Origin of the sequence: Kribbella sp. NPDC056861 (assembly GCF_040687575.1) — a bacterium.
Lineage (GTDB): Bacteria > Actinomycetota > Actinomycetes > Propionibacteriales > Kribbellaceae > Kribbella.
This window is the reverse complement of record NZ_JBFBNQ010000002.1, coordinates 1,209,618-1,265,394: the sequence shown is the minus strand read 5'-3', so window position 1 is coordinate 1,265,394 and position 55,777 is coordinate 1,209,618. Positions and strand designations below refer to the sequence as shown.

The 55,777-nt window shown below is 66.5% G+C and carries 57 protein-coding genes (2 of these 57 only partly in view); 38 read left to right on the top strand and 19 right to left on the bottom strand.

Features of this window, described 5'->3' with window-relative positions; translation table 11 throughout:
• Both AB0P21_RS12980 and AB0P21_RS12975 read left to right on the top strand, forming a co-directional pair.
• Positions 1-475, top strand: the 3' portion of a protein-coding gene (locus tag AB0P21_RS12980; protein ID WP_363696212.1) for a PH domain-containing protein. 152 nt of this gene lie to the left of the window's left edge; 475 of the gene's 627 nt are visible here — the last part of the coding sequence; its start codon lies off the left edge, out of view; it ends in the stop codon at positions 473-475.
• Positions 476-568: 93 nt separating this feature from the next.
• A complete protein-coding gene (locus AB0P21_RS12975) occupies positions 569-1,018 on the top strand; it encodes a hypothetical protein (protein WP_363696210.1) in 450 nt (149 codons plus the stop codon).
• Positions 1,019-1,042: 24 nt separating this feature from the next.
• Here the strand turns inward: AB0P21_RS12975 and AB0P21_RS12970 are convergent, their stop codons facing one another.
• The 3 genes from AB0P21_RS12970 to AB0P21_RS12960 are packed head-to-tail and all read right to left on the bottom strand — an operon-like array spanning position 1,043 to position 3,564.
• Positions 1,043-1,726 (bottom strand): hypothetical protein, encoded by a 684-nt coding sequence (locus AB0P21_RS12970; protein WP_363696208.1) that lies wholly within the window; start codon positions 1,724-1,726, stop codon positions 1,043-1,045.
• Between the two features lie 8 nt (positions 1,727-1,734).
• Positions 1,735-2,937, bottom strand: coding sequence for a GNAT family N-acetyltransferase (locus AB0P21_RS12965; protein WP_363696206.1), 1,203 nt, complete (start codon positions 2,935-2,937; stop codon positions 1,735-1,737).
• 36 nt (positions 2,938-2,973) lie between these two features.
• Positions 2,974-3,564 (bottom strand): GtrA family protein, encoded by a 591-nt coding sequence (locus AB0P21_RS12960; RefSeq protein ID WP_363696204.1) that lies wholly within the window; start codon positions 3,562-3,564, stop codon positions 2,974-2,976.
• Positions 3,565-3,717: 153 nt separating this feature from the next.
• Here AB0P21_RS12960 and AB0P21_RS12955 point away from each other — a divergent pair, with 153 nt between their 5' ends.
• From AB0P21_RS12955 to AB0P21_RS12945, 3 genes are all read left to right on the top strand, one after another.
• On the top strand, positions 3,718-4,890 hold the full coding sequence (locus AB0P21_RS12955) for a 5-(carboxyamino)imidazole ribonucleotide synthase (RefSeq protein WP_363696203.1): 1,173 nt from the start codon (positions 3,718-3,720) through the stop codon (positions 4,888-4,890).
• Positions 4,891-4,903: 13 nt separating this feature from the next.
• On the top strand, positions 4,904-5,407 hold the full coding sequence (gene purE / locus AB0P21_RS12950; RefSeq protein ID WP_363696201.1) for a 5-(carboxyamino)imidazole ribonucleotide mutase: 504 nt from the start codon (positions 4,904-4,906) through the stop codon (positions 5,405-5,407).
• Positions 5,408-5,481: 74 nt separating this feature from the next.
• Positions 5,482-6,702 carry an MFS transporter gene (locus AB0P21_RS12945; protein ID WP_363696199.1) on the top strand — a complete coding sequence of 407 codons (1,221 nt, stop codon included), beginning with the start codon at positions 5,482-5,484 and terminating at the stop codon, positions 6,700-6,702.
• On the opposite strand, the gene AB0P21_RS12940 is transcribed toward AB0P21_RS12945, so the two are convergent.
• On the bottom strand, positions 6,699-8,069 hold the full coding sequence (locus AB0P21_RS12940; RefSeq protein WP_363696197.1) for a UDP-glucose/GDP-mannose dehydrogenase family protein: 1,371 nt from the start codon (positions 8,067-8,069) through the stop codon (positions 6,699-6,701). The genes AB0P21_RS12945 and AB0P21_RS12940 overlap by 4 nt on opposite strands.
• Before the next feature lie 63 nt (positions 8,070-8,132).
• Between AB0P21_RS12940 and AB0P21_RS12935 the strand changes: the two genes are divergently transcribed.
• A complete protein-coding gene (locus tag AB0P21_RS12935; RefSeq protein WP_363696196.1) occupies positions 8,133-9,296 on the top strand; it encodes an acyl-CoA dehydrogenase family protein in 1,164 nt (387 codons plus the stop codon).
• 353 nt (positions 9,297-9,649) lie between these two features.
• Here the strand turns inward: AB0P21_RS12935 and AB0P21_RS12930 are convergent, their stop codons facing one another.
• Positions 9,650-10,225, bottom strand: coding sequence for an HD domain-containing protein (locus AB0P21_RS12930; protein ID WP_363696194.1), 576 nt, complete (start codon positions 10,223-10,225; stop codon positions 9,650-9,652).
• Between the two features lie 13 nt (positions 10,226-10,238).
• A complete protein-coding gene (locus AB0P21_RS12925) occupies positions 10,239-11,336 on the bottom strand; it encodes a helix-turn-helix transcriptional regulator (protein WP_363696192.1) in 1,098 nt (365 codons plus the stop codon).
• A gap of 533 nt (positions 11,337-11,869) precedes the next feature.
• Between AB0P21_RS12925 and AB0P21_RS12920 the strand changes: the two genes are divergently transcribed.
• From AB0P21_RS12920 to AB0P21_RS12860, 13 genes are all read left to right on the top strand, one after another.
• Positions 11,870-12,205 carry a hypothetical protein gene (locus tag AB0P21_RS12920; RefSeq protein ID WP_363696191.1) on the top strand — a complete coding sequence of 112 codons (336 nt, stop codon included), beginning with the start codon at positions 11,870-11,872 and terminating at the stop codon, positions 12,203-12,205.
• Between the two features lie 103 nt (positions 12,206-12,308).
• Positions 12,309-12,653 (top strand): hypothetical protein, encoded by a 345-nt coding sequence (locus AB0P21_RS12915; protein ID WP_363696189.1) that lies wholly within the window; start codon positions 12,309-12,311, stop codon positions 12,651-12,653.
• Between the two features lie 111 nt (positions 12,654-12,764).
• Positions 12,765-13,043, top strand: a complete 279-nt coding sequence (tgmA, locus tag AB0P21_RS12910) for a putative ATP-grasp-modified RiPP (protein WP_363696187.1) — start codon at positions 12,765-12,767, stop codon at positions 13,041-13,043.
• Positions 13,043-13,993, top strand: coding sequence for an ATP-grasp ribosomal peptide maturase (gene tgmB, locus AB0P21_RS12905; RefSeq protein WP_363696186.1), 951 nt, complete (start codon positions 13,043-13,045; stop codon positions 13,991-13,993). The genes tgmA and tgmB overlap by 1 nt, the downstream gene beginning before the upstream one ends.
• A complete protein-coding gene (locus AB0P21_RS12900) occupies positions 13,990-15,117 on the top strand; it encodes an rRNA adenine N-6-methyltransferase family protein (RefSeq protein WP_363696184.1) in 1,128 nt (375 codons plus the stop codon). Before tgmB ends, AB0P21_RS12900 begins: the two co-directional genes overlap by 4 nt.
• 1,725 nt (positions 15,118-16,842) lie before the next feature.
• Positions 16,843-17,109 carry a helix-turn-helix transcriptional regulator gene (locus AB0P21_RS12895; RefSeq protein WP_363696182.1) on the top strand — a complete coding sequence of 89 codons (267 nt, stop codon included), beginning with the start codon at positions 16,843-16,845 and terminating at the stop codon, positions 17,107-17,109.
• Positions 17,106-17,672: a DUF1643 domain-containing protein gene (locus AB0P21_RS12890; RefSeq protein WP_363696180.1), complete on the top strand. Its 567-nt coding sequence runs from the start codon at positions 17,106-17,108 to the stop codon at positions 17,670-17,672. The genes AB0P21_RS12895 and AB0P21_RS12890 overlap by 4 nt, the downstream gene beginning before the upstream one ends.
• Before the next feature lie 196 nt (positions 17,673-17,868).
• The gene (locus AB0P21_RS12885; protein WP_363696178.1) at positions 17,869-19,044 is read left to right on the top strand and encodes a hypothetical protein; all 1,176 of its coding nucleotides are present in this window, start codon (positions 17,869-17,871) and stop codon (positions 19,042-19,044) included.
• Positions 19,037-21,613: a sensor histidine kinase gene (locus AB0P21_RS12880; RefSeq protein ID WP_363696176.1), complete on the top strand. Its 2,577-nt coding sequence runs from the start codon at positions 19,037-19,039 to the stop codon at positions 21,611-21,613. Before AB0P21_RS12885 ends, AB0P21_RS12880 begins: the two co-directional genes overlap by 8 nt.
• A complete protein-coding gene (locus AB0P21_RS12875; protein WP_363696174.1) occupies positions 21,610-23,451 on the top strand; it encodes a hypothetical protein in 1,842 nt (613 codons plus the stop codon). The genes AB0P21_RS12880 and AB0P21_RS12875 overlap by 4 nt, the downstream gene beginning before the upstream one ends.
• 616 nt (positions 23,452-24,067) lie before the next feature.
• Complete coding sequence (locus AB0P21_RS12870) at positions 24,068-25,405, top strand: MFS transporter (RefSeq protein WP_363696172.1); 1,338 nt, start codon at positions 24,068-24,070, stop codon at positions 25,403-25,405.
• Positions 25,402-26,430, top strand: coding sequence for a PHB depolymerase family esterase (locus AB0P21_RS12865; protein ID WP_363696170.1), 1,029 nt, complete (start codon positions 25,402-25,404; stop codon positions 26,428-26,430). Before AB0P21_RS12870 ends, AB0P21_RS12865 begins: the two co-directional genes overlap by 4 nt.
• Positions 26,427-27,047 (top strand): TetR/AcrR family transcriptional regulator, encoded by a 621-nt coding sequence (locus tag AB0P21_RS12860; RefSeq protein ID WP_363696169.1) that lies wholly within the window; start codon positions 26,427-26,429, stop codon positions 27,045-27,047. Before AB0P21_RS12865 ends, AB0P21_RS12860 begins: the two co-directional genes overlap by 4 nt.
• Here the strand turns inward: AB0P21_RS12860 and AB0P21_RS12855 are convergent.
• Positions 27,044-27,856, bottom strand: a complete 813-nt coding sequence (locus AB0P21_RS12855; RefSeq protein ID WP_363696166.1) for an alpha/beta hydrolase — start codon at positions 27,854-27,856, stop codon at positions 27,044-27,046. The genes AB0P21_RS12860 and AB0P21_RS12855 overlap by 4 nt on opposite strands.
• The gene (locus AB0P21_RS12850) at positions 27,843-29,327 is read right to left on the bottom strand and encodes an AMP-binding protein (protein ID WP_363696164.1); all 1,485 of its coding nucleotides are present in this window, start codon (positions 29,325-29,327) and stop codon (positions 27,843-27,845) included. The genes AB0P21_RS12855 and AB0P21_RS12850 overlap by 14 nt, the downstream gene beginning before the upstream one ends.
• A 79-nt stretch (positions 29,328-29,406) precedes the next feature.
• Between AB0P21_RS12850 and AB0P21_RS12845 the strand changes: the two genes are divergently transcribed.
• A complete protein-coding gene (locus tag AB0P21_RS12845) occupies positions 29,407-30,027 on the top strand; it encodes a TetR/AcrR family transcriptional regulator (RefSeq protein WP_363696161.1) in 621 nt (206 codons plus the stop codon).
• Here the strand turns inward: AB0P21_RS12845 and AB0P21_RS12840 are convergent.
• The gene (locus tag AB0P21_RS12840; RefSeq protein WP_363696159.1) at positions 30,020-30,571 is read right to left on the bottom strand and encodes a DUF664 domain-containing protein; all 552 of its coding nucleotides are present in this window, start codon (positions 30,569-30,571) and stop codon (positions 30,020-30,022) included. The two genes, AB0P21_RS12845 and AB0P21_RS12840, sit on opposite strands and share 8 nt — an antisense overlap.
• Before the next feature lie 121 nt (positions 30,572-30,692).
• On the opposite strand from AB0P21_RS12840, the gene AB0P21_RS12835 reads away from it, so the two are divergent.
• Genes AB0P21_RS12835 through AB0P21_RS12820 form a run of 4 tightly spaced genes read left to right on the top strand, consistent with a single transcriptional unit; the run spans position 30,693 to position 33,474 of the window.
• Positions 30,693-31,541, top strand: coding sequence for a DUF4397 domain-containing protein (locus AB0P21_RS12835; RefSeq protein WP_363696157.1), 849 nt, complete (start codon positions 30,693-30,695; stop codon positions 31,539-31,541).
• On the top strand, positions 31,538-32,200 hold the full coding sequence (locus AB0P21_RS12830) for a sortase (RefSeq protein ID WP_363696156.1): 663 nt from the start codon (positions 31,538-31,540) through the stop codon (positions 32,198-32,200). The genes AB0P21_RS12835 and AB0P21_RS12830 overlap by 4 nt, the downstream gene beginning before the upstream one ends.
• A gap of 25 nt (positions 32,201-32,225) precedes the next feature.
• Positions 32,226-32,801 carry a sigma-70 family RNA polymerase sigma factor gene (locus AB0P21_RS12825; RefSeq protein ID WP_363696153.1) on the top strand — a complete coding sequence of 192 codons (576 nt, stop codon included), beginning with the start codon at positions 32,226-32,228 and terminating at the stop codon, positions 32,799-32,801.
• Entirely contained in the window at positions 32,782-33,474 is a 693-nt protein-coding gene (locus tag AB0P21_RS12820) for an anti-sigma factor (protein ID WP_363696151.1), read from the top strand. The genes AB0P21_RS12825 and AB0P21_RS12820 overlap by 20 nt, the downstream gene beginning before the upstream one ends.
• A 5-nt stretch (positions 33,475-33,479) precedes the next feature.
• On the opposite strand, the gene AB0P21_RS12815 is transcribed toward AB0P21_RS12820, so the two are convergent.
• Positions 33,480-35,057: an LCP family protein gene (locus AB0P21_RS12815; protein ID WP_363696149.1), complete on the bottom strand. Its 1,578-nt coding sequence runs from the start codon at positions 35,055-35,057 to the stop codon at positions 33,480-33,482.
• A 135-nt stretch (positions 35,058-35,192) separates the two neighbouring features.
• Positions 35,193-36,023, bottom strand: coding sequence for a helix-turn-helix transcriptional regulator (locus tag AB0P21_RS12810; protein WP_363696493.1), 831 nt, complete (start codon positions 36,021-36,023; stop codon positions 35,193-35,195).
• A gap of 212 nt (positions 36,024-36,235) precedes the next feature.
• On the opposite strand from AB0P21_RS12810, the gene AB0P21_RS12805 reads away from it, so the two are divergent.
• Positions 36,236-37,066, top strand: a complete 831-nt coding sequence (locus AB0P21_RS12805) for an SAM-dependent methyltransferase (RefSeq protein ID WP_363696147.1) — start codon at positions 36,236-36,238, stop codon at positions 37,064-37,066.
• Here the strand turns inward: AB0P21_RS12805 and AB0P21_RS12800 are convergent.
• Positions 37,063-37,617, bottom strand: coding sequence for an XRE family transcriptional regulator (locus AB0P21_RS12800; RefSeq protein WP_363696146.1), 555 nt, complete (start codon positions 37,615-37,617; stop codon positions 37,063-37,065). The genes AB0P21_RS12805 and AB0P21_RS12800 overlap by 4 nt on opposite strands.
• Before the next feature lie 68 nt (positions 37,618-37,685).
• Here AB0P21_RS12800 and AB0P21_RS12795 point away from each other — a divergent pair, with 68 nt between their 5' ends.
• Genes AB0P21_RS12795 through AB0P21_RS12785 form a run of 3 tightly spaced genes read left to right on the top strand, consistent with a single transcriptional unit; the run spans position 37,686 to position 39,376 of the window.
• Entirely contained in the window at positions 37,686-38,378 is a 693-nt protein-coding gene (locus AB0P21_RS12795; protein ID WP_363696144.1) for an AzlC family ABC transporter permease, read from the top strand.
• A complete protein-coding gene (locus AB0P21_RS12790; protein ID WP_363696142.1) occupies positions 38,375-38,698 on the top strand; it encodes an AzlD domain-containing protein in 324 nt (107 codons plus the stop codon). Before AB0P21_RS12795 ends, AB0P21_RS12790 begins: the two co-directional genes overlap by 4 nt.
• Before the next feature lie 21 nt (positions 38,699-38,719).
• Positions 38,720-39,376 carry a hypothetical protein gene (locus tag AB0P21_RS12785; protein WP_363696140.1) on the top strand — a complete coding sequence of 219 codons (657 nt, stop codon included), beginning with the start codon at positions 38,720-38,722 and terminating at the stop codon, positions 39,374-39,376.
• Here AB0P21_RS12785 and AB0P21_RS12780 read toward each other — a convergent pair.
• Together AB0P21_RS12780 and AB0P21_RS12775 are read right to left on the bottom strand one after the other, a co-directional pair.
• Complete coding sequence (locus AB0P21_RS12780) at positions 39,373-40,260, bottom strand: phosphotransferase (RefSeq protein ID WP_363696138.1); 888 nt, start codon at positions 40,258-40,260, stop codon at positions 39,373-39,375. The two genes, AB0P21_RS12785 and AB0P21_RS12780, sit on opposite strands and share 4 nt — an antisense overlap.
• A complete protein-coding gene (locus tag AB0P21_RS12775; protein WP_363696136.1) occupies positions 40,253-42,328 on the bottom strand; it encodes a spermidine synthase in 2,076 nt (691 codons plus the stop codon). The genes AB0P21_RS12780 and AB0P21_RS12775 overlap by 8 nt, the downstream gene beginning before the upstream one ends.
• Before the next feature lie 572 nt (positions 42,329-42,900).
• Here AB0P21_RS12775 and AB0P21_RS12770 point away from each other — a divergent pair.
• Positions 42,901-43,362, top strand: coding sequence for a hypothetical protein (locus tag AB0P21_RS12770; RefSeq protein WP_363696134.1), 462 nt, complete (start codon positions 42,901-42,903; stop codon positions 43,360-43,362).
• Positions 43,363-43,401: 39 nt separating this feature from the next.
• Positions 43,402-43,629 (top strand): hypothetical protein, encoded by a 228-nt coding sequence (locus AB0P21_RS12765; protein ID WP_363696132.1) that lies wholly within the window; start codon positions 43,402-43,404, stop codon positions 43,627-43,629.
• Positions 43,630-44,065: 436 nt separating this feature from the next.
• Here AB0P21_RS12765 and AB0P21_RS12760 read toward each other — a convergent pair whose 3' ends face one another.
• Entirely contained in the window at positions 44,066-44,932 is an 867-nt protein-coding gene (locus tag AB0P21_RS12760) for a serine protease (RefSeq protein ID WP_363696130.1), read from the bottom strand.
• A 430-nt stretch (positions 44,933-45,362) separates the two neighbouring features.
• Here AB0P21_RS12760 and AB0P21_RS12755 point away from each other — a divergent pair, with 430 nt between their 5' ends.
• The 3 genes from AB0P21_RS12755 to AB0P21_RS12745 are packed head-to-tail and all read left to right on the top strand — an operon-like array spanning position 45,363 to position 48,525.
• Positions 45,363-46,772, top strand: a complete 1,410-nt coding sequence (locus tag AB0P21_RS12755; protein WP_363696128.1) for an LCP family protein — start codon at positions 45,363-45,365, stop codon at positions 46,770-46,772.
• 7 nt (positions 46,773-46,779) lie between these two features.
• Positions 46,780-47,814: a glycosyltransferase family 2 protein gene (locus AB0P21_RS12750; protein WP_363696127.1), complete on the top strand. Its 1,035-nt coding sequence runs from the start codon at positions 46,780-46,782 to the stop codon at positions 47,812-47,814.
• Positions 47,815-47,862: 48 nt separating this feature from the next.
• Positions 47,863-48,525: a hypothetical protein gene (locus AB0P21_RS12745; protein ID WP_363696125.1), complete on the top strand. Its 663-nt coding sequence runs from the start codon at positions 47,863-47,865 to the stop codon at positions 48,523-48,525.
• On the opposite strand, the gene AB0P21_RS12740 is transcribed toward AB0P21_RS12745, so the two are convergent.
• Genes AB0P21_RS12740 through AB0P21_RS12730 form a run of 3 tightly spaced genes read right to left on the bottom strand, consistent with a single transcriptional unit; the run spans position 48,515 to position 50,740 of the window.
• The gene (locus AB0P21_RS12740; protein ID WP_363696123.1) at positions 48,515-49,045 is read right to left on the bottom strand and encodes a DUF3291 domain-containing protein; all 531 of its coding nucleotides are present in this window, start codon (positions 49,043-49,045) and stop codon (positions 48,515-48,517) included. The two genes, AB0P21_RS12745 and AB0P21_RS12740, sit on opposite strands and share 11 nt — an antisense overlap.
• A 44-nt stretch (positions 49,046-49,089) precedes the next feature.
• Positions 49,090-49,857 carry an ABC transporter ATP-binding protein gene (locus AB0P21_RS12735; protein ID WP_363696122.1) on the bottom strand — a complete coding sequence of 256 codons (768 nt, stop codon included), beginning with the start codon at positions 49,855-49,857 and terminating at the stop codon, positions 49,090-49,092.
• Complete coding sequence (locus AB0P21_RS12730) at positions 49,850-50,740, bottom strand: ABC transporter permease (RefSeq protein WP_363696121.1); 891 nt, start codon at positions 50,738-50,740, stop codon at positions 49,850-49,852. The genes AB0P21_RS12735 and AB0P21_RS12730 overlap by 8 nt, the downstream gene beginning before the upstream one ends.
• 91 nt (positions 50,741-50,831) lie before the next feature.
• Between AB0P21_RS12730 and AB0P21_RS12725 the strand changes: the two genes are divergently transcribed.
• The 3 genes from AB0P21_RS12725 to AB0P21_RS12715 all read left to right on the top strand — a co-directional run bounded on the left by AB0P21_RS12725 (position 50,832) and on the right by AB0P21_RS12715 (position 53,784).
• Positions 50,832-52,547 (top strand): metallophosphoesterase, encoded by a 1,716-nt coding sequence (locus AB0P21_RS12725; RefSeq protein ID WP_363696120.1) that lies wholly within the window; start codon positions 50,832-50,834, stop codon positions 52,545-52,547.
• Between the two features lie 113 nt (positions 52,548-52,660).
• Complete coding sequence (locus AB0P21_RS12720) at positions 52,661-53,155, top strand: carbonic anhydrase (RefSeq protein ID WP_363696118.1); 495 nt, start codon at positions 52,661-52,663, stop codon at positions 53,153-53,155.
• 143 nt (positions 53,156-53,298) lie between these two features.
• Positions 53,299-53,784, top strand: coding sequence for a hypothetical protein (locus tag AB0P21_RS12715; RefSeq protein ID WP_363696117.1), 486 nt, complete (start codon positions 53,299-53,301; stop codon positions 53,782-53,784).
• On the opposite strand, the gene AB0P21_RS12710 is transcribed toward AB0P21_RS12715, so the two are convergent.
• Positions 53,767-54,342 (bottom strand): TetR/AcrR family transcriptional regulator, encoded by a 576-nt coding sequence (locus tag AB0P21_RS12710; RefSeq protein ID WP_363696116.1) that lies wholly within the window; start codon positions 54,340-54,342, stop codon positions 53,767-53,769. The genes AB0P21_RS12715 and AB0P21_RS12710 overlap by 18 nt on opposite strands.
• Positions 54,343-54,419: 77 nt before the next feature.
• Here AB0P21_RS12710 and AB0P21_RS12705 point away from each other — a divergent pair, with 77 nt between their 5' ends.
• Together AB0P21_RS12705 and AB0P21_RS12700 are read left to right on the top strand one after the other, a co-directional pair.
• Positions 54,420-55,037, top strand: a complete 618-nt coding sequence (locus AB0P21_RS12705) for an NAD(P)H-binding protein (protein WP_363696114.1) — start codon at positions 54,420-54,422, stop codon at positions 55,035-55,037.
• A protein-coding gene (locus AB0P21_RS12700) for an SDR family NAD(P)-dependent oxidoreductase (RefSeq protein ID WP_363696113.1) crosses the window boundary here: on the top strand, positions 55,034-55,777 show its 5' portion. It continues 177 nt past the right edge of the window; the window shows 744 of its 921 coding nt (coding positions 1-744); it begins with the start codon at positions 55,034-55,036; its stop codon lies beyond the right edge, outside the window. Before AB0P21_RS12705 ends, AB0P21_RS12700 begins: the two co-directional genes overlap by 4 nt.

Sequence of the window (55,777 nt, the reverse complement as noted above, 5' to 3'; positions counted from 1 at the left end):
GCAGACCCCGGCCCGGATCGCGATCGGCGTGGTCGGGCTGCTGGTGCTGTTCGTGTTCGGCGCCAAGCCGTTCCTGAACTGGTTCTTCTCGACCTACACACTGACCAACCGGCGGCTGATCACCCGGCACGGCATCCTGACCCGGACCGGCCGGGACATCCCGCTGATGCGGATCAACGACGTCTCCTACGAACACGGCCTGATCGACCGGATGCTCGGCTGCGGCACGCTCGCGATCGAGTCGGCCGGCGAGCGCGGCCAGGTGATCCTGCCCGACGTCCCGCACGTCGAGCACATGCACCTGCAGATGTCCGACCTGCTCTTCGGCGGCCCCGAGGGCAAGCCCGGCGACGGCATCCTCGACGACGAGGCCCCGCCGGAGCACCTGGTCCGCCGCCGCGAGCCGCGCACCGCCGCGGAGGTCGAGCCGGACTCCGAGACCCTCTTCAGCTCGGAGGACAACGACCGCCGCTGACCGCCGTCAGCATGTGGTTTCACTTGTGGTTTCAGGCGTGCGGGGCGGCAACGGGCTGGCGTCCGGCTCGGCGCCGTCCCTAGGGTCGCGGCCATGAACAAGACGAAACTACTGATCGCAGCGGTGGCGACCATCGCGCTGGCGATCACCGGGGTGACGCTCGCGGCCTCCAAGGCCCCGAACGCGTCCGCCGCGAGCGGCCCGTCGTACCACGGCTGCCCGTACGGCGCGGTCTGCATCTACCCGCAGAACAAGGGCTTCAACAACGGCAACTGGACCTACGCGTTCTACTCGTTCGCCGGTCACAACATCTACAACCAGGTCGGCACCCACCGGATCGTCGACAACCAGTACGGCAGCCACTACGTCGGCCTGTGTGCCAAGGCGAACGGCAAGGGCGGCTTCGTCCCGTACGACGGCCACACCATCCGCGGCGAAGGCGCCACCAGCTACAGCCCGAAGTACTGGGACGCCGACCTGAAGCCGGTCAACTCCCTCGACCTGCGCCCGCAAAGCCAGAACGAGAACACCTGCTACCGCTGACCCGTTCAGCCGGCGTAGGGCCTGCTACTGCAGCAGGCCTACGCCGAAGGACACCACCAGGACCGAGATCATCAGGGCCGAGACCGACTCGGCGGCCATCAGCAGCTTGGCGCGGGGGGTCAGCGGCATCGTGTCGGTGGGGCTGAACGCCGACGAGTTGGTGATCGAGACGTAGAGGTAGTCGACGAAGCCGGGGACCCAGCCGGCCTTGGCGGACGAGCGCCGGGCCACCTCGGTGATGGCGTCGTGGTCCTCGTCCTGCGGGAAGCGGAAGTCGGCGTCCGGGAGTTTCGGCCGTTTCACCCGGAAGCGGGTCACCGGCCCGCCGCGATCGAGCTCCCAGAACGCCAGTGCGAAGACGAGCACGTTGGTCAACCAGACCTGGCCGCCGGCGGCCAGCAACTGCCCGCCGGCGGTCGCCTCGCCGGTCACCAGCGAGTGGATCAGCTGGACCAGTACGGCCAGGTTCGAGAGCGCGATCAGCAGCACCAGCGAGATCGACAACCGGCGCAGAAACCTGTTCTGCCGGCTCATCCGGCGGGGGTTGGCCAGCACCAGCGGGATGAACAGCGCAAGCTCCAACGCGGGTACGACGTACCGCGGGCCGACCTGCAGCGCGCTCGGCTGGACGGCGTACAGCAGGATCGCGGCCACCACCGCGACAGCGGCCGGCAACCGCGGTTCACCCGGATGAACGGTCTCGCCCATCTCGCTGGTCAGAAGACCTCGATGCTGACCGGAGCAACCGGCCAGCGGAAGGCTGCGGTGGCCAGCGCGAGGCTGCCTGGCGTGTGCTCGACGACCCGCCCGGTGGCGGCGAACTCGGCGAGCCCGCGGCCGCCGAGGTAGACCGAGCCGAGCTCGTTCACGGACAGGCTCAGGTCGGCTGCGTCCTCGGTCCGCTCGCAGTGCACGGTCTCGCTGTCGGCAGTCAACCGGAACCGGCCGGCGTTGGCCGGGATCACGTCGTCGGTCAGGTCGAGCACGAGGTCGACGGCAACGGAGTACCGGCGTTGGCCGAGGGCGCGGGCGACATCGGTCACGCGCACCCACAGGCTCTCCTTCACCCGCCGGGCCAGGGCCGTCGGTGTGGTGACGAGTTGCTGCAGCGGCTCGTCGACCGCGGCGTACCCGAAATTGAGCGTGGCGGCCAGGTCGAGGGTCAGCAGGTGCTGCCACAGAGCCCGGTACGCGTCGGGCTCGGGGGCGACCAGTTCCTCGACGTACACCTCGTTGGCGGGACCGGTCGGACCCCAGTTCATCTTGCCGCGCCAGAAGGCGTAGCCGTCGACGGTGCCCTGCTCGTCCCGATGCACCAGGACATGGCGAGCCGACCGGCCGGCGCGGTGCTCCGGGTTGTCCTCGAGACGCCCCTTCCACTGCAGCTCGGTCCGGCCGGAGATGCCCGGTCGCCGTTCTTGCAGCTTGCGCAGCAGCTCGGCCAACTCCTTGGTGACGTTGTCGATAGCTACCTGCTGAACAGCGCCAGAGCTGCTGGGCGGTCCGACTCGGTGCAGATCGATCTCGTACGACGTCCCAAACGCGGCAGCGCCGTACCCGAAGCGGCCGTAGATACCGGGCTCGCTGGCCCAGAGCACAGCGATCGCCTCCGGTACTTCGCGCAGCTGCCGGCTGATCAGCGCCGACATCAGACCGCGCCGCCGATGAGTGGCCCGTACTCCGACGCCGGTCACGTGCGCCGCCGGCACCACGGCGCCGGGCACCGACAAATCGCGGGTCAGCGCTCGCGTCGTACCGACGAACTCGTCGCCGTCGGTCGCCACCAGCGCCCGCTCGGGCTCGAACATGCTCCGCCCGAGCTCGTCCACCGACGACTCGAACATCATCGCCCCGCCGAACAGGGCGTCGATCTGGTCCAGGTCCTCGGCCACAGCCTGCCGTACGGCGAAGTCGGTCACCACCGCATCTTCACACGGCGGGAGGCTGTCAGACAGTCAGCGAACGACCGGCAGGTCGCCGGTGTTGTCGGCGTCCAGCCCGGCCGGGGTGTCCGGCGTGGCCGGCGCCGACGGCGTCGCCGCCGCGGCCGGCTGGTGCTCGGCCTCGTCCAGGGCGAGCTCTTCCTTGAAGACGAACTTGCGGTAGGACCAGAACCGGAACAGCGTGCCCAGGCCCAGCCCGACGAAGTTGGCGGCGATGTTGTCGGCCAGCCAGCTGTGCTGGTCCAGCACGTACCGGGAGAAGCCGAGGCAGCCGGCCGAGATCAGCAGGCCGATGCCGTTCAGGACGAAGAAGAGCACGTACTCGCGGTGCAGGCCGGTGCGCTCACGGTGCCGCCAGGTCCAGTGCCGGTTACCCAGGTAGGTCGCGACCGTGGCGACCGTGACCGAGATGAACTTCGCCGTCACCGGCTTGTCGTGCAGCATGCCGTCGCCCGAGGCGCCGAAGACGAGCGGGTTGTCGAACACCAGCCAGTTGTACAGCGGCAGGTCGACCACCATGCCGAGAAGTCCGACCAGACCGAACTTGGCCACTTCGTGCACCAGGTGCTCCACCTGGCGATACAGCGTTGTGACGATCTTCAACGGTCTTGGCGACTCTCTGTGAACACGGACTTCTGGTAGGGCAGCTTCCCACGGTACCCGGCAACAGGTCAGAGACCGAATTCGAAGCCCCTTCCTTGACGCGGCCTTGACGCCGCCGAGGAGTCGGGAAGGTCCGCGCATTAGGCTCGCCCCGTGAAGTTCGAGCGCAAGGATCTGCCCGTCGGGACCCCCGTCGTCGGCATGGTCGGCGGTGGCCAGCTGGCCCGGATGACCCAGGAGGTCGCGGTCGCGCTGGGTGTCCAGCTGCGGGTGCTGGCCGAGGGCCCGGCCGTCTCGGCGGCGCAGGCTGTCGCCGACGCCCCGGTCGGCGACTACCGCGACCCCGAGACCGTACGCCGGTTCGCCGCTGACGCGGACGTGGTCACCTTCGACCACGAGCACGTCCCGACCGAGCTGCTACGGGCCTTGGAGGCGGAGGGAGTGAAGGTCCGCCCCGGGCCCGACGCTCTCGTGCACGCGCAGGACAAGGCAGTCATGCGGCAGCGACTGGACACCATCGGCGCCCCGGCTCCGGCGCACCAGGTGGTCGCGTCCAAGGCGGACATCGACGACTTCGCCAAGCGCATCGGCGGCTTCCCGATCATCCTGAAGACCACCCGCGGCGGGTACGACGGCAAGGGTGTCTGGGTCTGCTCCGGCACAGACGACCCGGTGGTCGACGAGGCATTTGCCGCCAGCGTACCGATCCTGGCCGAGGAGAAGGTCGACTTCGTCCGCGAGCTGTCCGCGATCGTCGCCCGGTCGCCGCACGGCCAGGCGGTCGCCTACCCGATCGTGGAGTCCGTCCAGCGCGACGGGATCTGCGTCGAGGTCACCGCGCCGGCCCCTGATCTGAGCCCTGACAAGGCCGCGCAGGCGCAGCAGACCGCGTTGACGATCGCCGGTGAGCTGGGTGTTGTCGGCATCCTCGCGGTCGAGATGTTCGAGGCCCGCGACGGCCGGCTGCTGGTCAACGAGCTGGCGATGCGCCCGCACAACACCGGCCACTGGTCGATCGAGGGCGCGGTCACCAGCCAGTTCGAGAACCACCTGCGCGCAGTACTGGATCTGCCGCTCGGCTCACCGGCCGCGCGAGCGCCGTACACGGTGATGGTGAACGTGCTCGGTGGCGATGTGGAGGACATGCACCTCGGGCTGCTGCACTGTATGGCGCGTGATCCGGGCCTGAAGGTCCACTTCTACGGCAAGTCCGTGAAGCCGGGCCGCAAGGTCGGCCACGTCACGGCGTACGGCGACGACCTGGCCGAGGTCCGCGAACGGGCCCGGCACGCGGCGGCGTACCTGACCGGCACCATCGACGAGTGAAGGCAGCGACACCATGACCGTGGGAATCCTGATGGGGTCGGACTCGGACTGGCCGACGATGAAGGCGGCCGCCGAGGTCTGCGTCGAGTTCGACGTGCCGTTCGAGGCCGACGTGCTGTCCGCGCACCGGATGGCGGTCGAGATGATCGACTACGGCAAGGCGGCGCACGAGCGTGGGCTCAAGGTGCTGATCGCGGGAGCCGGTGGTGCCGCGCATCTGCCTGGCATGCTCGCGTCCGTCACGCCGCTGCCGGTGATCGGCGTACCGGTGCCGTTGAAGTATCTGGACGGGATGGATTCGTTGCTGTCGATCGTGCAGATGCCCGCGGGCGTGCCGGTCGCGACCGTGTCGATCGGCAACGCTCGCAACGCGGGACTGCTGGCGGTCCGGATGCTCGCGGCGTTCGACGAGAAGCTGCTCGCGAAGATGACCGCGTTCCAGCAGAACCTGGCCGAGATGGCCCGGGCCAAGGGCAGTACTGTGCGTGATGGCGCGGCAGAGCTGCGTAAAAGCTGACACTGACACGGTTTCCACAGACCTGGGGCGGGTAGCCGTGAGTTTCCAACCAACCTCGTCTAAGGTCGTCGTTCGTGACTCCGCCCGCATCACCGGATACGCAGCGCATCCCGGTCCGTTACTGGATCTGGCTGTTCGGCGCAGCCGTGTCTCTTCTCGGCGATCTGACCATGACGTTCGCCATCGGCTGGTCGGCCAGCCGGCACGGCGGTCAGGTCGCCGGACTGGTCCTGCTGGTGGCCGCAGCGCCCCGGGCGGCGCTCCTGCTGGTCGGCGGCGCGATCGGCGACCGGTACGGCGCTCCCAAGGTGCTGCTGGCCAGCTGTGTCGCGATGTTCGCGGTCACCACCGCCTTGGTCCCGGCCACGCTGGCGTTCGGTGAGCCGATCAGCCTGCTGCTGGTGACTGCACTGGTGGTTGGAGTGATCGACGCGTTCTTCCTCCCGTCGTCGCGCTCGATGCCGCGGCTGCTGGTCGCGCCGGAGCTAGTACCCCGGGCGCTGGCGAGTTTCCAGGTCACCGGCGTCGTCTTCGCGGTCACCGGTACTGCGATCGGTGGCGTGCTGGTGAACTGGTCAGGGCTGACCGCGGCGGCTGGATTCGACGCGTTGACGTTCGCCGTGATGATCGTCGTACTGCTCTCGTTCCGGGGTCTGCCAGCCGGCGCCACCGGGCCGCGGACCGGCATGTTCCGGTCGATCGTGGACGGCGTGAAGGTCGCCTTCGGGCGGCCGCTGACCCGGGCGCTGCTGATCACGATGACGGTCGCCGCCGGTCTGCTGATGCCGCTCGACACCCTGCTGCTGCCCTTGCTGGCCAGGGATCACGGCTGGGACGCGTCGACGGCCGGTCTGCTGGTTGCCAGCCGCAGCCTCGGCGTCGGCATAATCGCGCTGCGCATCCTGGCCCGCGGTGCCTTTCCGCGACCCGGCATGTTCGCCGCGTTCGGCCTACTGCTGGCCGGGCTCGGCCTGCTCGGCCTGTCGGTGCTGGACCCGTTGCCGCTCACCTTCGCGGCCGGCGTGGTCAGCGGGATCGGCGTCGGCACCTTCACCGGGCATGTGCTGCCGCTGTTGATGAACTCGGTCGACCGCGAGTACCAGTCCCGGCTGCAGTCCGTCGTTGTGCTCTGCCAGACCCTCGCGCTGGTCGTGATGAACCCGATCCTGGGCACCTTCTCGGATCTGGAGGGGGTGGGCATCACCGGTGTCTGCCTCGGTATCGCCGTCGCATCGGCCCTGATCGGCCTCTACGCACTCACCCGCCCCGTACTCCGCAACGCGACTGTTTCTTAGGGTTTTCCGGGGGCCCGGTAGATCCAGCCCGCGTCCCGCCACTTCTGCGCGTCCAGGGTCAGCCGCGCGTCGACCACGATCGGCGCCTCGACCACACCACGCAACGCGGCCGGGTCGAGCTCGCGGAACTCCGGCCACTCGGTCAGGTGCAGCACCAGGTGCGCGCCTTCGCAGGCCTCGGCCGCGGATGCGGCGTACCGGAAGGTCGGGCGGACCTTGCGGGCGTTCTCCATCGCCTCGGGGTCGAAGACGGTGACGGTCGAGCCGTGCAGCTGGATCCGGCCGGCGATGTCGAGCGCCGGCGAGTCCCGGACGTCGTCCGTCCCGGCCTTGAACGCCGCGCCGAGCACGGTCACGTTCTTGCCGACCCAGTCGGTGCCGAGCATCTCGTGCACCACGCTGACGATCCGGCCGCGCCGGTGCTGGTTGATGTCGTCGACCTCGCGCAGCAGCGTGATGATCTCCTCGACGCCCAGCTCGCCGGCCCGGGCCATGAACGAGCGCAGGTCCTTCGGCAGGCAGCCGCCGCCGTACCCGGGGCCGGCGTTCAGCATGCCGCGGCCGATCCGCTTGTCGTAGCCGAGCGCATCGGCCAGCAGGGTGACGTCCGCGCCGGTCGCGTCGGCGAGCCCGGCGAGCGCGTTGATGAACGAGATCTTCGTGGCCAGGAAGGCGTTCGCGCCGCCCTTGACGATCTCGGCGGTCGGCAGGTTGCAGACCACCACCGGGGTGCCCTCGGCGATCGGCTGGGCGAAGACCTCGCGCAGCTTGGCCTCGGCGGCCTCGGACTGGACGCCGAAGACGAGCCGGTCCGGGTGCAGGGTGTCGTCGACGCCGTGCGCCTCGCGCAGGAACTCCGGCTGCCAGGCGATCTCGATCTGCGAACCGGCCGGCGCCTCGGCGTGGAAGCGCGCCTCGATGATCTTCGACGTACCGACCGGGACGGTGGAGCGGCCGACCACCAGCGTCGGCTTGGTGAGCAGCGGGGCCAGCATGTTGACGACCGAGTGCACCTGGGACAGGTCGGCGGCATCGCTGCCCTCGAGTTGCGGCGTACCGACGCAGATGAAGTACACGTCTGCCCAGTCGCCGATCTCGGTGTAGTCGTCGGTGAACCGCAGCCGGCCGGAGCCGACGTGCTTGTTCAGCAGCGGATCCAGGCCTGGCTCGTACAGCGGGGCCTTGCCGTCGTTCAGGAGTTTCAGCCGGTGTTCGTCGATCTCGACGCCGATCACGTCGAAGCCGAACTCGGCCATTCCCGCGGCGGTGTTGGCACCGAGGTAGTTGGTGCCGATCACTGCGATCCGCAGCGGTCGAGCGGTGCTGCCGACGGCGCTGCCGGTGGTACTGGTGGTGCCTTGAGTCATGCGAAGGACTCTACCGACCGTGATGAGCAGCGGGTGACGGGCTCATGGCGTACATTAATACTCGTGAGTAACTCATTCGATCTGTACGCCCTGTCGGAGGAGCACCAAGCGATCCGGGAGGCCGTTCGCGCTGTCTGCGACGCGAAGGTGGCCCCGAACGCCGGTGACGTGGACGAGTTGGCGGAGTTCCCGAAGGCGTCGTACGACGCGCTGAAGGCCTCCGACTTCCATGCCCCGCACATCCCCGAGCAGTACGGCGGCGCCGGGGCGGACGCGCTGGCCACCGTGATCGTGATCGAGGAGGTGGCTCGTGCCTGCGCGTCCACCTCGCTGATCCCCGCGGTCAACAAGCTCGGCTCGCTGCCGCTGCTGCTGTCCGGATCGGACGAGGTCAAGGACCGCTACCTGCCACCGGTGGCGTCCGGCGACGCGATGTTCTCCTACTGCCTGTCGGAACCCGACGCCGGCTCCGACGCGGTCTCGATGAAGACCCGCGCCGTCGCCGACGGCGACTTCTTTGTGCTGAACGGCGTGAAGCGCTGGATCACCAACGCCGGCGTCAGCGACTACTACACGGTCTTCGCGGTCACCGACCCGGACCAGCGCTCCAAGGGCATCAGCGCCTTCGTGGTCGAGAAGTCCGACGAAGGCGTCTCCTTCGGCGCCCCGGAGAAGAAGCTCGGCATCAAAGGCTCCCCGACCCGCGAGGTGTACTTCGACAACGTCCGGATCCCGGCCTCCCGCCTGATCGGCGACCTCGGCACCGGCTTCGGTACGGCGATGTCGACCCTCGACCACACCCGCGTCACCATCGCGGCGCAGGCCCTCGGAATCGCCCAAGGCGCGCTCGACTACGCCCTCGGCTACATGAAGGAACGCCAGCAGTTCGGCAAGGCCATCGCCGAGTTCCAGGGCCTGCAGTTCATGCTCGCCGACATGGGCATGAAGATCGAAGCCGCCCGCCAGCTCACCTACGCCGCCGCGGCCCGCTCCGAACGCAAGGACCCCGACCTCACCTACTTCGGCGCCGCCGCCAAGTGCTTCGCCTCCGACGTCGCGATGGCCGTCACCACTGACGCCGTCCAACTCCTCGGCGGCTACGGCTACACCCACGACTACCCGGTCGAGCGCATGATGCGCGACGCCAAGATCACCCAGATCTACGAAGGCACCAACCAGGTCCAGCGCATCGTGATGGCCCGGCAGCTGCTGAAGGGGATCAGCTAGACCTTCGCCCAAAGGACACCGCCTCCGGCGGCGACAGTTTTGTTGGCGCCTTCGGCGCGGGTGCGCAATGTGGTTGCGCCCACCGTCCTGCCGCGGGCACGCGCGCTGGCTGGGGCCCTCGTCCGCTCGTCACCTTTCGGATCGATCCACCCCGCCAGCCACCGCTTACCGCGGCCCCCAGCGCTCGTCCCGTACCCGAGCAACCGACCCGTGTTCCTGCTTGACCGGCCGAGTCCACTGATCTTTGACATACGGCATCGCTCACGAACCCTCCAGAAGGAATCGATCGTGAGATCAACGGTTGGCATCGCGGCCGTTGGAGAAAGTGCTCGCGGAGCGCCTTGCCCAGGCCTCTAGCGGTTGCGCCAGGCGAGGGGTGAGACCGTCAGGGCAGCCTCGGCGAGGCGTTTGCCGAAGTCGGTCTGAATCTTGGAGCGCGAAGATTCGATCCAGCCGTCGACTCGGGTGTAGCCGGACTCGCGGTACTCGACTGCTTGCATGAGGCATTCGAGTCGATCCGCGTCTTTGGCGCAGCGGGCTTCGATCGTGCTCAAGGACTCGTACTCGGCTACGGCATCCCGGATGCTCTTGGCAGCAAGGTCAGGCAGTCCTGCGACCTGGTCTTCGGTGATCCGCTCGTTGGAGGCGACCTCGACGTACGGGCGTGCGCTGTGTGGGATGTCGCCGATCCGAGTTTCCTGCGAGTCGTGCCACATGCCGAGGTAGGCAGCCCGGGCAGGGTCGCCACCTTCCTCAGCAGCGATCAGGGCTGCGAGCTGAGCGACTCGGAGGCTGTGTTCCGCGACGGATTCCGGGTCGCGTACTCCGGCGTGCCACCAGCCGGCGCGGCGGAGGCGCTTGAGGACGCCCATCTCGTAGGCGAAGGCGATAACGCCCGAGGCGTCCTGATCTGTCGTGTCGTCTGCCACGGTTGTCCCTTCGTCAGCGGCCGGCAAGCTGTACGGCGCACCTCAGGTTAATCAACTCGTCTCTTGTTTCGCCGTCGAAGCCGGTGTCGAGGGCCTGTTCGACGCGCTGGGCGGTCCGCAGACGAAGCTTGTGGTCTCGGCCGAGGAGGTCGGGTTTTGCGAGGATGAGAATCCATAGGCTGTGGATGTTCAGGTAGCTGTGGACTGGGTCGTCCAGGTGCTTGAGGAGATGATCAGCCAGGCGGCCTCCGGACCATGCGTGGTCCTCGACTCCTGCGATCAGGTAGGAGTCGTCGGCGTAGGACTCGGTGATCTCGCCGAGCCAGTACGCCCAGTAGGCCAGGTTCGCCGCTGCATGGGTTTCGCTGCTCAGGGTGTTCCGGATGAAGTGCCGGAGCGGGTCGGCGTCCCCGTGACGGGCTAGCGCGATTGACGAGGATCTCGCCGCGATGCCGGCCGGGAGATCCGCCGACGCAGTACTGGCGACGAATGCCTGCTTGTGCTTGGTGGACAGCCACTTGGCTGGCTCAGTGCGCCGGTCGAAACCGAGCAGGTACATCGCCTGGCGTCGAAGTACTGGCCGTTGAGCGGTTTGCTTGGTGTCGACAGTGGCCACGAGATGGTCGAAGAACCGTGCCTGATCTTCACGAGACAAGCTGGGATGCTTGGCGACAGGCCCACGTGTCTGCGCGGCGGGAAGACTCCGCAGGTGCGGCGGCGCGATCCCGGTGAGCGGCCAGGTGATCATGTGAACGAGGCTGCGCCGGTGGACTGCCGCCGCGAGTGGGTTCATGCCGTCGCTGATCGGTCGGTTGCCCGCCGCGACGGCTAGGGAGAGGATGCCGTCGGCCTCGATTGCGTCTTGGAGCGATGCGACGACCGCAGGGGAGCCGCCCAGCATGATGAGTCGCGTCTTCAGTCGCAGCAGGTCCGCCGCACGCTGCGCTGTCAGCGGCCTCTTACCGGTTTCCCAGCCCTGAATCGTGCTGATGTCGACCCCGAGATGCTCAGCTAGGTCTGCTTGAGTCAGGCCGAGCGAGCCGCGGATCAGCTTCAGAACGAAGCCCGAGACCACGCCGATCTCGGAGCTGGGCGTGACCAAACCCCGCATGCCAGTGCGACTTTCGGATGGCGCCATCGCCTGAGCCAACACCCTCCCGTTGACGGTCAGTGCGGAAACCCGTACTGCCAGTCAGTTCAGCATAGAACAGCTCTCCGCGAGAGTTGACGGCATGTTCAGACGATCCAGCGACGTTGCGGAATCGATCCCATGAGGTCGACGGTGCCACGGGCATTTCTGCTAATTCGCCATCGTGATCCAACAGGGATCAGCGGGACGGGGATCGTGGCAGAGGGAACCGAGTGGACGGATGGATCGGCGTCACTGCGGTGGCGCGGGGAGCATCCGACCACGACCTTCTTCGAGACCGGTATCCGTTCGGTCGTCGCACTCCACGGCCACCAGGGCGCGACAGAGATTCTGTACTCCGACGGAACCGTGCCGGACCGCTCGGCTGCCGACTTCGAGTACCCGCTGGCGACCGGCCAACGGGTGCCCACGGCAAGCGTCGACGGGCTATGTCAGCGATGCGCGGCTGCGTGGCCGTGCACACGTTGTGGTGACTGCATAGCGGCGGTACTGCCGTGAACGAGATCGACAATCGGCGGGAGCTGTTCGGATTCCTCCACGAGGAGACGTTCACCTCGGCGCGTCAGGCCGCCGATATTCGAGGCCGGATGACTGAGTTCGCTGCCCGCTGGAACTATCGACTCACGAAGATCTACACCGAGAAACCAGGCCGGCAACCCGAAGCCTTCGAGGCACTGCGTGCAGCAGTCGCACGTGACGGCGCCGCAGTGGTTGTCCCCACCGGCGACCATCTCGCGCCGTACGGAACAGTGCCGAAGATTGTCGAGGACCTCGAGCAGGCATCTGGCCATCCGGTACTCCGCTCCGAGCCGCTTGAGGCGCGGCCATGATCCGGCACGCGGGCTCGTCCAGTAAGGCATGCGCCCGCGCGCCGTTCCACCTCAGATGCATGGGCAAGCACTCATCGATGCAACCAGAAAGCGAGGCCGAGTTATGGCGGAAGTGACGAACTTGCGGCCGCTGGTCTTGGGCTATGCCCAGCTCGGACCGTTCGCAGACCAGACCCAGTTCACCGCGGTTCAGGGAAAGCTTGCCGCGTACGCCCAGCGGGCCGGCTTAATGCTCGGAACGGTCTACTTCGAGCGCGCAGGCGCGGCTCCGGAGGCCTTCACCGACCTCTTGGCGGCTGTCGTACGCAATCGCGTGACTGGCGTCGTGGTGCCATCGCTCACTGACTTCGGTGACCTCGAAGACGAACGGGTCGCGGAACTGGAGGACGGCCTCAGCGTCGTCGTACATGAGGCCGACAGGGCGAGCCCTACTGATCTCCGCGACTAGTTCGCGGTCCTGAACGGCGGGGCGGACGCGAGGTCCCTGTGCCTGCGTTCGTCCCGCCTCCGCCAACAGACATAGGCAACTAGCGCCACCACCCGAGAGGAAATCAGCTCAATGAGGACCGACGTTGTTAATCGCCCTTGGGGCGTTCGCCGAGCATCTGAGACCTCCCAGCCGCCACCTGAGGTAGATCCGCTGCCGATCGTCGTCACAGTAGACAGCGAAACTCAGCTAGGTGTCTATTGCGATCCGTCCGGCAAGCTGATCCAGGCCGGTCCACCGAAGCACGGAACGTCTCGTGCCCAGTTCAAGAGTTTGCCAACAGGTGGAGGTGACGGGAGTAGACCGAGCAGCCCGGACGACACCAAAGTCGTCGAATACGTCCCCGACTGATGAACACAATCGGCCCAGTTCTGGTCCTGACGTGTGCCGACGACCCCACCTCGGACGTCGTCATCAACGAACTAAATATCCGCGGAGTGCCAGTCGTCAGATGCGATCCGGCTGAAGTCCTTGCGGGAACGCTGGAGGTGTCAGCGCGTTTCGGCGGCAACGCCTCTGGCAGCCTTTTGCGGACCGAATCGCGCACGATCGACCTCTCGACAGTCCGCTCGATCTACTACCGGCGCCCGTCGTCGTACATCGCTCCGGCCAGTATGTCGACCCAAGACGGCCGGTTCGCCAAGGGCCAAGCCAAGCACGGCATGGGCGGGATCCTGGCGAACATCCGCGGCCGCTGGGTGAACCACATCTGGCGATCCATCGAAGCAGAATTCAAGCCAACCCAGCTCGCTGTAGCGAGTGAGATCGGCTTCACCGTGCCGGCCACACTCATCACCAACAGCCCAGACCAGGCCCGTGACTTCGCCAAGGAGCACGGGCCGATCATCTACAAGCCGCTCCAGAACACGGAGCTCATCAAACCCGACGGCGACGTCCTCATGGTGTGGGCAGACGTCGTGCACCCGGATGAACTGGACGACTCGGTCTCCCTGGCGCTGCACCTGTTCCAAGCACGAGTCGATAAGCAGGCTGATGTCCGAACCACCGTCATCGGGGACAAGGTCTTCAGCGTCCGGATCGAGTCACCTCACCTGGACTGGCGCCGCGACTACGACAAGGTGACGTATGCCGTGATCGAAACACCCCAGCACGTCACCGACGCCTGCCAGCGCTATCTGGATAGGTTCGGACTGTTGTTCGGTGCCTTCGACTTCGGCATCGCACAAGACGGCTCATGGGTCTGGTACGAGTGCAATACCGCCGGCCAATGGCACTGGCTCGAACTAGAAACTGGGCTCCCCATGACGGCAGCCCTCGCAGACCTCCTGGAGATCAAATGACAACCAATGATCGAGGGTCGGAAGCCTGGCATCGCCGAGCCGGCGAACTGGTTGCGACGCTCGAAGAGAAGGGCCACCTGACCGACCCGCGCCTCAAAGCCGCGTTCACCGACGTACCTCGCCACCTCTTCGTACCTGAGTATCTGCGCATCGAGCTGGACGAGAACGGCTTCGCGATCATGGACGGGAAGGTGAACCGGTCCGATCCCGACTACCTCGACGCCGTCTACACAGATCAGCCGCTGATGACCCAAACCAAGCCCGTCGAGGGCCAACCGGACAGCTTCGTCTGGAGTTCGTCGTCCTCGATGCCGTCAGTGATGGCAGACATGATCGAGGAGCTGGACGTTCAACCGGGCATGACCATCTTAGAGAGCGGCACCGGCACCGGTTACAACGCCGCGATCCTCTGCCACCTCCTCGGCGACCACGCGGTGACCACCCTCGAGATCGATCCGGACCTCTTGGCCGAGGCAACCGGACGACTCGACAACCTCGGATACCACCCAGCCACAGACCCGGCCGGAAGGCTCTTCGACCGGATCCTCGCGACCCACGCCGTCGACAACGTGCCCTACGACTGGATCCGCTGGAGCAAACCAGGCGCCATCATCCTCACCGACCTCCGCCCACCTTCGAACACCGATGTCGGCGCCTGGCTGAAACTCACCGTGGACCCAGACGGCAAGACCGCCACCGGCAAACTGATGCCACCCCGCGGATACTTCATGAGCGCCCGCAAGGTCCCCGAGTACGCCGACATCGGCCACCAACTCCCCGAGTTGACCCTTGACGAGCACCAGTCCCGCGCAGAGCTGATGGTGGAGCGCGAGACACATTTGTCGCCGATCGTCTTCCAGGACGAGAAGTTCGGGTTGTACTTCTGGCGTCAAAGCATCGACGTCTGGTGGTGGAACCAGAGCGAGACCATCAACCTCAACGCCCCCGATGGCTCGTGGGCTCAGGTACAGGACGGCACCGTCAACCTGATCGGCCCACGCGACATCTGGGCCGAAGCAGAGAACGCATATGAACGCTGGAACGCTGCCGGTCAGCCCGACCTAGCGAAGTGGACCGTCGAAGTATCAGCCGATGGCCGTACTGTCACCGATCTGCCGAAGTAGATCGCGTCCGGCAGACTCTCACCATTCGTCGTCGCTCTCTCCTCATAGCTACGAGCCGTCGAACAGATGCCATCTGTGGTGCGTGCCAGAAACCGAGATCGAGCGTTTCTGCACCTATGTAAGTGACTCTCGAAGGGCAGCGTTGACGTGCCGCAGTTCGGCGACCTGCTGCTCCAGCCGACCGACTTCCGCGGTCAAAACTGCGAGGCGTTCAGGGTCATCCGTCGCGACCACCTGCTGAAGACTTCGGCGTCGTCGCCAGCTTCGGAGTCGGCAGTTGTCGGTGCAGTAGCGCTGGTCCGATCTACGCGCCACGAACACGTCGGCGCAGTCCTCACACACGTGCCGCCGAGCTGCCGTATCAGCGTAAATCAGAGCCTCAAAGTGATCCATAAACACTCAACGGCCAATGAGTGGAGTGTCCGAATAGCCGTTGCATCGACAGTGCAACGCCTTAAGTGCAAGAAGTGTGACGGTGGCCGGGTCCTCAGTTCGATTGATTCTGCGCGACTTCAGGGACGACGATGACATCGTTCGTGTTGGGTCTGGTGCCCGTGCACGCGGGTCAGCCCGAGCTGGCTCTGCGCGAGATCAACAGTTGCGATCAAATGCGGCGCAGCCCGAACGGTGGGGGCACCACGAGTTGGCGCCGCGACTGGTTGCGGTCGCGCCTGAACCGGGATTTTCTCCAACCAAGGCGCTGCCGAACGCAATTGCTTCGCTGGCGCCTCGCAGCGCGGGGAAGTGGCTCTGATAGCGACTTGATCGAGAACGTCGGTGGTGACGGCGCCCCGTAGTCTGCTCTCGAGTTCAGATACCAGCGTGCACGTCAGCGACGTGTTCACCTCGGTCGCGTGGCGGAGATCGCCCACTGGATCGCAGGTCGAGATCGCGCCCGGAGCTGACTGCGAGTCGCGCATGCGAGTTCAGCAGTCACTGCTGAAGGGCGGTGCTGGAACTCGGGTGTTGTTCAGGCTGTGATCGGCATGATCACCGCGGCCGGCATCGTCGGCTGCTGAGATCCACCCCAGGTTCGACCGAGACGCCGAAAGCGACGTTCTGGTGACCCCGCCGGCTGCCTCAGCGACCGGCCAAGTCGTGCCGGTCACCGTATGAAGCCGCTGACGTCAAGAGCCACGACCTCCGCGATGGATGTGGTACCACCGCGGCGTCGAAGGCGCCTGATCTACGAGATGCGTGCAAGCACGCGGTAAGTCGTACTTGCTGCTACCGCATATCGCTGCACCGTCGACCTGAGCGACAGGTCCCTCGGGAACGGCTCGTGCCCCTCCGGCCGGGCATCCTGCAGGATTCCCGGCTGATCAGAGTCGTGCGGTCGGCATCATCGGCGCGGTTACGAAGGGCCTGGTCGATGTCCTCGAACTTCGGCCAGCTTCCCGTTCGCGGTCATCGAGCAGGCGGTCCACGTGGGAGCGGAGGTGGGGCAGGTAGGACATGTCAGTGCGGAAATGTCCGCAGCCCAGACAGCGGAACCTGAAGAGGCAAGCGCTGCCATCGGCCTGGACATTGGACGGTTTGGTGCAGGTTCCTTAGGGGACGGAGACCGGGCCGACGCACATTCGGGCGCGTTCGCTGTCGAGCAGGGCGGCGACTTGGCGCCAGACCCGATTTCCGGAGCCGTCAGACTGGTGATCGGTTATTCGGGTGACACGCTCGCCGGCAGCGGCACCTCTACATGTATAGATCTACGTGTAGACTCACTATATGGTGCGGCCACGCGTGTCCGAAGACGACAGGGCCTCCGGACGTGAGTTGGGAGCGCGACTCCGAGAGAGCCGCCTTCAGGCGGGCCTTTCGGCCCAGGCGCTGGCCGAAGCAAGCGAGGTAAGCATCGATACGGTGCGCAGCCTAGAGATCGGGCGCGTCGCCGCGCCGTCCTTCATGACGATTGCTAGGATCGCGGGCGCGTTGGGCGTGAGCTTGGATGAGCTATTGGCGAGCATCAAGCGGGCCCCAGAGAGAAAGCGATGAGCCCCTTCGGAGTCCCTCCCCTGACCGTCGGAGCCATCTTGCTCAACCCGTCCGCTGATCCGCAGGGATCAGTTTCGGTTGCCATGCTGCGCGCACTGCGGGACCATCGCGGATGGGCGGCGGTGCCAGTGGTCAATCTCGTGAACACCCCCAGCCGCGACTCCCGCGAACTGAGCCAGCTCGCCGGAGATTCCAGGGTGTGGGAGGCGGCGCGTGGGCCGCTGGAGCAAGCGATTCGGGACTGCGACGAGCTTCTACTGGGGTGGGGCGTGTCGCCGCTAGCCGGTGCGGCCCGCCCGCATCAACGGGCTCAGGTTCGATGGGTACTCAATCACGCTCGCGCGCATGGGCATACCAGGGCATGGATGCTGGCTGGCGCGCCTCGCCACCCCTCCCGTTGGCGACAGTTCGTCGGACCTCAACGCGGCCTGATAGTCGGAGGTTCAACGATCGACCGCATCGATCAGCTGCTGACTTACACCCGGCTGAACCATGCGGAGCCGGGCATCGGAACGTCACTAGTCAGGCCCATAATGCTGGCCGGCTCGAATCCGGGGGAATGAAAGCGACATGACCCAATCAAACCGCGGTCTCTATCCGGAGAAGCTAGACGTAGGCCAGGTACTGCAGCAACGACTGGCTCTACACGTCCGGGACGACCCTGGCTTCTGGTCATTCGCAGCTATGCGAAGCCGGACCGGAAATCATGCGTTGTTTCAGTACCCGGCAATGATGGTTCCCGAGTTGCAAGGTGCCCTGTTGGACGACCTACTCGCAGTCGCGCCGGAGACTCAACTGGTTTACGACCCGTTCGCTGGCTCAGGGACGGTCATGCTAGAGAGCCTGTACCGCGGCCTCGATTTCCATGGCAGCGATATCAATCCGTTGGCGATACTGCTGTGCCAAGTCAAGGCAACCCCTCCGACTTTGCAGCACGCCCTTGATGCTGCGGCCGTCGCACTTCGCGTCGCCCGAGGTCTCACCGATCCAGAAGTTCCGAACTTTCCCGGCATCGACAAGTGGTTTAAGCCCGAAATCAGAGACGGCCTAGCACGCCTGCGACACGGCATTCTCGCAGTGGAAGGGCTTGACGACCGCCGATTCCTATGGATCTGTCTGGCCGAGACGATCCGACTTGTGTCGAACTCACGAATCTCGACCTTTAAGCTGCACGTCTACCCTGAAGAAGAGGTCGCCCGCCGGGAAAGTGATGCCATCAAGGTGTACGACACTGTCACCAGGCAGAACGTTCGTCGGCTACGAGATCATTGGATCCGGATGAGTTCCCTGGATCAGCACCGCTCAGCACCCAGCGCGCTTCTGCTGCCCGGGTCTGTCACAGACCAGTGGATCGCTCCGCGCCGCGCCGATGTGCTAATGACCTCGCCGCCATACGGGGACAACCAAACCACGGTGCCGTACGGACAGCACAGCTATCTACCACTTCAATGGATTGCGTCAGCTGATCTTCCTGGGGCGTTCGATCCATCGCTGTTGGAGTCCACGCACCGAATTGATTCGCTGAGCCTTGGTGGATCGCTCAAGCATGCGGATGAAGCGCGCGACAACTTGTGTGCTGTATCCCCTGCTCTGGATGGCTTCCTGGCACATATCGTAAATATTCCTCCGCTGCGCAAGAAGGTGCTGTCATTTGTCCGCGACTACCATCGCGCCTTGGATGCTTTGAGGCCACGACTAATGAACGGAGCATTCTGCTTCCTTACACTCGGGGAGCGTCGGGTCGGAAAACAGACCTTTCCACTTGTCGAGATCACCAAAGAGCTGCTCACTGCGAGCGGTCATGAGTACGTGACCACCATCGAGCGCGTCCTTCCGGGGTCGCACAAGCGCATGGCAGCGAGGAACAGTGAAGGTGCGACGATGGCGCAGGAGTGGATCCTCGTCACCAGGTCATGGACGGCCGCTCGTGGCTGACCCGACCAACTCCACACCGGGCTCTGTCGTTGACACGCTGCGGTTGGAGGTCCATCCCTCGGTGGTCTTCAAGCTCGGCGCCGACCTAATCACGGACGATATGCAAGCGCTCGTCGAGCTCATCAAGAACTCGTACGACGCGGACGCGTCGCGCGTGAGGGTGACGATCGACACGCTGGCAATGTTTGACCGAGCCAGTGGCGCACAGTTGCAGTCGGACAGCACTACAAATGATGAGGCTTCGGTGCTCCGCGGCGCTATTACCATAGTCGATGACGGAGTCGGCATGGACCTCGAAACGATACGCAGAGGCTGGCTCACCGTGTCGCTCAGCGACAAGGCGCGTATGAAGTCAGTGGGCGAGACTACTAGCAAGTCTCGGACACCACTGGGCGACAAGGGCCTAGGACGACTGGGAGCGCAAAGACTGGGCGATCGATTGGTTATGGCCACCGTTGCCAGGTCCGCACGCACTGCGCCTGCCAGCCCACTGCAGGTCACCATGACGTGGAGCCGATTCGCTGCTGCGGACCGGCTGGGTTCGGTTCCGATCGAGGTGATGAAGCTGCCCACAGGTTCGCTTCCGCAGGGCACCCGTCTGGAGATCCGAGGGTTGCGGGATCCAGAGTTCTGGAAGCAGGCTCGGTCGGTCGACTTCGAACGCGAACTCGCCTCCGTCATCTCACCATATGAGGACGTGAGCGGATTCCGGCTCTCCCTGAGCGTCGACGGGACCACAATCAATCTGCGGCAGCGAGCACAGGAGATCCTTACCGCGGCGCCGGTGAGCTACACATTCCGCTTCGACGGAACTCAACTGAACATCGAGGGCCGGTTCAGCACGTCATTCTTGCGCCCGCCCCAGGGGCGCGACGACATTGCCGCATACGAAATGCTTGTCGAATCGGACAACGGCCACGCGTTCGCAGAGTGGCTCCTTGTCGCCTCCAACGGCAAGCGCGGCGCCTCGATGGGGCTGCAGTCGGGCGACGATAAACATTTCCTTCACAGCAACTCCGAGATTAAGCTCGCAACGCTGCCGGAGGTCGAGGTCGAGGTCGGTGCCGAACAACCTATCTCACCTGGCCCATTCCATGGCGAAGTCAGCGGCATCCCTCTCACCCGAGATACCACTAGCGTGTTCGACAGTGCATCCGAATATCGCAAGCTCGCTAAAGCGCTCGTCGGCATAAAAGTATATCGCGACGGGTTCGGGGTTCGCGTAGACGAGGACTGGCTTGGACTTGGAGCGCAATGGACTTCCGGCGGATCGTTCTATAGCCTCCGACCCGGTAATGCCACGGGCTACGTCAGTATCTCTGCGCGGGACAATGCCGCCCTCGAGGAAACCACCAATAGGGAAGCATTCCGAGACACACCTGCACATCGGAACTTTATATTGCTTATGAAGTCCTGGGCGGATTACACGGCTCGGGTACAGGAGCATATCCGACGTGGGTTCAACGAATACCGTCGGGAGGTGACGGCCCGTCACGCAGACGTCTCCCCACGGTCCACCCCGGAGTCTCTACTCCGCCGGATCACTGACGAATCCACCAGCGCCACCGACCACGCACGCAAGGCGAGCGGGGTCCGCGATGCTCTTCGGAAGATCACGATCGCGACGCAGGATCTCGTCAACGAGAGGACGTCAGCGGATAACACGCTTTTCCGAGACCCAGCGCTCACCGCCGCCCTCAATCGCACCATCGACAGGCTGAAAACGTCCGTATCCGAGGCGGACGCTCTCATCCAGGATCTAGACGAACTAGTCCACACGCAATCCAGACTGCGCGCCCAAGCTGAACTGCTCGCTCAGCAACTTAGACTCAGTCAGGAGCAGATCGGCGATGCCTGGGAGTCGGTCGCACTCGGGCTCAGCGCTGAAGCGCTCGCTCACGAAGTGCAGCACATTAGCGACGGGCTCCGCGGCCGCAGCGCCCAGATCACCAAATACCTTAAGTCTCGCGACAGCAGAGATCAACGTCTCTGGACCTTCGTCGAGCACGTGCGCTCGTCAGCCAGCGCACTGAACAAGCAAGTGTCTCGACTGACCCCATCATTGCGGTTCATGCGCGAGCGGCGCGACACATTGCTCATGTCGGAAGCGATGGATAATTTAAAGCACTACTACGAGGGACGCTGGGGGAGTTTGAACCTGCAACTCGACGTTGTTGTCGACAATAACTTCTCCGTGCGCATGAATGAAGGCAAGCTCACCCAGATTATGGACAACCTACTGCTGAACAGCGAGTATTGGCTCACTCGGCTGCAAGCAGCCGGCCAGCTCGCTGAGGGACGCATCGTGGTTACCGTAGACAACCCTTTCGTCACGGTAGAAGACAACGGGATCGGTATCGATCCGGCGATCGAGGAACTGATCTTTGATCCCTTCATCACCACGAAGCCATCCCAAAACGGTCGTGGCCTCGGCTTGTTCGTCGTCAAGCAACTGATGGACTCCATTGACGCATCCATCACACTCACGCCGGACAGAAACCAAAACGGTCACCGGTACCGATTCCGGCTCAACTTCCACCACGTTCATACGGAGGCCGCAGCGCGGTGACCACCGACACATCCACTGAGGGTCCGCACACCAAGAGGCAGATTCGCGAGATGCTCCAGGCGCTGGAGATCACGCGAGTGATCAACGTGGACGACGACCACGCCGAGGCGCCGGAGCAAAGCCTTGAGCAGGTGCTCGGCGCTTTACGCGCAGGAACCGTCGATCACGTCCTGGTGGCACGTCTCGTTTTCACCAACGATGGCGATGTCGACGCGGAGAGCCTGGAATCGGACGAGGTCGTAGAAGCACTGGAGTCGCGATGGGATGCACTCGGCGACGAGCACCGTGCAGAACTTACGCAGGCCGCCAGCAGGGCAGAGCAGGCTGATGAGGGGCCGGTCGACGAACAGTCAGAAGCAGTCGCCAGCAATAATGCTGCACTCCTCGCCCTCCCCGACCTGTTCGAAGAGCACGTGACGTACCTGCGCTTGAGCCTGACAGAGTGGCGCACTACCGGGCAGGCATTGCTGGACGACGGAGAGCGCACATTGCTGCTGTTCGACCGCAGTTTCGAGCGCGAGGGGGGATCCGCTACCGCCGGCGACGATCTAGTGCGTGGCATTCTTAATCGAGATGACCTGCAGCATGTGTACGTGGGCCTACTAACCCATACGGCCAAGGACACCGGTCGAGAAGCCAACATTGCGGCCGAAATTAGTGAGGGGAGCAATCCGTCACGACCTGTGATCGTGGTGGCAAAGCGACGGCTGTCTGATGAGAGCTTTCCAGAAGCGCTGCGGCTTGTCCTGTTCGCCGCCGAACTCGAAGCGTTCCGGAAGCATGCGATCACCAGTCTCACCGAAGCGAGTACGGCAGGGACTCGCGTGCTAGAAGAGGTCGACAAGTACCTCCTGCTGGCCTCTTTTGAGGCCGCCCGACATGAGGGCGCTTATGAGGCGGACTTTGCACTGCGAATGGCAAACGCGTTCGTTCGGCGAAGCCTAACCGCAGCGCTACGAGACGAGCAGTTCATTGATAACGTGCTTATCAAGCTCCGCAATGCTGCCGGCATCAAACTTTACTTTGAAGGCCGTTCCGCCCCGGACGAGGTGTTCGAGATCTCGTGGCAGGAGAAATTTGATGACAGCGACTATCTAACTAAAAATACGCTGCCAGTTGAGGTCGGAGATGTCTTCAAGGCGCGGGATATGTTCGGGAACGGCAAGTCCCGAGGCGCTCCTCGATTTTACATTCTGCTCGCGCAGGCGTGCGATTTGAGCGTGCGTAGCGATGGGAAACGCGGGAACGATCTCAACCGAGTGGTGATCACAGAAATACGTCGAGCGTCGCAGGACCCTGAGACCGGCAGTTACCGGGCATTGAAAACGAACCAGGCCAACATTGGGCCACTCTTGAGAGATTCCTCCGCGCCTTGGCGGGTGTTCTTCACTCAGCAAATTGAGGTGCCCATCCTGGCGCTAGATGCCACCGTTGCGGGCCCCGGCGGTCGAGCACTTCTAAGTCAGGACGGCCCACCTCCTAAGACCTTTTCGGCTTCCTGGTTGCAGAGGCGCGTTCGCATGCAAAAAGAGGCCAAGTCTCTGATAGACAGGTACCGCGCGATGGAATGCACGCTAACGGCGCCTGAGAAGCCTTCGGCAGATTTTGACTCCGCCAAACGTCATATCTTGGCAGCCGTGCTAGGTACGGCCACTAAGCATGCTGAAGGGCTCTCCGCCAAGGTCGATGTCGACCAGGGGATTATCGAATACGGCATCGAACGAGTCGCCCGTGTCTCGGAGGCGACCGCTCGTGGCCTCCTCTCCCTCTTGCTTCAGCATCAATCCCGTCCCGCATTCGAAAGCCCGCTGTTCCTTGATCATCAGGAGAGTCAGTAGCTGGGTACGTTTGAACGCCCAATCCTCAAGTCTGCTGGATACTGCGAGTTCATCCGTTCGGTGCGTGCGCAAACGAGTGACTAAAGCCGAGTCGCTGTCGAGCCAGGCCACCGCCTGCGAACCAGATGGCTCGGAGTAGGCGCAAGGTCGACGACTCTGCCCCTCAGTCCGGCGGAAGGTCCGGCTGATGTTCTCGGCTGGTCGGTTCCTTCTTCTTGCCCAGTCCCGGATCGCATCGACGCACTCAACAGGTCCAGGCGTCGGGGATGGGCCTCCGCTGCGAAACCCGACCGCGTTTGGCGCCGCTTGAGCCGAAGCATCTGATGCGCTGCAATCGCGAGCGCCTAGAGTTCCTTGGGGATGAGGTCGCGCCGGCGAGGGGACGCTCGTCGGGGAGTACGGGCCGCGCCTCCGGCGCGGATGCGCGAGTGGTCGCGCCCGCCGTCTCGCCGCGGGCACGCGCGCTCGGTGGCGCCGCCGCCGGGGGTGTTCTCGCAGGTTTGAGGCTGTTTCAGGCTGGCCTGATTCGTGAGAGTGCTGTGCTCTTGACTAGTTACATCGTGTCTACTTACGGTTTACATCTCGTAAAGTAGTAGTGATCCCACCGGGAGACACGATGACGGCGCAGCAAGTTCCTCTTTCGACGGCCGGGCGTGTTGAGCCTGGGGTGCCGCCTGGTGCGTGGCGGCTGGTTGCCGTGCTGGCGGCGGCTAATCTGCTCAACTTCTACGATCGCGCGTTGCCCTCGATCGTTGCGGAGAACATCAAGGCCGAGTTTGCGTTGAGTGATACCCAACTCGGGTTGCTGATGAGCGGGTTCACCGTGGTCTACGCGGTGTCGGGGGTGGTGCTCGGGCGGATGGCTGATCGGCGGTCGCGGCGGTTGATCATGGCGGTTGGGTTGGTGGTGTGGAGCTTGCTCACGGCGGCCAGTGGTGGTGCCTGGAGCTTTGCGTCGTTGCTGGTCTTCCGGTTGGGCGTCGGTGTTGGTGAGGCGTCGTACGCGCCGGCCGCCAACGCGACCGTCTTCGACCTGTTTCCGGTCGCGCAGCGGTCCCGCGCGATCGCGATGCTGCAGATCGGGTTGCCGCTCGGGCTGTTGATCGCCTTCTTCACCACGGGGCCGATGGTCGAGCACTTCGGGACCTGGCGGGCTCCCTTCTTCCTTGCCGCTGTTCCTGGCTTGGTGATCGCGGTGCTGTTGGTCGTGATGCCGGTGCCGGAGCGGGTGCGCGTTCCCGAGCAGCAGGACAAGGCCGCGATACCTCCGGTTCGGCATCTGCTGCGCATTCCCACCCTGTGGTGGCTTGTCCTCAGTGGGGTCGGGCTGCAGATCACCAGCTATTCGATCGCGACCTTCCTGGTCCCACTCCAGATCCGGTACTTCGGACGCTCGCTGTCCGAGGCAGGAGTCGGCGCGGGCATCGTGCTGGGTCTGGCCGGACTCGCCGGGCTGTTGATCGCCGGGCCGATGGCCGACCGGGCCCGGCGAGTGTCGTCGGCTCGGCGTCTGCAACTCGGTGCGGTTTGCATGGCTCTGGCGGTACCTCTCGTTTGGGCCGCCTTCCAGTTGCCTCCCACCCAAGGTGCAGCGTTCGTTGCCCTGCTGGCCGTCGCGTCGCTGCTCGTCAGCGCCGTCACCCCGGTCGCGCTGCCGGCCCTCTCCGAGGTGGTCGACGCGCGGCTTCGGGCGACCTCGGTGGCCTTGTACTTCGCGGCCATGTACGTGCTGGGCGGCGCATTCGGCCCACTGGCGACCGGCGCACTGTCGGAGTACTTCGCCGGCAAGGCGACGCCGACCGCCGAGATCTCGGCCTCCGCCGCGGGGCTGCACACCAGCATGATGTGGCTGCTTCCCATCTCCTTCGTGGTCGCCGCCCTCGGCGTCCTCGGCGCGACCACCACCATCGAACGCGACCGCCTCAAGGTCGAGCAGAAGGAGAGCGCACGATGAATCGACGCACACTGACCGCGGGCCTGGTGACCTGCGTGTTGGCCGGCTCCGTTGCCATCTCGACCGTTCCCGCAACGGCGGGCCCCAGTTCCGCGCCCCTCAGCGTCGCGGCCGCAGGCACCGACCACACCAAGCTGTACGTCGGCGCGGAGGGCGTCCTCGGCTACCAGGTGCACGTGCCACCCGCCCAAGCCGCGGGCCGGTCACTGCCGGTCGTGGTCTCCCTGCACGGCTGCGGGATGACCGGCTTCCGCCTCAACTCGATGAAGTCCACGACGAACCTCAACGCGGTCGCCGACGAGAAGGGGTTCATCGTCGTCTACCCGACCCAGGACTTCCTGCGCGGCCTGCCGCTGAACTGCTGGAACGGCGACGAGCCGGCGCACCAGAGGCGCGGGCACGGTGAGCCGGCCCTGATCGCGGGCCTGGTCAAGGAGGTCGTGGCCGACTACGCCGCCGACCCCCAACGCGTGCATGTCAACGGGGCTTCCTCAGGAGCGGGCACGGCCGTGATCATGGCGGTGACCTATCCGGACATCTTCGCGACGGTCACCTCGATGGCCGGCGCGGAGTACGCCGTGAACGAGGCGAACCCTGACGACCCGGACGAGATCGGGCCGGTCGACACCGCCAAGCGGGCCTGGGCGCAGATGGGCAACCGGGCACGGCCGGTCCCGGTGCTCGTCGTCCAGGGGGATCAGGACGCGGTCGTGCCGCCGTTCCTGGCCGACCGGCTGGTGACGCACTGGGCGGCGATCGACGACCTGGCGATGAACGGCCGGCTGGACGGGCAGGTGGACGACAAGGCCGACAAGGTCGTGCGGGTCAGTCCGCCCGGGCTCAAGCCGTACACGCGGAAGAGCTACTTTCCGCGCGCCGGCGGCCCCGCGCTGATCGAGTACATTGTCGTCGCCGGGATGGAGCACCGGTGGCCCGGTCCCGGTACCGGTGCGTTCGTCGACAACAACGGTCCTGATCTGGCCCGGATCATGTGGGACTTCATCGCCCCTCGGAGGCTTCAGTGACCCAGCGCCGCACCCGGATGTCCCGGGAGTCGCGAGGCTCACAACTGCTGGACGTGGCGGAGGGACTCTTCGCCGCGCAGGGGTTCGAGGGCACCTCGATGGAGGACATCGCCCGCGAGGCAGGCGTCTCCCGGCCGATCGTCTACGCGCACTACCCGAGCAAGGACGCCGTCTACCTGGAGTGTGTCCGCCGGGCCCGCGCCGAGCTCGAGGCGGGCGTACGCGAGCCCGAGGTGATGATCGAGGCGGGCGCCGAGATCGGGGCCGTGATGGAGCGGGCCGGTGAGGTGCTGTTCTCCTTGCTGGAAAGGGATCCGCAGCGCTGGATGGTGCTGTTCAACCCGAGTATCGCGTTATCCCGGGAGCTGTCCGAGCAGCTGACCGAGCTGCGCAAGCACACGATCGTCCGGATCGCGGAGATGCTTCGGCACATCTCGGCCGGGGACGAGGAGCAGGATCTCGCCTTCGCTTATGCCATCAGCGGGGTCGGCGAGCAGCTGGGTCGTTGGTGGCTGGTGAACCCCGAGGTGCCCAAGGCCCGGGTGATCGCGCTGTACCGCGACTTCATCACCGGCGGCCTCACCTCGTGGCTGGACACCACTCCCGAGAAGTCCTAGCTGGTACTTGCCTGCTCGCCGAAGAAGGCGAGTACATCCGAGTTGGCGCGCTCGGTGCAGTCGACGATGAAGTTGTGGCCAGCACCCTCGTAGGTGACCAGTCGTGCCGCCGGCAGAGCCTCCAGCAGTTCCGTCGCGTGGCCGTACGGAACGGCCTTGTCCTCGGTGCCGTGCAGCACGAGAGCGGGCATCGTCAGCTGGGCGACCTTGTCCGGTGTCATGTCGTAGCCGTGGATCGCGAGGTCCTGCGCGTACACCCCGCGCGGGGACCAGCGGAGCTTGGCGATCGTGTCGAGGTCGCGCTCGACCGCGTCAGCCGGGGCTATCGACCCGTACAGCCCCTTCTTCCGCAGACCGCGCGTCAGTCCCGCAGGAAGCCGGTACCGCAGCTTGCCCAGAAACGGGCCGCGCAAGGGAGGCTGCTGCAAGGTGGGACTCCGCAGCGCGGTGCAGCCGAGCACCAGCGACCTGACCCGCTCGGGCGACTCGTACGCGAGCTGGATCGCGATGCCGCCGCCCATGCTCACGCCGTACACGTGGGCGCGTTCGATGCCGGCGGCATCCATCACGGTGCGGACGTCGGCGGCGAGATCGCTGACGGTGGCGGTCGAGGTGGCGCCGCTGCGGCCCGCGCCGCGGTTGTCGAACCAGACCACCCGGTGCTCGGCGGCCAGCGCCGGAATCACTGGGTACCACATCTCTCCGGAGAACAGATGGCCCATCACCAGGACGATCGGGTCGCCGGTCCCACGCTCCTGCCAGTGCAGCCGGACCGGGGGATCGGTGGTGGTGTTGTCAGCGAAGGGCATTGTTCGCTCCGTTCTCAAAGGCGGTGAGTCGTTCCTGGCGCAGCGCGGAGCGGCGGACCTTGCCGGCGTCGTCGCGCAACGGGTGCGCGACGGTCTCGAACGTTCGCGGCAGCTTGTACGCCGACAGCCGGTCGCGGAGGAACTGCAGTACGACGTCGTCGTCGAGGACGGTGGTGGACTGGACGATCGCGTGTGGCACGGCTCCCAGGTCGTGATGCGGCAGCCCGATCACACACGCATCGTCGATCGCGGGGTGCTCGACCAGAGCAGCCTCGACCTCGGCGGGATAGACGTTGGCACCGCCGACGAGGATGAGATCGGTGTTCCGGTCGGTCAGGTAGAGATAACCGGCTTCGTCGACGTGACCGAGGTCGCCGAGGGACTCCCAGCCGCCGTCGCGGGTCTGCGCCTCCGCACCCAGATACACGTACGCCGGGGGCGCGTTCTCGCCGCGTCGCAGCCACACGTCGCCGATCTCACCGGCTGGCAACTGTTCGCCGTCGGCGCCGAGCACCTGGATCTCACCGAGGATCGGAGGGCCGACCGAGCCGGGATGCAGCAGCCAGTCGGTGCCGTCGATGGCGGTCGCCGCCTGCGCCTCGGTACCGGCGTACACCTCGAGGATCCGGTCGCCGCCGAGCCAGTCGATCCACACGCGCTTCAGCCACGACGGGCACGGCGCTGCCATGTGGACGACGAGTGCGAGCGAGGACAGGTCGAACGCGTCGCGGACCGGGGGATCGAGTCGCCAGATCCGCTGCAGCATCGTCGGTACGGCGTACAGCCACTGGACCTGGTGCTTCTCGATCTCGGCCAGCAGCGTCTGCGCGTCGAACCTTGGCTGCAGTACTACGTGGGACCCGGCCAGCAGCGCGAGCGTCGCGAACATGAACGGCGCATTGTGATGCAGCGGACCCGGTACTGCGGCCACGCCACCCTCCGGGATCCGCAGCAGCCGGCCCAGGCCCGCGACGTGTTCGAGCAGCGCAGGACTCCCGGCGACGATCACCTTGGGTTGGCCGGTGCTGCCACCCGAGGTCGGCGCCTTCCAGGACGGAGACACCTGCCTGGGCAGGGGATCAGCGTCGTACCGCTCGGCGGTGACCGGGAGAGCCACCGCCCCCTCGGGCAGCGGCAGAGTGTCGGTCGCGCCAACCACACCAGCGGGCCGGACGAGGTCGAGGATCGCCCGCAACTCGGTCGGTGTGATCCGTGCGGACAGCGGCTGCGGTACTGCGCCGAGCTTCCAGCAGGCGAACGCGGCCACCATGAAGGCCGGTGAGTTCTCCAGCACGATCGACACGTAGGACCCCGGCAGTACGCCGTGCTCGGCATAGGCCCGGGCCAGCCGGTTGCTGTCCCGCTCGAGCTCCGCCCAGCTGAGAGAGTCGTCGGCGCAACTGACCGCCGGCTGATCGGGCCGCGTGCCGGCCAGCTCGGCGAGCGCCTCGCCAAAAGTCGTTCCGGCCACGGCACCGTCCCGTCAATGAAATGAATGATCACTCAGTTGAGTCTTGCCATCGTCTGTGGATTGGGAGATTCTGTCAACGATGACTACTGAACAATCATTCAACACGATGCCGCCGGTCGAGGATCTGACCGAGGCGCGGCGGCGCCTGTTCGAGACCGCGATCCAGCTGTTCGGCGCCAGCGGCTTCCATGCGGTGTCGGTGAAGGACCTGATGACGGCGATCGGGCAGCAGCCGGGCGCGCTGTACTTCCACGTCGCGAGCAAGCAGGACCTGTTGATGGAGCTGGTCGACCTCGGCACCCGCTTCCACCGCACGCAGGTACGCCGGGCGCTGCTCGAATCCGGCAGTGCGGCGCCGGACCAGTTGCGCGGCATCGTGGCCGCGCATGTCCGGGCTCATCTCGAGTACCGAGACCTCGCCCGGGTGACGATCCGCGAGCGCCGCTCGCTGACCGAGGACCAGCAGGCGCGGGTGGCCGACGCGCACCAGGAGACCACCCAGATCTTCCGCGACGTCGTCGATCGCGGCATCCGCAACGGCGACTTCCAGGTGCCATCACCGGAGCTGGCGATCCGTGCGATCGCCAGCATGGGCGTGCGTGCTTGTGAGTGGTGGACTCCCGAGGACCCGCACCCGATGGCCGAGGTCGTGGATCAGTACTCCACCTACGCCCTCAAGATCGTGGCTCGAGTCAGCTGACCGGCTGCCAGCCCGAGGGCGGGTCTTCGCCGGTACGGCCGTCGATGGCTTCGCGCAGGAGGTCGCAGTGGCCGGTGTGGCGGCCGTACTCCTCGAGCTTGTCGAAGATGAGGCGGCGGAGGCTGGCGTGCCGGCCGTCGGGCCAGCTGATGTCGGCGGGCTGGTCCAGGCCGCCGTTGGCCAGGGCTGCGGCGGTGGTGGCGCGGGAGCGGGCGACGGCGTCGTCCCAGAGGGCGTAGAGCTGCTCGGGGGAGTCGGTGGCGGCTGAGCTGAACTCCCAGTCGTTGTCGCCGTCCCAGCCGTTCTCGCTCCACGGTGGGCCCATCGGTTCGCCGCGGAACTTCACGGTGAACATGTAGTCCTCCTGCGCGGCCAGGTGTTTGAGCAGACCGCCGATGGTCAGGGTCGAGGCGCCGATCCGGTGCCGCAGCCCGGCCGCGTCGAGGCCGTCGGCCTTCCAGCGGAAGGTGGTGCGCATCCGGTCGAGCGCGCCGAGCAGGTGTTCTTCCTCGGTGCCGGCGATTGGCGGTTCCCATGAGTCCATGCCGCCACCGTAGGAGCGATCGCGGACGGTCTACGTCCTTGAAGAAAACTTTGTCTCCGGTGCATCCGTAGACGGTGCGCAGCGAGAAGAGGAGGTAAAGCACCCGATCCAGGAGGTAGACATGTTCCACCGCCGTTCTGCAGCCGCCGCAGTCGCGGGCGTGATCGCCCTGGCCGCAGCCACCGCCGCAGTACCGGCCGAGGCCGGCGGGCGAGCACCAGCCCGTACCACGGCCGACGCGACCGTCTCGATCCTGCACGCCGTGCCAGGCGCCACCGTCGACGTGTACGCCGGTGGCAAGGAGTTGCTGAAGAACTTCAAGCCGGGCACGCTGACCGACCCGCTCAAGCTGCCGGCCGGCACCTACGACCTGAAGGTGGTCGCCGCGGGCGCAGGGGCCAGTGGCAAGGCAGTGATCCAGGCGAACGGCGTCAAGGTCCCCGGCGGCGCCAACATCACCGTGGTGGCGCACCTGGACGCGGCGGGCAAGCCCGAGCTGACGCCGTACGTCAACGATGTCTCCAAGCTCAAGGCAGGGCAGGCACGGCTGACGGTCCGGCACACCGCAGCGGCTCCGGCCGTCGACATCCGGGCCGGCGGGAAGCCTGTGTTCAAGGCGCTGACCAACCCCAAGGAGGCCAAGGCGGATCTGCCGGCCGGCACCGTGAAGGCCGACGTCACCCTTGCCGGTACGTCGACAGTCGCGCTCGGCCCGGCCGACGTACCGCTGACCGAGGGCACCAACACGATCGTCTACGCATGGGGCAGCGCGAGCGCCAAGAACCTGAAGCTGGCCGTGCAGAAGATCAGTGGGTTGCACGGCAACCCGACGGGCATCCCCGGGGGTACCGGAGGACAGGCGGCTCAGCTGCAGCAGAACGCCTTACCTGGTTGGGCGTTCGGGCTGATGCTGCTCGCTGTGCTCGGTGTGGTCGCCTCGACCGGGCGGCTGGTCCGCGCGAAGAGGTGAGCAACCGCAAGACCGTAGTACTGCTGGTGGTTTCTCTGATCACCCTCGTGGCTGTGCCGTGGTACTGGTACGGCCGCGAGGGCCAGAGCGACGCGCCGAAGGCCAGTGCGACGGGTGTGGTGGAGAGCGGGCCGAGCGGCACCCCCGGTCCGCGGGCCGCCCCCACCACCCCGTCTGCACGTGCCACACCACCGCCAGCTCCAGTGCGCACCACAGTGCCGGTGGAGCTGGTGGTGCGGCGCATAGGGCTGCGCATGCCCGTAGTACCGACTGGTGTGGCTGCTGACGGGCAGATGGAGCTACCGGCGAATCCGGTGCGCATCGGCTGGTATCGGTTCGGCCCGGCGCCTGGCGCGGCTACTGGGTCGGTGGTGTTCGGCGGGCATCTCGACAGCCGCCGGTACGGCGTGGGGCCGTTGGCACGGCTCAGTAGGGTTCGGGCCGGGGACCTGATCGAGGTACGGCTGGCCGACGGCCAGATCGCGAAGTACCGGACAGAGGCGGTGCGTGATGTCGACAAGCAGACGCTTGCCCTGGACGCCGTCTTCGACCGGAGTGGACCGCGCCGCCTTCAACTCGTCACCTGCGGCGGCCAGTACCTCCCCGCCCGAGGCGGCTACCAGCAGAACCTGGTTGTCACCGCCGTACCCGTCGAGTGAGCGGAGTCCCGATAGAGTGCCCGGCGTGAGGCCCGTCGAGCCTGGTGAGTTGTCTGCAGCCGAGGTAGCTGCAGCGTTCGCTGCCGGGCGGGAGGACTCCCTGGCCGAGGCGTACCGCCGATGGGCGCCGCTGGTCTTCGGTGTCGCGTTGAAGACCCTCGGCGACCGGACCGACGCCGAGGACGTGAGTCAGCAGGTGTTCGTCTCGGCCTGGCGGGGACGGGCGACCTACGACCCGTCCGCCGGGTCGCTGAGCGCTTGGTTGATCGGGATCACCCGGCACCGGGTCGCCGACCGGCTGGCGGCGCGCGGCAAGGACCAGCGCACCCTGGCCGCGGTCGGCTCGGTGCACGAGGAGCCCCGGAGCTCTCCGGTGGACGAGCGGATCGTCGACCGGCTGGTGCTGGCCGACGAGATCGCCCGGCTCGATGATCCGCGGCGAACCATCCTCGGGCTCGTCTTCTACGAAGACCAGACATACGCCCAAATTGCCGAACGGCTGGAATTGCCGCTCGGTACGGTGAAGAGCCATGTCCGCCGCGGTCTCCTGCACCTCCGCGACCGGTTGAAGGAGGTGACCCGTGGAACACCTGGATCCTGAACTGCTGGCCCAGTACGCGCTGGACGACGTCCTGCCCGGCGCCGAGGAGCAGCGTCACCTGGCCGGTTGCGCCGTCTGCCGCGCCGAGATCGAGGACCTTCGGCAACTGGCCGGCCTGGGGCACCAACTGGAGCCCGGCGACCGGCTGGAGCCGCCGCCACCCGAGGTGTGGACCCGCGTCGCCGACGAACTGGGGCTGCGTACCGTCAGGGACGACGAGCGGCGTCGGGCTCGGCGCAAGGTGGTGCTGGTGGGCGCAGTGGCTGCTGCTGTGGGCGTCATCGCCGGCGTACTAGGGGCGCAGGTGCTGGGGAAGGACGACCCGGTACCGACCCAGCCGCCGCCGGTGGCGAGCGTGCGGCTGGGGCCGCTGACCGGCAAGGCCGGTGACGGCGTCGCCGATCTGATCAGCACCAGCGCCGGGACCGAGCTCCGGGTCGGCGTGAACGGACTGCCTGCGCCGCAAGGCTTCTACGAGTTGTGGCTGATCAACACCGACGGGCAGCGGATGGTGTCGCTCGGGGTGCTCGACCCGCGAGCCGGTGGGACGTACGTCGTACCGCCGCAGCTGACCGCGCAGGGCTACCGGATCGTCGACGTCTCGCTCGAGCCGGACGACGGCAAGCCCGAGCACTCGCGGGACAGCATCATCCGCGGCACCTTGCCGAGTTAGCGGTTCTACGGCGCGTCGACCGGGTGGTACTCACACGCATCGGCCAGGTCGGCGGGACCTGTGGTCTCCGGCGTGGGCGAGGTGGTCGGCTTCCTCGTCGCTTTGCCCGTCGGCTTCGTGGTGGGCTTCGTCGTGGTGGGAGGCGCGGTCGGCGTGACCGGAGTCGACACCGGCTTGGCTTCGAGCGCCGCGGCGACCGTGGCGCGCAACCCGTCGTAGTCCGGGTGCGGGTAGGCGAACTTGAGCTTCTTCCCGTCCAGCGGCACCTCGGAGACCTTCGCCGACTTGATCTTCAGCGCCAGCTCGAGGAAGGCCGGGAGCAGCTCCTGCGGGATGTCGGTGCGCAGCATGTTCTTGCCGACCTCCGCGAGACTGCGGTAGCTCTTCAGCAGGTTCGGCGGCGTCGCGGCCTCGGCGATCGCGTGGATCGCGCAGCGCTGCCGGGCACTGCGGGCGTCGTCCGGGTTGGGGATCTTGTACCGGCCGCGGGCGTACCAGAGCGCCTCGAGTCCCCACAGGTGCTTGTTCTGCGCGGGCTGGAGGTAGTAGTTCGGCGGCCGCTGCGCGTCGTCGCTGCCGCCGACCGGGATCGGGTAGTTGATGTTGACGGTGATGCCGCCGAGCGCGTTCACCAGCTGGGTGAAGCCGGCCAGGTTGATCTGCACGTAGTAGTCCAGCGGCAGCCCGGTCGCCTCGCCGACGGTGAGCTTCAGGATGTCGGCGCCCTCGTTGTCGGACGGGCCGACGATGTTCTTGTGCTGCTCCGGCACGTTCTTGTAGATCGCGTCCAGCATCCACTCCAGCCGCTCCTGCAGGCTGATCCCGTCCCTGCCGAAGCCGTCCGGGTACGCCTCGTGCAGCTTGGTGCCCTTCGGGAACGGCATGAACATCAGCTTTCGCGGCAGCGAGATCAGCGAGACGTTGCCGGTGACGGTGTCGATGCTGGCGACGATCACGGTGTCGGTCCGGACGTCCTTGCGGCCGGCGCCGTCGTCGGCGCCGAGCAGCAGCACGTTGAGCCGCGGCTTGCCGGCCCACGGGTCCTTCTTGTTCTTGACGATCGGCCGGGTCGCGCTCTTGCTGTTACCGCCGGCGAAGACGGTCTGCACCAGGTCCTGCTGCGTCCGGGCGGTCTGCACGCCCATCGCGGTCGGTACTGCGACCGCGAAGCTGAGCAGCCCGACCAGTACCGCGCCGCCGACCCGCGAGCCCTTGGTGCCGGTGCCGGACCGCAATGCGCGGTGGGAGGTGACGATGACGACGATCCACAGCGTGCCGAGCAGGCAGAGCCCGACCGTGACGTACTGCAGTTGCTTCGGCGCCACCGCCAGCTCGAGGATCCGCTCCCGCTGGGTGAGGCCGAGATACCCGGCCAGTCCGAGCAGGCCGAGGGTGATGACGAGTACCAGCGCGCCGAGCTTCTTCCAGCCGGCCGCCAGATAGCCGACCCCCGGGATCAGCGATCCGAGCAGGGTCCACCCCAGGATCGCGCGGGTACGGCGTGGCCGGGTGGCCCGCCGCCGCGGCGCGGCCCGCCGGGCCCGGCCCCGCGAATGTTCCGGATCGTGCTGGTCGGTCGGCATCGGTGTGTCTACAACTCCGTCCAAGGGAGAGTTGGGCGCACACAATATGACGTACTCGAGGGGCAGTTGGTTGTCGGTTTACCAAGCCCTGAGGTTGGCTGACGGATCGTGTCCACGGGGTTGCTCAGGGCAACGTCAGCCGAGGGACTTGATCAGGTCGGTGAGCAGCTCCTGGGTCTGCCGCGGGGCGCTGGCCGCGATCGACAGCGAGTCCATCGTGATCACGTACTCGTCCAGGTCCTCCAGCTTGTCCAGGTAGACGGCGCTGGTGAGGTGCTCGATGTATACCACGTCGGGCAGATCCGCGTCGGCGAACCGGAGCAGGCTGAAGGCGCCGCCGGTGGCCGCGTAGCCGCCGGTGTCGAACGGCAGGATCTGCAGCGTCACGTTCGGCAGCCGGGAGACCTCCGCGAGGTGCTCGAGCTGGGCCCGCAGGACGGCCTGGCCGCCGATCGGGCGGCGCAGTACCGCCTCGTCGACGATGGCCCACAGCCGGGCCGGCGTCGGGCCTTCGAGGATCTCCTGCCGGGTCTTGCGCAGGGCGACCAGCCGGTCGATCTCGGCCGCGGGCAACGGCCGCTCGCCGCGGCCGAGCCGGATCACCGCGCGGGCGTAGTCGGGTGTCTGCAGCAGACCGGGAACGAACTGGACCTCGTAGGTACGGATCAGCTCCGCGGCCATCTCCAGGCCGAGATAGGAGTGGAACCAGTTCGGCGTGATGTCGTCGTAGCGCTGCCACCAGCCCGGGTTGTTGGCCTGCTTGGCCAGGTTGATCAGCCGGGTGCGCTCGGTCTCGTCGGTCAGCTGGTAGAGGCTGAGCAGGTCCTCGACGTCGCGGACCTTGAAACCGACCCGGCCGAGCTCGAGCCGGCTGATCTTCGACTCCGAGCCGCGGATCGCGTAGCCGGCCTCGCCGCGGGTGATGTTGGCGTCCTCGCGCATCCGCCGCAGGTGGGCGCCGAGCATGATCCGCAGTGCGGTCGGCCCGCCGGGCGTGCCTTGCTCTGCCACCGCCTGCCCTCCTTGTGAGCCCTGTCGCTGACGCAGAGCAGGATCATTTCACGATTGGGGCATGCCCGGGGCAGGCCGACGCGCCCCCACGAGCTGGAATCGATCCCCTACTGTTAGTAGGCTCTGCTCTCCAGCCCTGTTCTCACCGATGATCTGCGAGGTCGCTGATGCCCGACGCCAAGATTTCCCCCAGCTCGGTGCCGGTCGGGGTGGACACCACCCGGGCGAGTATCGCGCGGGTCTACGACGCGTTCCTGGGCGGCAAGGACAACTTCGAGATCGACCGCGAGGTACTGCGCCAGGTGGCGACGGTGGCCCCGCAGGTGACCGACCTGGCCTGGTCGAACCGCAACTTCCTGGTCCGCGCCTGCCGCTTCCTGGCCGGCCAAGCGGGCATCACGCAGTACCTGGACTGCGGATCGGGGCTGCCGACCGCGGAGAACACGCACCAGATCGTCCAGCGGCTGCAGCCGACCGCCAAGGTGCTGTACGTCGACAACGACCCGGTGGTGCTCGCGCACGGCCGCGCGTTGCTGGAGGAGAACGACCAGACGCTGTTCGTCGCCGCCGACATCTTCAAGCCGTCGGAGGTGCTGGACCACCCCGAGGTGCGGAAGTTCCTGGACTTCAGCCAGCCGATCGCGTTGATCCACAACGGCACCATGCACCACTACCTCGGTGACGACGGTCCCGAGGTGATCAAGCAGTACACCGACGCCCTGGTGGCCGGTTCGTACGTGGTGCTCTCGCACTTTCTCGACCCGCAGACGCCCGAGCACGCCAAGACTGCGCGGGCACTGGAGGAGCGCTTCACCCACAGCCCGATGGGCAGCGGCCTGTTCCGCACCTTCGACGACATCCGCGCGATGTTCGGCGAGCTGGAGATGGTCGACCCCGGCCTGACGCTGTGCGACGAGTGGTGGCCGGACGGCCCCCGGGTGAAGCCGCTCAGCCAGATCGAGGAGTGCATCGCCGGCGGAGTGGCCCGCAAGGCCTAGGAAGTCTCGGAGATCAGTACAGCGGTGGTGCCGGCGGCGAGTGCCTTGAACAGATGGGGCACGTCGCCGGGATAGCCGATGTAGTCGCCCGGGTGCAGCTCGATCGGCTCGTCCAGTGGGCCGATCAGGGCCCGCCCGGTGCTCAGGACGACGTGTTCGATCGTGCCCGGCAGATGTGGCTGGGACTCCCGGCCCGGGCCGGGAGCGACGACGATCCGGTAGAGGTCACGCCTGGCGTTCGGCGGGCTGGCGGCGACCAGGGTCGCGCTGTAGTCGGCCTGGTCGGAGTAGATCGCCGGGCCCTCGTTCGCCCGGATCACCTGCACCTTCGGCCGTCGCGGCTCGAGCAGGTCGGCGAACTGCACCTCCAGGGCGATGCTCAGCGCCCAGAGCGTCTCGACGCTCGGGTTGCCGGTGCCGGATTCCAGTTGGGACAGAGTGGACTTCGCGATCCCCGCCCGCTTGGCCACCTCGGTGAGGGACAGATCGGCCCGGTTGCGCTCGCGGCGCAGCGAGGACGCGATCACGTCGAGTGGTGCCTTGCTGTCCATCTGCGTTCGCTCCATCGGTCGGTGCGTTCGACTTGACGAACGACTGTGATGTGTTCATCATAAAACACATGCGTTCGATATGGCGAACAACCGACCCCGGGCTGCTGCGTGACATCGCACTGGTCTGCCTGGCCGACGGCGTGGTCGGCCTCTCGTACGGCGCGATCAGCATCGGCGGGGGACTCCCGTTCTGGTTGCCGATCGCGCTGTCGCTGCTGGTGTTCGCCGGAGCGTCCCAGTTCTTGTTCGTGGGGATCGTCGCGGCCGGTGGCAGCCCGATCGCCGCCACCATCGCCGGGTTGCTGGTGAACACCCGGCACGTCGCGTTCGGCCTGGCGGTCAGTGACGTGATCGGCGGCGGCTGGCGACGGCTGCCCGGGAGTCACCTGATGACCGACGAGAATGTCGCCTTCGCGCTCGGGCAGGACGAGCTGCGGCAGAAACGGACGGCGTACTGGGTGTGCGGGATCGGGATCTCCGTCTGCTGGAATCTCGGGGTGGTGATCGGCGCGGCCGCTGGGTCGGTGATCACCGACACGGATGTGTTCGGGCTGGATGCGGCGTTCCCTGCAGTGCTGCTCGCGCTAATGCTGCCTGCCTTGCGTGATCGGGCAACTCGGACGGCGGCCCTGATCGGCGTCGTTGTCGCGCTGGCGGCAACGCCGTTCCTGCCGGCCGGAGTGCCGGTGCTGCTCGCGCTGATCGGGCTGGTGTTCTACCGCGCCGACAAACCCGTTGCTGCGTTGGAGGTTGCACGATGAACAACAGTCCGGCGCTGCTGACCGCCATCGGAGTGCTTGCCATAGGCACCTTTTCGCTGCGGCTGGCCGGGCCGTTGCTGCGGACCCGGTTCGAGTTGCCGGAGCGGGCGCAGCAGGTGATGTCGGCGGCCGCGATCGTGCTGCTGGCCGCGCTGGTCGCGACCGCTGCGCTGACCGACGGCCACAGCCACGCGGGGATCGCGCGGCCGGTGGGAGTGCTGGTCGGCGGGGTGCTGGCCTGGCGGAAGGCGCCGTTCGTCCTCGTTGTGGTGGCCGCCGCCGCGACGGCTGCCGGGCTGCGGTTGCTCGGCGTACCGTGAGTTTGGGGTTAGCGTTCTCGCATGAAACAGCTCGGGGTGGTCAGCTTCGTGGTCGGGGTGGCGCTGGCGGTGTTCTTCGGCATCCTGCTGCTCGGCAATCTGCCGAGTACGCCGCAGCCGGTCACCGGCGGGGTGGTGCACCTCGACAAGGACGGCCTCAAACTGTGGGCCTCCCGGCCGGGAGCCGAGCCGGCCTGCGTGGTGATGACGGCGGACGGCGCCGAGGTCGCGCTGGAGACGACCGGGTCCGAGTCGCTCACGATCAACAACAAGAGCTTCTATCTGGTCGCGCGCTCGGTCGACGTGCTGCCGGCCGGCGACTACGCGATCAACTGCAGCGCCGCTGCCCCCGGTACGGCGTACTCGGTCGGGCCGCGGGTGTCGATCGCAACCTTCGTGCTGTCGATCCTGGGCGTGGTGTTCTCGCTGATCATCTTCATCGGGCTGGGGATCGGGCTGATGGTCGGCGGGGGTCGCAAGAAGCGCAGGAACCAGCCGCCGACCGCGCCGATGCCGCCGCAGTACGGGCAGCCGGGCGGGCCGCAGTACCCGCAGCCGGGGCCGCCGCAGTACGGGCAGCCGCAGCAGGGAAACACCTTCCCCGGCTATCCGCCGCCGAGTACTTACAACCCGGGGCCGAATCCCGATCGCCCGCAGGATCGGCCGCAGGACCGCTAGCTCAGGATCAGCTCGAGGTAGCGCTCCAGGCGCTCCTGCAGGATGTCCGGTGTCAGGTCGGTCCGCCCGAGTTCGCGCCAGGGGACGGCGACCTTCTCCGCGTCGGGGGCGAAGGCGAGCGCATCGAGCAGCCGCCAGTAGCGGTCATCGGCCAACTCGCGCCCGCCCGCGTTGGCGTACAGGGTGCTGAAGGCGGCTCCGGCATCAGGTCCGTGGAGTAGGGCGAGCGCGGTCGAGCAGTGCGCGACATCGAGATCGGCCGGCCCCCACGAGGTCTCGACCCAGTCGACCACCCCGCTGACCTTGCCACCGTCGAACAAGACGTTGCCGGGATGGAAGTCCCGGTGCAGAAAGACGCCCTCGTACTCCGGCGCCTCTCGCCGCAACTCGTCGATCGCGGCCGCCCAGACCGCTGGCCGACTAGTTGCCAATGGCAACCTAACGCGATCCGGCGCGGTCCACGGCTGGTACTCGCGTGGCCGCTCGTCGACCTGCACCCGGTGGATCGCGGCAAGCTGCTCGGCAAGCAGCACCGCACGCGCACCGGCGCCTTCGTCGTCCACCCGCACAGTGCCTGGTAGCAGCGTCATCAGCAACGACGGGTGGTCGCAGTACCGGGCCTCGGCGTCGACCCCGACCAGCTCAGCGGCAGGGATGTCGGTGCCGGCCAGTTGATCGAGGACCTGAGCCTCGCGGGTGAGCAGCCCGTGCGCGTGCTTGACGAAGAACTCGTCCACGAAGGTTCGCAGTACGAAGCGCTGGGGTCCTTGCGGCAGGTCGACCTCGACCCGCCGCATCTCGGAGGTCCAGCCCCCGCGCAGACGTTCCGCGCGGGTGACCGGGCCTCCGGTGAGTCGTTCGACCCACTCGAGCGGATCAGGCATTGACGACGGAGGCGCCCTTCGGCCGGAGCAGGAAGGCGCCGGCGTAGAGCAGGGCGGCGATGATCAGCAGACCGTCGAAGCCGATCAGCAGCGCGGCGTACTCGAGACAGCCGCCGAGCATCGCGCCGAGCAGGTTGGCACCGAAGCTCGCCGTTCCGTCGGCGGTGTCGGTGAAGCGCTTCGCGAAGATCACGTTCGCCGCGAAGATCGGGGTGAACGCGATCACCACCGCGACCAGGGCCCGCAATCCGACCGGCATCGAGAGCAGCCAGCTGTCCGGGAAGAGCCAGCTGAGCAGCAACCCGGCGCCGAGGACGACGTACATCACCTTCACCGGTGGGGTTTTGAACCGCCGGGTGACTTCGACGGCAGCCAGTACGGCGACCAGCACGCCGGCGAAGACGATCGCGTTGACCACCCACGTCGTACCGAACAGCAGGGCGAAGCCGGTGATGCTCTTCGTCTCCAGCAGCATGAAGCCGGCGCCGAGCAGGAACAGGTCGGCGTACGGGCGCATCCGCCGGTACGACGAACCGCCGCCCGCGATGCCCACGCCGATCAGCCCGGCCAGCAGCACCAGGCCCAGTGTCACCAGGTAGAGCGACGGGATCCGGTCGGTGAACAGGTACAGGAACGGGCGATTGTCGGTGGCCGGCGGCGGCGTGATCGCCGTCTTGCCCGCCCATGCGGTGCCACAGGTCTGGTCGGCCTCGGTCAGGCCGACAGTCACCACTGCCTGCTGCAGGTCGTCGCCGACCTTGTCCACACACGGCTTGTGCCCGAAGGCCTTCTCCGCGGTCAGCGCGAGCCGGTCGATCAGCCAGGTCTCGCGGTAGTAGTTGTACATCGCGAAGGCGCCGCCTGGCGCCAGGTGTTCCTTCGCGCTCTCGAACGCCTGCTGGGTGAACAGGTAGCTCTCCAGCCGCAGCGAGCTGGCGCCGTTGACCAGCGTCAGCGAGTCCGGCAGGGCGAGCATGATCAGGTCGTACTTCTTGTCCGTCCGGGACAGGAACGCGCGGCCGTCGTCGATGTGCGAGGTCACCCGCGGGTCCTGGTACGGGTGGTCGGGGTGCCTGGCCTTGCCGATGTCGCGGATCTCCGGGTCGATCTCGACCGCGTCGACGTGCTCCGCGCCCTTCTTCAGCGCGATCGCGACGTCGGAGCCCGAGCCGGCCCCGATGATCAGCACGTTCTTCGGCGCCTTGCCCGCGTTCGCCCGCTCGTACGGCAGCCCGTACTGCGGCTCCCACTGCAGCCGGGCGTCGGCCGGGATCGCCTGCTGGTGCGGTACGCCGTTCACGGTGATCGTCAGCAGCGGCACGCCCTGCCACTCGAACCCGGAGGTCTGCACCTTGTAGTACGGCGACCAGGTGTTCTCCGGCCGCGTCGACTCGTGGAACAGCACGCCGACCATCACCAGCAGCGGCGCGGCCACCAAAGCCGCACTCAACGCGGTCGCGGTCGCCTTCTGCTGCGGAACCATCAGCACCAGGAACGCGACGGTCACGATCGCGCCCCACCAGATCGGCGGCGCGCCCAGGAACGACAGCCCGGTGAACAGCACGATGCCGGTCAAACTGCCGATCAGATCGAACCGGTACGCCGTCAACCGCGGCAGCTCACCGAAACACCGCCCGACCAACTCGGCCGGCCCAGCCAGGATCACCGCGGCCGCGATGAAGATGATCGGCAGGATCACCCAGGTCGGCGGCCCACTGGTCTCCAGGCTGGTGAAGTAGATGACGCTCGACGAACTACCCCGGTTGACCGTCACCGGCTTCCACGCGATCACCGCGACCAGCAGCCCGAGCACGATCGGGGAGTAGTACGGCAGCCGCTTCGCCCTGCTGGACCGCAGGATCCCGATCCCGATCCCCAGGAACGAGCCGAGCAGCACGAAGTTCGAGAAGTAGCTGAGGTGCACCACGTTGGACCCGGTCCAGCGGATCAGCGCCAGCTCCAGGAACAACATCAACGCGCTGGCCAGCACGAGGCGCGGCTTCACCGCGAGTGGGCTGTGCCAGCGCGGAACGCTGATCTGATCAGGTGTTGTCGAGTCGACTGCCATGGGCGGGGACCATACCGGATCAGAAGTGGTCCACATCACCCTCGCACGGGTTTTTGGGCGGAACGGTGGGGGCTGAGGTGTCGCCCCACCCGTACTCGCGCTGCGGGCTGGAGCGTTGAGCCCACCCGGACCACGGTGGGTGATCCGCGAGGCGGATCTGATGCGGGTCGCCTTCGCGTTCTTGTGTCGCGACACGCTCCCGCGTTACGGGCGGGTGCCCGAGTGGGCCTGGTTTCCTCCAGAGGAAACGGATATGCGATTGACGCCGCGCTTGCAGGCAGCGGATTTCTCGGCTGATGAGCAATTTGCTGCAAATTCGACGCCAGATCTTCGCTACTTTCTGCTACCAACCTCTTGGCAACAAGCCTTGTTCCGTGCATAGTGCTGCGTAGTCGGCGTCAAGTTTCGCCGTCGCGCCGATTCCTGTGGGGGGACGCTAGTGGCCGCGAATAAGACCAGTGAATACCGCAACTGCCCTGGGCTCGGCACTCTGCTGCCGAAGGCCCTTGTTTTGGATGCCAGGGTGCCGTTCAATCCTGCTGCCGCGGAACAAGCGATTGAGGAGTCCGGTTTTGTCTATTCTTCGTGATTCGCTCTATCCGAGCGATCATCCGTTCAGTCTTTACGTCCACAACCTACGAAGCGCGACCAGCGTGAGTTGGTTTAGTCGGTCGGCGAGTATCAACACGCTCAGGGACTACCTGTGGGGCGTCATGAGACTCAGCCCTGAGAATGCTCAGCACGCGGAGCAAGGGTTCGCGCGGACCAGTGCGGGGACGGTCCTGTTCATCGCGGCGACCAGCGACGCCGGGGCCATCATCACCTGCTTCCCGCTCAATGAAATCGGCGTGGATCGAATCAACAATGCCCGAAATGACGAGCGAGAGACGATGATCAGCGAACTGAAACGCGGAGCTTATATGGGCAACTCCGCCGACGCGCAGAATGCTGTCGTGGAGCAAGGAGAGGATGCGGAGGAGTCGGGTGTATTCGACTTCGTCAACGGCGCGACGATCGCCCGGCTGGATGCCTGATCGGTCGCGGGGATAGCGGTTCGACATCGAGGAGTGCGAGTGGCTGACAATCTGGCGAGTACGCGGGACAAATTGAAGGCTCAGCGGAAGACGGTGCGAACCCACGCCGAGAAGTGGAGGGTGCATGTCGAGCCGTATGAGAAGACATTCGCGCTGAAGACCATCGAGAATGCGCAGAAGTTCATCCAGAAGCTGAAGTCGGATCACCCGACTCTCCGCAACGACGATCAGCCGGAAGACAACTGGAAACCTGGCGATCGGTTGTAGCTCTGGTCGCTGGACTCGGGCGCGAGGTGAGCGGGGCGCTCCTGCATCGCGGGCGGGCGACGCGGCGGCCCGCGAGGAGATCCGAGTGTCATCCGCGCCGCGCTGCACCGCATGTGGTTCGGGCGGGCTCAACGCTCCAGCCCGCAGCGCGAGTACGGGTGGGGCGAGGCGCCGGTCCCGAGGAGATCCGAGTCTGAACCGCGCCGCGCTGCACCGCATGTGGTTTGGGCGGGCTCAACGCTCCAGCCCGCAACGCGAGTTCGGGTGGGGCGAGGCACCGGCCGCGACGAGATCCGAGTGAGATCCGCGCCGCGCTGCACCGCATGTGGTTCGGGCGGGCACAACGCCCAAGCGCGCAACCCGAGTACGGGTGGGTGCAAAACACCGGCGACCACCCGCGCAAGAAGAAGGTGGTCGCCGGCGACTGGCAGCAGGGTCAGCGGGCGGGCTTCGCCAGCTGGCAGCCTGACTTGTTCAGGTCGAGCGTGCGGGTGGAGGACAGGCAGGTGTAGAGCCACCAGGTCTGCTGGCCGTACGCCGCGCCCTGGTCGACCGTGATGTTGCCGGCCGCGTCGACCTCACACGGGTTGTTCATCGTGCAGCGGCCGCCGTCCTCGTTACCGGTGTTGTTGACGCCGATCACCTCGCCGGTGGAGGTGCTGACGATCGGCGAGCCCGAGGTGCCGCCGATGGTCTCGCAGCCGGGCTGGCGGTACTTGATCGAGCTCTTCATCACCCAGCCGGCCTCGCGCAGCTCGGGGATGGTGCTCTGCACGGTGCAGGTGTAGATGCGCTTCCAGTAGCCGGAGACGACCGCCATCCCGGCGCCGTTCGCAGGCGCGTTCTTGGCCAGCGTCAGCGGGGTGACGTTCAGCCGGGTCTTGATCGCGGCGTACGTCTCGTTGAGCTGGTACAGCGTCATGTCGGTCTTGGTCATCGTCGAGTAGATGACCTTGGTCGCCCGGACGGTACCGGCGTTGCTCGAGCTCGGCCTGAGCAGCGTGAACGAGCGGGTGGAGGACCGGTTGGTGATCACCACACCCGGCGACGGCATGCCACCTTCGTAGCAGTGGCCGTTGGTGAGGATCAGACCCGGATCGGTCGACAGCGATTCGGCGTACCGGACGAGGGAGCCGGAGCAGTTGCTGAGGGCCGCGATACCGGTGTAGTCGGCGCCGGGTGCGGCGACGGCGGCCGGGGCGGAGGCCTGTGGTGTGGCCTCGACGGCGAGTGCCTGGCTGCCACCGAGCAGCGCGGCGCTGAACGCGACGGTGGTCGCGGCAAGGGTACGGAACAGTCTCATGGGCGGTTTCCTGTCCTCACTGGAGTGCTCGCAGTCGGGGGCGGTGCGAGCAGGCCGTAGTTGACCCAGGACTCTTCGTATCCGATGAACCCCGGTCCCGGCCATCACAACGGCATGAAAACGTGCCTGAGGACGGCAGGGCAGGGGTAAACCTGCGGCAACCGGCCCGCAGCCCTTACGGCCGGTCGGGGCCTGCAGCGGGTGAGGGTCCTGTTACCCTTCGTCTCCGGATCCGCCCCGGCTCGAACCATTGCCGCACCCGGTACGTCGTACTCGGTGGGCATGGGGAACAGGAGGCATGCCGGCGCACCTGAGAAGGTGGAGTCGCACATGTCACGGGAGAACGGAAGGGACTATGCCGCAGGGCAAGCAAGACCTGCGCAATCTCAGCGAGCCGGTGCGGTTCAAACGAGCGCTGACACTGCTGCTGATGACTTTGCTCCTGCCGGGATCCGCGCAGATCGCGGCCGGCAGCAAGAAGGCGGGCCGCTGGGTCTGGCGGGTACTGACCGGGATCATCGCGATCGTGGTCTTCGTCGTCGTGCTGTCGCTGATCTGGCGGGCCGGCGCGATCAACCTGATGGTGTCGCCGACGACACTGCGGTTCATCCAGATCCTGCTGATCCTGCTGGCGATCGGCTGGGCGGCGCTGTTCGTCGACGCCTACCGGCTCGGCCGGCCGCTGACGCTGGAGCGCAAGCACCGGCTGACCACCAGCATCCTGGACGGCGCGCTGATCGTGCTGGTGGTCGGCGCGCTGATCTTCGCCAGCACGATCGTGTCCACCCAGCGCGACTTCGTCGCGTCGGTGTTCGGCAACGGCAAGAAGTCCGAGGCAGACAAGGGCCGGTACAACGTGCTGCTGCTCGGCGGCGACTCGGGCGCGGACCGGATCGGCACCCGGCCGGACAGCATCACGCTGGCCAGTGTCGACGCGAACACCGGCCGGACGGTGCTGATCGGCCTGCCGCGGAACATGGCGAAAGTGCCGTTCCCGGCCGGTACGCCGATGAACAAGCAGTTCCCGGACGGCTTCAAGTGGAAGGACTGCGCCGAGAACTGCCTGCTGAACGGCGTCTACACGTACGCCGCCGGCCACCCGGCGCTGTTCCCCGGCGACCCCAACCCGGGCGTCACGGCGACCATGCAGGCGGTCGAGGCGGTCACCGGGCTGAAGGTCAACTACCACGTGCTGATCGACCTGGCCGGCTTCCGCGACCTGCTGAACGCGGTCGGCGGAATCACCCTGGATGTCGGCAAGCGGGTCCCGATCGGCGGCATCGGCGCGCCGATCAAGGGCTACATCGAGCCGGGCGCCAACCAGCATCTGGACGGGTACCACGCACTCTGGTTCGCGCGGTCGCGGGCCGGTGCGACAGACTATGAGCGGATGACCCGGCAGAAGTGCGTGATGACGGCGATGCTGAACCAGCTGTCACCGCAAACGGTGCTGGTCAAGTTCCAGGGCATCGCGAAGGCGAGCAAGAAGGTGGTCAACACCGATATTCCGGCCAGTGACCTCGGTACCTTCACGGATCTCGCGCTGGACTCGAAGAAGCTGCCGGTGTCAAGCTTCTCCGCGGTCCCGCCGCTGATCAAGACCGGTAACCCGGACTTCGAGCTGATCAGGACGTCGGTCGCCGCGGCGATCGGAAAGTCCGAAGCGCTGGACAAGTCGTCCGATGACGGAGACGGTAAGAAGACGAACACCCCGAGTAGCCCCACCAGCACCACCACGAAGAAGCCGAGCAGCACCTCGACCAAGCCCGGCAAGAGCAGCACCACCCCGTCCAAACCCGGTAACGACGTCGATGACGTCGCTTCGATCTGTAAGGCCTGACCTGAACATGTCCTTGTCTTCCTGGCCCCCCGTCTCCGTCGTGATGCCGGTGCTGAACGAGGAACGCCACCTCGAAGAGGCCGTCGGCCGAGTGCTCGACCAGGAGTACCCCGGCGAGCTCGAGGTGGTGCTCGCCATCGGCCCGAGCAAGGACAAAACCCAGGCGATCGCGGCCCGGCTGGCCGAGGCCGACAAGCGGATCACGATCGTCGCGAACCCGACCGGCAAGACGCCGGCCGGCCTGAACACCGGGATCGCCCACGCCCGCCACGACATCGTCGTACGGGTCGACGGGCACGGCGTCCTGACCCAGGGCTACATCACCCGCGCGGTCGAGGTCCTGCACGAGAGCGGCGCCGACAACGTGGGCGGCGTGATGGCAGCCGAAGGCCGTACTCCGGTCGAGATGGCCGTCGCCTGCGCGTACCGGTCCCGCCTCGGCCTGGGCGCCTCCACCTTCCACCAGGGCGGCAAGGCGGGTCCCGCCGACACCGTCTACCTCGGCGTCTTCCGCCGCGCGGCCCTGGAGCGCGTCGGCGGCTTCGACGAGTCGATGCACCGCGCCCAGGACTGGGAGCTCAACTACCGCATCCGCAAGACCGGCGGCCTGATCTGGTTCAGCCCCGACCTGTCGGTGACGTACCGCCCCCGCTCGTCCCTCAAGGACGTCGCCAAGCAGTTCTTCCACACCGGACAGTGGCGCCGCGAGGTCATCCGCCGCCACCCGGAAACCGCCAGCAAGCGGTACCTCGCCCCGCCGGTCGCGGTAGTCCTGCTGGCTCTCGGCACCATCCTCGGCATCGTCGGCCTGGCCACCGGCTCCGCCATCCTCGACCTGGGCTTCCTGGCCCCCCTCGGCTACGCCCTGCTGCTCCTCTTCGGCTCAGCCGTCGAAGGCCGCTACCTGCCCTGGAAAGCCCTGTTCTGGCTCCCGCTGATCTGCGCGACCATGCACGTGTCATGGGGGCTCGGCTTCCTGATCGGCCTCCAAGAGCGTCCCGCCCCGCCCGCCACCGCACCTGGGGCCCCTGCTTCGGCCTAGCTGGTACTGCGGCCCCGGCTTCGGTGTAGTGCGGATGAAGGAGTTCACATGCGCCGGTTGATCCTCTGTCTGGCGACGCTGCTCGTGGTCGTCGGATGTACGTCGACGGCGGCAACTGTCGACGACTCTCCTACGACTCCGACTCCGATTCCGGCGCTGCCACTCCTGCCGGCTGACGATGCGAAGAAGGCGCTGCTCACGGCACGCGACCTGCCGTGGGGATGGCTGCCCGACGCACCCACCACGGGCTCTCCGGCTGCGCCTCGTTTGGGGACCTATCAACCCGCCGAGTGTCTGGACCTCCGGCATCCGCAGAATGACTTGCGCGCGGCGTCGGCGCGGACGGAGATCACCTTCACTGGCCCTCGCCAGCAGATCCTCTTCGAGACGATCGGGTCCTGGCCAACGGCTCAGCAGGCACTTCTTCAGAAGATCGATGCTGCCTTGGCCCGTTGCGAGAGTTTCGTAATGACCCCACCCGACGGCAGCGAGGAAATCTCCTTCAGAACCCGGCGGGTGCCACTCCCGGACGTGACCGATGCTGTGGCCGTGCGGTTCGACGTGGTCAGCGAAGGACTCACGGACTTCAACGTGCACGTCGTGAGGGGTGGCACTGTGCTCCACCTGCGGCTGCCGGAAGGGTTCGACAATGCGGAGATCGCTCAGCTCGTGAGCAAAGTGGTGGCGAAGTACGACGCCGTCACAAAGTAGGCGAGTCGGGCGCCGACTCGAACGAGTGGTGGAAGGTGAAGCCGTTCGGTGCTGAGCCGTGGGCGTGGAGGTGTTCGAGCCTGGCCACCCCGTCGTGCCAGGTGGGGATCGTGCCCTCGGTGATCCACCAGCAGACGTGACCCGGGTGTCCCGTCCGCTCGAACCAGTCGTAGCGCCGGTTGAGCGCCGTGCGGTGCAGGCCGGTGTAGATGAAGTCGAAGGCGGAGCGTAGGTCGGTCCACAGCGAGAGGGTCGCGGCGAGGGCGATGGTTTCCGGAGTACGGCCCTTCTCGTACCAGACCGGTACGGCGAACTCGCCCCATTCACCCCAGTCGGAGTCGAAGTCCGATTGTGCACCCAGGCTGCGGTCGGCGGCTTGAGCGCGAGCGAGGTAGCCCGGCTGCCGGCCGACCTGCCCGTAGACGGCTCCACCGCTCTCGTGGAACTCCCGCGTAGCAGGTGATGGGTCGGTGAGGGGAGACTTCAGGACGCCGAAGGTGTACAGCGCAAGATGAGGCACGCCGGCGAAGATAGCGATCCCCGCAGGCCCTGTCGAAGTTGCTTTTATCTGGCAGCAGTGGCTTCGCGGTTGTACGCGTTGACGACCTCGCGCACGTCGCCGTCCATCCGCAGTACGCCCTTGTCCAGCCAGATCGCCCGGTTGCAGGTGTCCAGTACGACGTCCAGGCTGTGGCTCACCAGGAACACCGTGCCGGCCTCGGAGCGCAGGTCCTTGATCTTCTGCTCCGACCGCACCCGGAACTCTGCGTCGCCGGTCGCGAGTGCCTCGTCCACCAGCAAGATGTCATGTGTCTTCGCCGAGGCGATCGCGAACTTCAGCCGCGCCGCCATCCCCGACGAGTACGTCGACATCGGCAGGTCGATGAAGTCGCCGATCCCGGAGAACTCCACGATCTCGTCGTACCGCGAGGCGATCTCGGCCGGCGACATCCCCATCGCCAGGCACCCGAGTACGACGTTGCGGTCGCCGGTCAGGTCGTTCATCATCGCCGCGTTGACGCCGAGCAGCGACGGTTGCCCGCCGGTGTAGATCGCGCCTGACGCCGGTGGCAGCAGCCCGGCGATCGCGCGCAGCAGCGTCGACTTGCCGGAGCCGTTGCGGCCGATCACGCCGATCGCGTCGCCCTTGTACGCGGTGAAGGTGACGTTCTTGACCGCGTGCACCTCGCGGATCGTCGGCCGGTCCTGTCGCTTCAGGATCCGCCGGAACGCGGTCGCCGCTGTCCCCTTGCCGCCCTGCCCCGCGATCACCTTGTAGATGATGTTCACGTGGTCGGCGATCACCGTCGGAATCGGTTCGGACTCAGCCACGGCCGTACCGGTCCTCCGCGCGCCAGAAGAACACGAACCCGCCAACCAGTACGACGACCGCCCACCCCGCCGCGATCGGCCAGGCGTTCGGCAGCGCGTTGCTCTCGTGGTTGTCGAGCAGTGCCCGGCGGACCAGGTCGATGTACGCCGAGATCGGGTTCAGCGCCAGCAGGTGGATCACCCAGCTCGGCGCGTCCAGGTCGCGCAGCTTGTCGGGGATCGAGAAGAAGATGCCCGAGGCGTACAACCAGGTCCTGGTGACGAACGGCAGCAACTGGCTGATGTCGGAGACGAAGGTCCCGATCCGGGCGAAGATCAACGTCATCCCGAGGTTGAACATCGTCTGCAGCAGCAACGCCGGGACGACCAGGAACCAGCTCCAGCTGAGCCCGTCGGTCACGCCGACCAGGACGAACACGATGCCCATCGAGACGGCCATCTGGTTCAGCTCGTTCACGACGTACGCCAGCGGCAACGTCGCCCGCGGGAAGTGCAGGGTGCGGATCAGCGACATGTTCAGCGCCAGCGCGCGCGAGCCCTCGGTCATCGAGCGCTGCGTGTAGGTGAAGACGAACATGCCGCAGATCAGGAAGGCCGCGTAGTTGTGGATGCCGTTCTTGGTGCCCAGCAGTACGCCGAACGCCAGGTAGTAGACGGCCGCGTTCATCAGCGGCGTCAGCACCTGCCAGACCGAGCCCAGCCGGGCACCGGCGTACAGGGCGTAGGTGCGGGCACGGGCGTAGCTGACGATGAACTGCCGGCGTCCCCACAGCTCCCGCAGGTAACCGGCGAGTGGCGGCCGCACGGAGCTCTTCGTCAGGCCGTGTCGCTCAGCCAGCGCCGCCAGGTCGACGGTCTCGGCCGGCCCGGCCGTGTTGGACATGCGAGCCAATCTAGCGGCCCAGGGCACCGATCTTCACATCGGCGGGCCGCTCCCTGTCGCGGTGATCCCGGATGCGCACTAGCGTGGTTGGGTGAAGCAGAGCCGCCCTTCTGACTTGTCCGAGGAAGAGCTCGGATTCCGCATCCGGGGACCAGTGCGCTGGTTGCTGCCGTCCGTGCTCAGCAGTATCGGCATCAAAGCTGTGCTGTCAGGCATTTTCGGCGCGTACGCCGACAAGCGCGAGCTGCAGAGTTCGTTGCCGGCCGACCACTACCAGCACGGCGCCGACGAGTTGTGGTTCGACTTCGTCGCCGATCTGGGGGACGGGTTCGACGCGACGTACACGGTCGCTTCGTTGCTGGCCGCCCCTACGCTGGAGCCGGTGGACGGGCTGCGGCTGCCGCGCGCCTCGCTGCTGGTGATGGGTGGCGACGAGGTCTACCCGGCCGCGTCGTCGACGGCGTACGAGGATCGGACCAAGGGCCCGTACCGCGCCGCGCTGCCGGAGCCGGCCGAGCAGCCGACCTTGTTCGCGCTGCCTGGCAACCACGACTGGTACGACGGCCTGACGGCGTTCCTGCGCGTCTTCGCCCAGCAACGCGATGTCGGCGGCTGGAAGACCGAGCAGGGCCGCAGCTACTTCGCGATCAACCTGCCGCAACGGTGGTGGCTGGTTGCCATCGACACCCAGTTCGGCGGCTACATCGACGCGCCGCAACTGGACTACTTCCGTACGGCGCTCGCCTCGATGCAGCCCGGCGACGCCGTGATCGTCTGTACGCCGACCCCCGCGTGGGTGCACGCCGGTGCGGGCGGCGACACCCACGAGTACGACACCATCCGCTTCTTCGACCGCGAGATCATCAGGCCGTTCGGCGGGGTGACGCGGGTGATGCTCTCCGGCGACTCCCACCACTACGCCCGGTACTCCGAACGCGACGGCAGCGGCCAGCGGATCACCAGCGGTGGGGGAGGCGCGTTCCTGTCGGCGACCCATTTGTTGCCCGAGTCATTGACGTTGCCGCCCAAAGTCTCGCGGGTTGCCGACGTCAACGAAGTGGCGACCTTCGACAATGTTGCGACTTACCCGGAACGCAAGGAATCGAAGCGGCTGGCCCGCGGAATCTACAAGCTGCCGTTCCGGAATCCTGGTTTCTGGGGGCTCACTGCCGGGCTGCAGACGGTGCTGGCTTTGCTGGTCCAGTTCGGTCTTGCTGCTGATTTCAACGGGATCTTCGGCTTGCTGGCCGCGTGGACTCCGGCTGCTTTCGGTGTGGCCTTCACGGTGGTCGCGGGGGTTTTGTTCTCCCGCTTCGGTCTCGTCCGCAGTGGCTGGTCTGCTGCTTTCGCGGGCTTCCTGCATTCGCTGGCCCACTTGGCTTTGATGGTTGCCTGGGCCGCCGTGCTGTTCCGGCTCAGCCAGGATGCCGCCGACTGGATAACTGTCGTGGTCGCCCTGTTGGTGACCCCGATTGTCGTCGGTTTCGTGGATGCCGAACTGGTGGCGGCGTACCTGCTGATCGCGGGGAAGTTCGGCTTCAACATGAACGAACTGTTCGCCGGCCAGAGCATCGAGGACTACAAGGGCTTCCTGCGGATGCACATCAACCGCGCGGGTGACCTGACGATCTACCCGCTGAAGGTCCCGAAGGTCTGCCACGACTGGAAAGCCGACCCTGCAGGTGCCGCGGAAACCCCGTGGCTGATCCCCAACGGGCCGACGCTGCGAGCGGCTCTGATCGAACCGCCGATCGAAGTACCGCGTGGGACCAGTCTCCCGGGCACCGACACAACTGCTGTCCTGTAATCACCTCGCGCCCGCGCCGACTCGTCGTCCGAGTCATGAGACGGCTCCCCGTCGTACCGGGAAAAAGTTAAGTTTGTCTATCTGCTTACTTGACATACCTGGAGGCCTGGACCATGAGCGTGACCGATGAGCTGCTTGCCAACGCCGAGCAGTACGCGGCGTCCTTCGACAAAGGCGACCTGCCGTTGCCTCCCGCCAAGCACGTCGCGGTGGTCGCCTGCATGGACGCCCGCCTCAACCCCTACGGTCTGCTGGGCCTCAGCGAGGGCGACGCGCACGTGATCCGCAACGCCGGCGGCGTGATCACCGCCGACGAGCGCCGCAGCCTCGCGATCAGCCAGCGCCTGCTCGGGACCAAGGAGATCATCCTGATCCACCACACCGACTGCGGCATGCTCACCTTCACCGACGACGAGTTCAAGGCCAGCATCCAGGCCGAGACCGGCCTCAAGCCCGACTGGTCCGCCGAAGCGTTCCCCGACCTCGACGAGGACGTCCGCCAGTCCCTCCAGCGGATCGCCGCCGACCCCTTCATCCCGGTCAAGGACTCGGTCCGCGGCTTCGTCTACGAGGTCGAGACGGGCCGCCTCCGCGAGGTCAAGAACTAGCCAGCCGGAGAACCAGCGGCGCTCCGGCGCCCAGCCCTGACCTGTGGTGGCCCTTCGGGGCCACCACTCGGTTTCAGCTGCTGTCCGTCTTCGTGGCACGCGACCCCTCGCCGGTGAGGCGTCGTCGGTGAGACCCTCGCCCCATGACCGTACGACGGAAGCCGCTCGCCGGCCGCCTCCTGCTGGCCGGCTTTCTGGCCGTGGTGATCGGCCTGATCGGCGCCGCCTTCACCGGGTCCTCCGGCGACCTGAGCTATGAGGTCAGAACCGCCGAGCCGTTGGCGGACGGAAAGGTGCCCGCCTGCAGGTCAACCGCGCTCTTCGTCAACAGCCGCACTGGCGCCGAACTCCCGTGCTTTGGCACCCCGGTCGGCGGGTTCACCGCCGCTGATCGCCAGCAGATCCTCAGGCTGGCAACGGAACTCGCGGCTGATGGAGGGATCGACGCGGGCGAGGAGTTCAAGCTCACCGAGCTCGCCGCCGACATCGGCCACCAGCACGACGACGCGTCGAGCCAGGCCGGGCCGATTGCGTTCGGAGTACTCGCCGTCCTTGGCGCCTTGGCTTTGGCGGCCGGCATCGCCCTGAGGACTGCGGCGGCGATCAGGCGATCATCGCGACGGCGCTGACCAGACACCCAGTGAGTCGATCGCCGCGTCGATGAAGTCGCTGTCGACGGGTTCGCGCTCGATGGTGCTGCGGTAGTAGATCGGCCCGATGGCGAGCGCGGCGGCCGATTGCGCCGTCGTACGGAGCTCGACCTCGCCGGCGGCGGCCGCGGAGTCGAGTGCGTCCGCGAGTCGTTCGGACAGTACGCCGGCGAACTGCCCGCGCCGGCTGTCCATCGCGGGATCCCAAAGGGCGCCCTGAGCCAGAGTGGTGGCGACCGCGCGGACGTCGTGGAGCTCCAGTAGTCGCGCGAGCGCGGTGAGTTCGGCGTGCAGCCAGTCGCGGATCGGCGCAGTGGGGGCATCGAAGAGGGGCATCGGGACCGTCGCCATCGCTTCGGCGAGAAGTTGGTCGACGCGCGGCCAGTGGCGATAGACGGTGGCGCGGCCGATCCCGGCGCGCTTGGCGACCTGCGCGTGCGTGACCGCGGCCGGCCCCTGCTCGATCAGCAGCTCCCGAGCCGCGGCCAGGATCGCTTCACTGCTCCGATGGAAACGCGGATCGCTCTCGGTGGCCACCCGGCCAGTCTATGAGACAACTTGACTCACAGTCGAGAGCAACGCACTATGAGCCTATGAGACAACCTGTATCACAGATGAAGTTGGCGATCCTGGGAGCAACCGGGGCGACCGGCCGGTACCTCGTTGCTGCCGCGCTGGATCGGGGGCATCAGGTCACCGCCCTGGTGCGCCGGCCTGGCGCGTTCGACACCGCCCCCGGACTGATCGAGCACGTGTGGATCGACCTAACGGACGCCGCGACGCTCACTGAGGTGCTGATCGGCTCGGACGCTGTCATCAGCACGCTAGGCGGAGCGGCGAAAGGCCCGACTACGGTCTGCGCGGACGCGATCCGGACCACCCTGACGGCCATGACCTCCGCGAAGATCACCCGACTGGTCGTCCTCAGCGCTCACGGAGTACTCGAGACGCACGATCGCTCGTTGTTCTCGCTCGCCGTCTGGGCCGGTGTCGGCGAGAAGATGAAGGACAAGGAGGCGATGGAGCGCCTGATCACCGGCTCGGAGCTGGACTGGACGATCGTGCGGCCGCCGATGCTGAAGGACATTCCTGCCATCGGCAAGTACCAGGTCGGGGAGGAGCTCCCGATCCGGCTGTGGGACTCGATCGGCAGGGAAGATCTCGCCGGGTTCCTGCTTCGCGAAGTCGAGGACCCCCGCTTCGTCCGCAAGTACCCGAGGATCCGCCGATGACCGCCCGCCTCGACATCGACCTGGCCGGTCAGGTCGCCGTGGTCACCGGCACGACCGGAGGCATGGGCCGCGTCATCGCCGTGGAGCTCGCCCGGCGAGGTGCGCACGTGGTCACGATCGCCCGCGACCCGTCCCGCGCCACCACCCTCAGCGTCGAGATCGACGAACTGCCCGGGAGCATTGAACTGATCGCCGGCGATCTCTCCACCAGGGCAGGGCTTTCGTCAGCTACCCAGACGATCCGCGACCGCCACCAGACGATCAACCTGCTGGTGAACAACGCCGGAGCGCACTTCCCCGATCGGCGCCTGTCCGTCGACGGCCTCGAGCTGCACATCGCGGTGGACTACCTACCGGCGTACGCGATGACGACCCTGCTCGCCGACCAGCTGCGCCGAGGCTGCGCGCGAGTGGTCAACGTCGCCTCCGACACCCTCCGCGACACCCGCCAGGTCAAGCTCCCCGGCCCGCCCCGACCACCCGTGCTCCGTACTGACGACCTGCGCGACCTCACCCGACTCAACCCGGCCGAGGGTTTCGTCCCCTTCCAGGCCTACGCTCGCGCGAAATTGCTGACCGTCCTGGCCGGCTACCACCTCGCCCGCGAATGGGCCTCCGACGGAGTGACGATCAACGCAGTACATCCCGGGATTGTTGCCACCGGCATCATTGATGACCTGATCCCGACAGTGCTCCGACCGTTCCGGGGGATCATCCGGCGCACCATGCTCACCCCCGCG

What these genes read in the sequence shown, in the direction of transcription:
- AB0P21_RS12755 (WP_363696128.1), top strand. Translation starts at nt 45,363, where the DNA reads ATGACTTTGCTCCTGCCGGGATCCGCGCAGATCGCGGCCGGCAGCAAG.
- AB0P21_RS12805 (WP_363696147.1), top strand. Translation starts at nt 36,236, where the DNA reads ATGCCCGACGCCAAGATTTCCCCCAGCTCGGTGCCGGTCGGGGTGGAC.
- AB0P21_RS12855 (WP_363696166.1), bottom strand. Translation starts at nt 27,856, where the DNA reads ATGCCCTTCGCTGACAACACCACCACCGATCCCCCGGTCCGGCTGCAC.
- AB0P21_RS12895 (WP_363696182.1), top strand. Translation starts at nt 16,843, where the DNA reads ATGGTGCGGCCACGCGTGTCCGAAGACGACAGGGCCTCCGGACGTGAG.
- AB0P21_RS12760 (WP_363696130.1), bottom strand. Translation starts at nt 44,932, where the DNA reads ATGAGACTGTTCCGTACCCTTGCCGCGACCACCGTCGCGTTCAGCGCC.
- tgmA (WP_363696187.1), top strand. Translation starts at nt 12,765, where the DNA reads ATGAGGACCGACGTTGTTAATCGCCCTTGGGGCGTTCGCCGAGCATCT.
- AB0P21_RS12835 (WP_363696157.1), top strand. Translation starts at nt 30,693, where the DNA reads ATGTTCCACCGCCGTTCTGCAGCCGCCGCAGTCGCGGGCGTGATCGCC.
- AB0P21_RS12975 (WP_363696210.1), top strand. Translation starts at nt 569, where the DNA reads ATGAACAAGACGAAACTACTGATCGCAGCGGTGGCGACCATCGCGCTG.
- AB0P21_RS12780 (WP_363696138.1), bottom strand. Translation starts at nt 40,260, where the DNA reads ATGCCTGATCCGCTCGAGTGGGTCGAACGACTCACCGGAGGCCCGGTC.
- AB0P21_RS12730 (WP_363696121.1), bottom strand. Translation starts at nt 50,740, where the DNA reads ATGTCCAACACGGCCGGGCCGGCCGAGACCGTCGACCTGGCGGCGCTG.
- AB0P21_RS12785 (WP_363696140.1), top strand. Translation starts at nt 38,720, where the DNA reads ATGAAACAGCTCGGGGTGGTCAGCTTCGTGGTCGGGGTGGCGCTGGCG.
- tgmB (WP_363696186.1), top strand. Translation starts at nt 13,043, where the DNA reads ATGAACACAATCGGCCCAGTTCTGGTCCTGACGTGTGCCGACGACCCC.
- AB0P21_RS12790 (WP_363696142.1), top strand. Translation starts at nt 38,375, where the DNA reads ATGAACAACAGTCCGGCGCTGCTGACCGCCATCGGAGTGCTTGCCATA.
- AB0P21_RS12845 (WP_363696161.1), top strand. Translation starts at nt 29,407, where the DNA reads ATGACTACTGAACAATCATTCAACACGATGCCGCCGGTCGAGGATCTG.
- AB0P21_RS12745 (WP_363696125.1), top strand. Translation starts at nt 47,863, where the DNA reads ATGCGCCGGTTGATCCTCTGTCTGGCGACGCTGCTCGTGGTCGTCGGA.
- AB0P21_RS12925 (WP_363696192.1), bottom strand. Translation starts at nt 11,336, where the DNA reads ATGCGGGGTTTGGTCACGCCCAGCTCCGAGATCGGCGTGGTCTCGGGC.
- AB0P21_RS12810 (WP_363696493.1), bottom strand. Translation starts at nt 36,023, where the DNA reads ATGCTCGGCGCCCACCTGCGGCGGATGCGCGAGGACGCCAACATCACC.
- AB0P21_RS12775 (WP_363696136.1), bottom strand. Translation starts at nt 42,328, where the DNA reads ATGGCAGTCGACTCGACAACACCTGATCAGATCAGCGTTCCGCGCTGG.
- AB0P21_RS12815 (WP_363696149.1), bottom strand. Translation starts at nt 35,057, where the DNA reads ATGCCGACCGACCAGCACGATCCGGAACATTCGCGGGGCCGGGCCCGG.
- AB0P21_RS12715 (WP_363696117.1), top strand. Translation starts at nt 53,299, where the DNA reads ATGACCGTACGACGGAAGCCGCTCGCCGGCCGCCTCCTGCTGGCCGGC.
- AB0P21_RS12800 (WP_363696146.1), bottom strand. Translation starts at nt 37,617, where the DNA reads ATGGACAGCAAGGCACCACTCGACGTGATCGCGTCCTCGCTGCGCCGC.
- AB0P21_RS12900 (WP_363696184.1), top strand. Translation starts at nt 13,990, where the DNA reads ATGACAACCAATGATCGAGGGTCGGAAGCCTGGCATCGCCGAGCCGGC.
- AB0P21_RS12840 (WP_363696159.1), bottom strand. Translation starts at nt 30,571, where the DNA reads ATGGACTCATGGGAACCGCCAATCGCCGGCACCGAGGAAGAACACCTG.
- AB0P21_RS12705 (WP_363696114.1), top strand. Translation starts at nt 54,420, where the DNA reads ATGAAGTTGGCGATCCTGGGAGCAACCGGGGCGACCGGCCGGTACCTC.
- AB0P21_RS12865 (WP_363696170.1), top strand. Translation starts at nt 25,402, where the DNA reads ATGAATCGACGCACACTGACCGCGGGCCTGGTGACCTGCGTGTTGGCC.
- AB0P21_RS12940 (WP_363696197.1), bottom strand. Translation starts at nt 8,069, where the DNA reads ATGACTCAAGGCACCACCAGTACCACCGGCAGCGCCGTCGGCAGCACC.
- AB0P21_RS12795 (WP_363696144.1), top strand. Translation starts at nt 37,686, where the DNA reads ATGCGTTCGATATGGCGAACAACCGACCCCGGGCTGCTGCGTGACATC.
- AB0P21_RS12890 (WP_363696180.1), top strand. Translation starts at nt 17,106, where the DNA reads ATGAGCCCCTTCGGAGTCCCTCCCCTGACCGTCGGAGCCATCTTGCTC.
- purE (WP_363696201.1), top strand. Translation starts at nt 4,904, where the DNA reads ATGACCGTGGGAATCCTGATGGGGTCGGACTCGGACTGGCCGACGATG.
- AB0P21_RS12915 (WP_363696189.1), top strand. Translation starts at nt 12,309, where the DNA reads ATGGCGGAAGTGACGAACTTGCGGCCGCTGGTCTTGGGCTATGCCCAG.
- AB0P21_RS12870 (WP_363696172.1), top strand. Translation starts at nt 24,068, where the DNA reads ATGACGGCGCAGCAAGTTCCTCTTTCGACGGCCGGGCGTGTTGAGCCT.
- AB0P21_RS12970 (WP_363696208.1), bottom strand. Translation starts at nt 1,726, where the DNA reads ATGGGCGAGACCGTTCATCCGGGTGAACCGCGGTTGCCGGCCGCTGTC.
- AB0P21_RS12720 (WP_363696118.1), top strand. Translation starts at nt 52,661, where the DNA reads ATGAGCGTGACCGATGAGCTGCTTGCCAACGCCGAGCAGTACGCGGCG.
- AB0P21_RS12750 (WP_363696127.1), top strand. Translation starts at nt 46,780, where the DNA reads ATGTCCTTGTCTTCCTGGCCCCCCGTCTCCGTCGTGATGCCGGTGCTG.